Raw genomic sequence first — 57,671 nt, forward strand, 5'->3', positions numbered from 1 at the left:
ACGCCCCCAACACTACCCTAACGTTACCGCATAGCTCACGCCCCCAACACTACCCTAACGTTACCGCATAGCTCACGCCCCCAACACTACCCTAACGTTACCGCATAGCTCACGACCCCAGCCCTACCCCCACATAACCGCATAGCTCACGACCCCAGCCCTACCCCTACGTAACTACATAACTCCCGCCCCCCAGCTCTGCTCCCCCGTAACCGCTTCACCTCACCACCAACAGTGCCACCTCAAGCGTACCAGCTCACATTCGCAATGCATACGTCCGATATCGCTGGGTGCCGCTTGCAACATATACGATGTGCTGGTCCAGCAAACTGCGGAGGACCTTTCGGGCGTGAGTATCCGAGATTCGCAGATGTGCTGCGAGCTCTGAAGGTGCAAAAGGGCGGACGATACGTCTTGCATATCGGACAGTCTCTGCATCCAGCCAGTTCAGGGATGCAGGCACATCCGCAGCCATAAATCTGCCCATAAACGCCAGCACCAGCTGCTGACATTGTTTCAGTTCATCTTTGATGGAGAGATAGGCAATCGGCAGGAATATCCAGTCATCCAGCGTCAGCAGACAATGGCGCCAGCACAGGTCCTTGAAACGTCTCACATCCAGATCACGGGCATGCGGCCCATAACCTTGAATTTCGATGCCACCTTTTACACCGTTGCCCGGTAATACGCCAGGTCCAAATAACGGTAACCGTTGTGAAAGTCCCGCACCTCCCATTCCGGGTGCAAATGATTGAAATTTTTCATCACCGGAAACCAGACTGAACGCAAAAACTCCATTGTCGCATGCTCAAGCCCTTGTTCAATTCGGGAACGCACACGAGGATTGGTTTCCTGTTCCAGTAGTGCGTTCATCCACTCTTCGTATGCCTCGTTAAAATCAAGACTCACTGTACTCAAGACATGTTTCCTCCTTAACCACAATAGTTTAGTGTAAAAAAACAAAAAAGCCGCTCTGCCATTTCTAAGCCTTCACATTGGAAGGAAAGAAGAAAGGACAAAGCGGCGTGTGCTTCACGACCGACTTTAATTCATTTTTTAATACAGTAACTAAAATAAAGATAATTTCGATGGCTTCATAACGCTAACAATAACAATTAAGATCAACGTACATCAGGCGTGGTGTCTTCAAAGCAATTCCAGCATCACCCAATTGAGAATATCACTTTACGTTCAAGTATAGCCCACACCCAGTATAGATGCCAACCCATTCAGAGATTTAATATATTCTTATCTTCACATATTCTAATCTCATCTTCATCATACTTCCGCCGACTGCCTCATCCGTTCCGATGAGATTCTTCAATTCCTCGTTCGACACGTTGTTCTCCCTTTTTGCGAGCAAACGTGATTTTGAGCAGGGGTGGAGTGACCAGTGTGGTGATAATGACCATGATGACAACGCTGGTAAAATACTCAGCATCGAGCAAACCTGATGCAAGACCGGTTGAGGCGATAATCAGTGCAACTTCGCCTCTGGAGATCATGCCTGCACCAATCGCGATTGAAGAAGAACGGTCAAACCCGGTCAGACGAGCACCGGCACCACCGCCAAGCAGCTTGGTTACAACAGCCACAAGGCTAATAACAACGATCAGCCAAATTTGCGAGCCTACACCCTCGAAGGTCACGTTAAGACCGATGCTGACAAAGAATACTGGAACAAAAATACTGTAAGCAATTGGCTCAACTTTTTGCTCGACTTCATGTTTGAAGCCGGTTTGAGAAATAGCAATACCTGCCGCAAACGCACCGATAATGCCCGCAACACCCATCCACTCGGCGAAGTAAGAGAAGCCAAAACAGATAATCAAACCCGCGGTAATGACCGTTTCCGTTACCCGCAGCGGGGCCATCCATTTCATAATACGCGGAACAACGAGCCAGCTGGCTGCAATGATGATCACGAAGAACAGCAGCTTTTTACCAATGAGCAGGCCGATGGAAACATCTCCGCCGCCCGTTCCGAGCAGACTCATCATAACCGCAAGCAGTACAACAACGAGCACATCATCGACAACGGCGGCCCCCAGGATGGTCGTGCCTTCACGTGAGCCGAGCTGATCCATATCCTTCAACGTTTGTACAGAGATGCTGACTGAGGTGGCGCAGAACAACAACCCGAAGAACAGTGCGTGAGTCTGCGACATGCCGAAAGCAACAGCCGATCCATACCCTCCGATAAAAGGTAAAATAACCCCGCCTACCGCCACAGCGAAAGCAGCCTTCCAGTTTTTCTTTAATTGGTCCAGATCGGTTTCCAGACCTGCGATAAACATAAGCAGCAATACCCCGATTTCGGCCATGTAATGAACAAAATCAGTTTTTTCAACCCAGCCAAGCAGGGCAGGTCCCAGCACAACACCTACAATAAGTTTTCCCAGCACCGACGGCTGACCTAATCGGACCGACAGATCACCCGCAAGTTTGGTGAAGATCAGGATAAGGGCAAGAACAAATATAAATTCCACAGACGGTTTCTCCTCTCTGTTCGCAGCATACTTAGAATAACCTTGCCAAGGGAAAACATGCCCGTCTCGGCCCTTTAACAAAACAAAAGGCACGGAACAACGATAACCCTTATCGTTCCATGCCTGAAATAGACAAAGAGGGGCCCTTGGTGACAGGCTCCTCCGTATTCGTGCGTATGTGATTAAGTACATTAATTATAACACATTTGCAGCCTTGGGTAAAATAGTGCTTGGGCCATGTGGGATGAAAATCGCCTTAAACGGGCATTTCTACGTATGGACACACTTTTTTTGTTCAGAGTGTTGTCACTTAACAGCCCTGAATTGCCGCGATATAATGATATAGAACACAGAAAGTTAGGATATGAGGAGGATTTTGCATTGGCTAAAAAGGAAAGAGGGGATCTGAACATGCCATCCAATCAGACGGCCCCGACCAGTAATAAAAATTTTGCAGGTATCATTATTACCATCTCTATTCTTGCTAACGTTATTATCCTGTTATTGTTTTTCGCACCATCCATCGGTTACAAAGGCGAGCTCACCTTTGACATTACCGTGCTTCCGCGCTTTAATGCCGTATTTAACAGCTTTACCTTTATCTTTTTGCTGGCTGCGCTGATCGCGATTATCAAGCGTAACGTCAAGCTGCACAAACGTTTTATTCTGGCAGCCTTTACAACCACGCTGCTGTTTCTGGTGACGTATCTGACCTTCCACTATCTGTCCCCGGAAACGTCCAAGTTTGGAGGCGAAGGCATCGTTCGTTCCATCTACTTCTTCATTCTGATTACACACAGCATTCTGGCCGCGCTGATCGTACCATTGGCGCTGTTTACGCTGGTATGGGGCTGGACCAACCAACTGCAGAAGCATCGCAAAATCGCACGCTGGACCATGCCGATCTGGCTGTATGTAAGCTCCACAGGTGTTGTGGTTTATCTGATGATGGCACCGTATTATTAATTTCTTACATGTCATAAATAATTATTGTGATGAATTATGTTTCGAAAGTTCTGCACAGGAAAGGGGATTCACGTGATGTACAGAATCGTGTTGATTCGTCATGGACAGAGCATGTGGAACGTGGAAAATCGCTTTACCGGATGGACGGACGTGGATCTGACCGAGGATGGATATGGAGAAGCGCGCAAGGCGGGCAAAATCCTGAGGGAACAGGGGTTTGATTTTGACTGCGCCTACGCCTCGGTATTGAAACGTTCGATTCGGACCTTGAATATTGCACTCGATGAGATGGACCTGATGTGGATTCCGATTACGAAGACGTGGAAGCTGAATGAACGTCACTATGGAGCACTGCAGGGTCTGAACAAACAGGAGACAGCCACGAAATACGGGGAAGAGCAGGTTCACGAATGGAGACGTTCCATTCACGTATCACCACCGGCTTTGGAAGAAAGCGACGAGCGATATGTTCGGGATCTGGACAAGTACAAGCGCCTGGGCTGCACCATTCCGCGAACAGAGAACCTCATGGATACGTCCAAGCGTGTGCTGGAATACTGGAATGCAGAGATTAAACCGATGGTATCTTCGGGAAAAAGGGTGCTGATCTCCGCGCATGGCAATACGCTCCGTTCACTTGTCATGCATCTGGACCAATTGTCCGAAGCAGACGTGATGGCGCTCAACATCCCGACTGGCATTCCGCTGGTCTATGAGTTGAACGAAGAGCTGCACCCGACAGGTCATTTTTACCTGACGGCCGATGGGTCCACCTATCAGCATGATGAGATGAAGCATGTAGCCACGCCGTCAGATTAAGGGAGAGCATCGCTCCTTATGCTTCGTTATCTAGGTATAATCTTCATGAAGCGATGCGATACAACGATTTACTTTTGAACATAATAAAAAAACGCATTTCCAGAAGATGATTACCGAAGCTATTGGGTAATCATCTTTTTTGACTCTATATAAGTTGAACGATATATTTACACGTGAACGGAGTGGATTGTGTAAAATCTTTATTTCAACTTATAGAGATACGCCTGAGCATGATGCAATGCAGAGAAGTGACGATTTTATTTTCAAAGGCAGCCTGGTTTATCGTTTCGTTTGCTCCAGAGCGGGTAAAACTCAAACAAGACACGATGTACATGAATCCGAATGGTCAAGGAGGAGAGCAGCATGTCAAAACGTAAATTGCTTATGACGGCGATCGGAGCTGGCGTAACGTATCTGATGAGAAATAAACAAGCCCGGGATAAAGTAATCAGTACCGTATCCAATATGGTGAAAAAGAATGGGTCATCCTCGGCCCGGAGCGCCAGACCTCGGGTGGAGGTTAACAATCAGCACCGGGAGTGGAGAGAGTAAGGCTGGGACGAAATAATGAGCAAACAGAAGCAGAACCCGGGACAACTTGTTTCGGGTTTTTCTTTATATGCTGTGGCATACTGTGCTTATATGCGATTTTTGCCAGGAAGAATGATACAATGGATACTTGCAGAACGTATGGAGAGGAGAGACGCTTATGGAAAAAAAGAGCACATCCATGAAACAAAATCGCTTGGGCACATCCGACTTGATGGTGGGTGAGATCGGACTGGGCTGTATGTCGCTTGGAACGGAAGTGAAACCGGCGGTAGAGCTGATTCATGAAGCGCTGGATCGTGGGGTCAATCTGCTGGATACAGCGGATTTATATGATGCAGGCCGCAACGAGGAAATTGTGGGACAAGCAATCAAAGGTCGGCGCGATCAGGTGATTCTGGCCACCAAGGTAGGCAATCGCCGTATTCCTGGCAAGGAAGGCTGGTCATGGGACCCATCCAAAGCGTATATCAAGCAGGCTGTTCACGAAAGTTTAAAGCGACTGCAAACCGATTATATTGATCTGTATCAGCTGCATGGAGGCACGCTTGACGATGATATTGATGATACGATTGAAGCGTTCGAGGAATTAAAGCAGGAGGGGCTTATCCGATATTACGGCATTTCTTCCATCCGTCCGAATGTTATTCGTGAATATGTAGGCAAATCATCGATTGTGAGTGTGATGAATCAGTACAGCGTGGTGGATCGCAGAGCAGAAGAGGAAGTATTGCCTTTACTTGAGCAAAATCAAATCAGTGTCATCGCTCGTGGGCCGGTAGCCAGCGGTGTACTGGCAGACTCGGGAGCAACGAAGGCGGACAAGGGGTACCTGGACTATACGCCAGAGCAGCTGCAGCATATTCGCCAAGGACTCGCTGGGCTGGTCACAGATAACCGAAGCATGGCACAGACGGCCATTCGTTATGCGCTCTCGCATCCGGCTGTGGCAGCTGTTGTTCCGGGTGCCAGCTCCAGAGAGCAGCTGCTGCACAACATTTCGGCTTCTGCTTCGGCACCTCTTACCGCAGCAGATATCCAGATGATTCGTGAGCATCACCCTGCAAATCGGTACACGCAGCATCGCTGAAGAACGGAGACCTATTTTCAAATGTAACTAATCGAGGTACAATAGAGTCAGGCAGCAGCTTGAGTGATGATTAGAGGAAAGCTCTGACGAGCCAATGTCGAAAGCTTGAACGATCGGCGAGCACTTTAAGTAACCCATCGCCAGCTGCACTATTCTATACCCCCTTCTAGCTCGGTAGCCACGGCTCAGTGAGCGAGCATAAACAAATAAAATTTACCCTAAGGAGAGAACCCTAATGGAAAGAATACAAAGCGAACAGCAATATCGTGATCTGATCAACTCCGACGGTTTGACTGTCATCAAATTTGATACAACCTGGTGCCCGGACTGCAAAAACCTTGACCGATTTATCGGAGATGTCATTGACCAACACACGGATAAATCCTTCTACGCACTGGATGCAGAACAATTCCAGCCGTTTGCTGACGAAAATGGTGTGCGCGGCATCCCAAGTTTGCTCGTGTTTCAGAACGGCAAAAAGCTGGCACATCTGCACAGCAAATGGGCCAAAACGCCTGCTCAAATCTCCGAGTACCTGGAGACACTTGAGTCCAAAGTATAAAAAATCATTATGCATACCAAAACCCCCTGCCTGTCTTTATGACAGAGCAGGGGGTTTTAAAATTCAACTGTTTAACTGACACCGTAAAACTAACACTGCTTAACTGCCGTTACAGTTTAACAACTTTACTTCCTTTAGACTTGAGGTTGACGAGCAGAATGCTCGCAATAATCATGATCAGTCCGGCAATCAGGTTGACAGTGATTGACTCTCCAAGAAACAGCACACTGCACAGCAGAGCAATCAGCGGAATCAGAAAGGTGAAGGAGCCCACCTTGCTGGCTTCCCCGGAACTGACAAGTTTGAAGAACGCAAGCCAGCCGAGAGCAATGACAAATACAGAGATGAACAGCATATCCAGTACAAAAGGTAGTACCCATTGTATCGCATTCCAGCTCTCTGTTGCCGTTCCCGTTAACGTCAGAATCACCCCGCCAATAAGAATCGGAATGGCTGTCATCCAGATTCCGTCCACTTTGGCTGAAGTTTTCTTCATATAGATTGTGCCTGCAGTCCAACTGATGGCACTGAACAAGCCCAGCATGACACCTTCGGGGGATACTTTGCCAGTCATGCCACCAATGCTGATCGTTGCTACACCTGTAAAGCCCAGCACCAATCCGATGATTTTCATGGCATACATCGTCTCACCCAGCCACAGCCACGCTCCAATGCCGAGCAGGACAGGCTGCAAGAATACGATGGAAGAAAACAGTCCTGCCGGCACTTCCGTCAGACCGACCGTCTGAAATCCGTAGAAGAAAATAATATTAAGTACTGCAGAGATGGCATAAATGTACCATGTTTTCCGAATCTGAAGCGTTTTGTATCGCGGAAATGCATAAATGCCAAGGACCAGCCCGGCAATCAGCAGCCGCATGCCTGCAAAGAGGAGGGGCGGTGTATAGTTTAAAGCATATTTGGTCAGAGGCCAGTTGATTCCCCACATGAGAACCAGAAAAGCCAAGATCCAGCCTGCTTTTGCACGTGATAAAGTCACAATAAATCTCTCCTTCAAGTGATATGGAAAAGCCTGTTTGCCCCGCAAGCGCTGCACAGCTCTTAACCTGTATCTATCCGATTCGGATGTTTCTTCGGCCCTGTATCTGCCAGTCGTTGATCGTCCGTGTTCTCCATGATACAATAACAAACGTAATAATTGAAATGCATGTTATTTATAAGGAGCATACCAAATTTGTTATGAATAATTCACAATTACAGTTGTTTGTTAAAATAGCCGAGACGGGAAGTTTCACACGAGCTGGCCAGGAGATGAATATGACACAGCCTGCGGTCAGCCGTGCTATCTCCGCTCTGGAGAATGAGCTGGACGTATCGCTGATCATTCGTGATCGGCGTAACGGTATTGTGCTGACTGATGTGGGGCAGCGAATACTGGTCATTTTCCGCAGGATTTTACAGCAGTATGATAAGGTGCAGCAGGTTGTTGCCGCTGAGAAGGGACTGGAGATCGGAACGATTCGCATTGGTTCTTTTCCGATGTCCTCGGCCCATCTGCTGCCCAAAATTATTCGGTCTATTCGAGATCGTTACCCGCAGATCGAGTTTGAGCTGCATGAAGGCAACATTATGGAGATTCAGCAGTGGCTGAGCTCGCGTGTTATTGATGTTGCTTTAATCATTGCAACGGAGCAGGAGGCGGCAGAGCTAAACTATGAAACGATGCCGCTGTATCACGAAGAAATGCTTGCTGTATTTCGTGAGAATGAGACGTTTGCAGATCAGGACATCCTGCATGTGAAAAAGCTGAGCGGGCAGTCGATGATTATCTGCAACGGCGGTTATGAGATGCCCATTGTAGATCTGTTTGCACGTGCAGAAGCAGAACTGAGCATCGGCTTCGTCGTGCATAACGTCAATACATGTCTTAATATGATTGAACAGGGACTGGGAACAGCTATATTACCTGCTATCTCGTTATCCTGGCTTCCACCTGGTGTCAGAGCTCTGCCAACGGAGCCCAAAGCCTATCGCCCCGTTGAGCTTGCTGTACCTTCCTTTTCGGAGGCCTCCCCGGCTTCACGTTTGTTTGTGGAAACGGCATTACAATTGTTTGCACGACCGGAATAAGCGTCTTGTTTAGAATTTGTTCAGTATCGTTCTGTATACTTATAGAACAAACTGAATATTGGAGTGAACAAGAACGTCATGAGCAGAGAGATTTTGGAGGAAATGCATCAATTAAGCCACAATGATGAACGCAGATACCGTTTGCTAATGATTGGTGTCAAACAATTGTTACACGAACAGAAACAGAACAGATATCGCTGGATGGGCAGATTGAAGGAACGTAAAAAGCTAAGAAGTGTTCAGGCTGACCCATGGGAATAAGGCTCGAACATCCTGAACATGGCATGATCTATCAGTTTAATCTACATATGGCATCATATAAAAATGGCGGCCCTGCTTCCTGTGAGGAAGGCAGGGCCGCCATTTTGGTTAAGCGTCTGATCTGATTGATATCCAATTACATCATCAGGATGACGAAGAATACCGCTGCCAGTACAAAGCGATAGATAGCGAAGACCGTCAGACTCAATCTTTTCAAAATAGAGAGGAACGTCTTGATTGCCAGCATAGCCACAATAAACGCAGCAATAAAACCAATGGCAAAGATAACAAAGTCATCGCTGTTCAGATGGTTGATGCTTTTGTACAGGTCATATCCTGTAGCACCAATCATAATTGGCACGGACACAAGGAAGGTGAACTCTGCCGCAGCTACCCGGCTGATGCCGGCAAACAGTCCGCCTGAGATCGTGGAGCCGGAACGAGAGAAGCCTGGCCACAACGCCAAAATCTGAAACACACCTACCGCAAATGCTTGCTTGTAAGTAATATCGTCAACGTCATGGGTTGTAATGCGTGAGCTTTTACGGCTCCAGCGTTCAGCAACGATCATCAATATACCACCAATCACAAGACTGTACAGTACGGTTTCCGGACCAAACAGGTGAGCCTTGATCCAGTCTCGCAGAACAAGTCCGATAACGACCGCAGGAACCATCGCCAGAATGATATGTCCCAGATTGAGGCGGCGGGAATACGGCCTTTTGCCCCCGGTGAAGCGAAACATATCAATGAATTTGTTCCAGTACAGTACAACGACAGCCAGCACAGCACCCAGCTGCACAACCACCTCAAACGTTTTGACTGACTCGTTGTCCTCTGATAGACCCAGCAGATGAGCTGTCAGAATCATGTGTCCGGTTGAGGACACGGGCAAAAACTCAGTCAAACCTTCGATGATGCCCATAATAATGGATGATATAAAGTCCAATGTTCTTCCTCCTTGAATTGCAGATGACAGCCCCTGAGGCCTGTCCTGCTATGACGATGTCTGTTCTTCCGAACAAGACTATCCTCTATTATGCTCAGATTTGTCCTCTACTTCAACTCTATGCGTGTAACCCGCTTTTTAAAACGATCTTGACAAAACCCTAGTTATCCCATAGGATATACATTAACTGACTGACTAATCAATCGGGAGGCATTCAGGTATGACGAAAATAAACGGTTTGGAACCCGGAGAAGAGCGTCGGGACCAGATTATACGCATAGCAATGGAACGGTTCGCAACGCAAGGGTATCATCAGACGAAAATTTCCGATATCGTTCGTGAAGCCGGAGTTGCACAAGGAACGTTTTACTGGCATTTCAAGAGCAAGGAAGCTATTGCCTCGGAGATATTGGTAACAGGCAGGGAGAAGCTGCTTGCGGCGATTGGACAAGGATATCGCAAGGATGCCGGATCGGTTGAGGATATGGTGAAGGCGTCGGAGAGGCTGTTCACTGACCTGTTTACCTTTGCTGCAGAGAATCGGTACTTTATGGAGCTGCTGCTCAAGGGAATCGTGACCGAAAGCTCCGTTCAGAAGTTGGTTGAAGATACTCGCAATGCGGTGGAAACAGCGTTCCGTCACAATATGGAGCGTGCAATTGAACTGGGCATGCTGCCTGCGGATATGAATGTTCCGCTGCGTTCGGCACTGCTTGTAAGCATGATCGAAGGTATTATCTCGCGCTGGTTATTCGGCTCGGCGGAGCTGCACAGCCGATTTCCGGAGATGGACGCTGCTGCTCTGGCGGCAGAAGCGGCAAGCTTTGAGTTTTACGGCCTGCTCGGTACATAGATTTCGGTAAGGCCGGTGGTTTATTTTTCACGCAAAAAGGTAAAAGGTGCACATTCACACTTCTTCACATGATTAAGCCAGTCACAGGGAATAATGGAATCACCAAGAGAACATAAGATGAATGAGAGGAAGTTAACGTCATGAATAACACATATGGATCGAAAAGTCGCAAAGGGTGGTCACTCACCGCTATTCTGCTCATGGTTGTGCTTGTACTTAGCGCATGCGGCAGCAAGGCTGCGGATAATGGGAATACGAACACTGGCAATACGAACAATGCAGCACAGTCTGGCGGCAACGAACTGGAGCAGATCAAATCAGCAGGTGTCATCAAAGTAGGAATGATGGGCACGTATCGTCCGTACAACTTCCTGAATGACAAGAAGGAAATGGACGGTTTTGATGCCGATATCGCGCGTGAAGTGGCGAAGCGTCTCGGAGTTAAGGTTGAATTTGTATCCCAGGAGTTCTCGGGTCTGACACCAAGTCTGCAAGCGAAGAAGCTGGATGCCATCATCAGCCAGATGACGATTACCGATGATCGTAAAAAAGTGCTGGATTTCAGTGATCCGTACATCACCAACCAGGTAAAAATCATTGTCAAAGAAGACAATAACGATATAACAAAGCTCGAAGACTTCAAAGGTAAAACGATTGGTGTAGGCTTGGGCACAAACGATGAAACATACCTCCGCAATGAGGTGCTGCCGAAAGTCGGAGATTTTACAATCAAAACGTATGATGATGTCATCTCATCCCTGAAAGACCTGAATGCAGGTCGGATTGATGCAACGATTAACAACCTGTATGCTTTGAAACCTATTGTTGATGCAAATGGATTCAAAATCAAAGCTGTAGGCGAAGCCATCAAGAGTGACCAGGCAGGGATCGCGGTGCGTAAGGACAACCCTGAGCTTGTAGCTGCACTGAACGATGCGCTGAAAGGCATGAAGGATGACGGTACGTACAATACGATTTTCAAAAAATGGTTTGGTGAAGAGCCTGCGCAATAATGAACCGGCAAGGCGAAGGGAAGTTTGATCCATGGAACTGGTATTTGAGAACATCCCCTTCTTTCTGAAGGGGGCTTATTATACGCTTTATGTTACGGTGATCTCCATGTTTTTTGCCTTTATCATCGGGGTGCTGGTTGCCATTGCCCGTCTTAAAGGGCCGATGTGGTTAAGGCTGATCGCCAGATTTTATGTATCCATCATGCGGGGCACCCCGCTGCTGGTGCAATTATTCGTTATTTATTACGGGCTTGTCGACTATGGTGTAACGCTTGGTTCGCTTACGGCCGCTTGTCTGGGGCTTAGCTTGAATGCCGGAGCGTTTCTGTCCGAGACGTTCCGCGGGGCGATTCAGGCGGTGCCGAAAGGGCAGACAGAAGCGGCATATGCAACCGGCATGACGCCGGCACAGGCGATGAGACGCATTATTTTCCCGCAGGCGGTGCGCATTGCCATTCCACCGATGGGCAATACCTTTATCGGCATGCTGAAGGAAACATCGCTGGTGGCGGCGATTGGTGTTACGGAGCTGCTGCGTTCTGCACAGCTTCTGGTATCCCAGTATGCGCTGAACATGCCATTTTATCTGGCGATCGGAGTCATTTACTGGATCATGAGCATCGGCTTCTCGGCCATTCTGGAGCAAGTGGAGCGCCGGCTGGCCCGGGCTTACTAGAGGGGGAGAGAAGCGATGATTACAACAACCGGATTGACCAAACGTTTTCAAAATCATGAAGTGCTGACCAATATCGATATGCATGTGGATGCCAAAGATATTGTTGTACTGCTAGGTCCTAGCGGCTCAGGCAAAAGCACACTGCTTCGCTGTCTCAATGGACTTGAACAGTTGTCCGGCGGACAGATCGAAGTGAACGGCATTGTGGTAAACAGCGCAGATCCGCTGCGTGTTCAGCGTGCCCGGGTGCTGGAAATTCGCCGCCAGACCGGCATGGTGTTCCAGCAGTTTAACCTGTATCCGCATAAGACGGTGCTTGGAAATGTGATGGAAGGTCTTGTGACGGTGAAAAAAATCAAACGGGACGAAGCCGCCGAGCGCGGACGGCTTTTGCTGGATCGTGTAGGTCTGTCGGATAAGCATGACGCTTATCCTTCCCGTTTATCCGGTGGACAACAGCAGCGCGTAGCCATTGCACGAGCACTGGCGATGGAACCGGAAGTGATGCTGTTTGACGAACCCACCTCGGCCCTCGACCCCGAACTGGTTGGAGAGGTGCTGTCGGTGATGAAAGAGCTGGCACAGGAAGGCATGACCATGCTGGTCGTGACACATGAGCTGAAATTCGCTCGGAATGTGGCGAACAAAATTGTTTTCATGGCGGATGGCTCCATTGTGGAGACAGCAAGCCCGGAAGCTTTTTTCGAACACCCGGAGCAAGAGCGCACACGCCAATTCCTGCGGCAGATTACGGAATTTTAAGCTACCCAGCGATTGGAAGGTTATTCTGTCATCGCAGTGCATGTGTAAATACTATAGAAAGAAGGAAAACATCATGAATGTAACAACAGTATGGAAGGGAAAACGCGCGTTTACCTCCGAAGGACCCTCAGGGTATGCTGTAGGTATGGATGCTACGGCAGCTTATGGTGGAGATAGCCAGGGGGCAACACCGATGGAGCTGCTGCTGGCTGGACTCGGCGGCTGTATGGGGATTGATATCACAATGATTCTGGATGCTTTTCTGGACAAAATTGACTCAATCGAAATCGAAGCACAAGGTACTCGCAGTGAGGATATGCCCAAAGGCTTCACGTCCATTGATCTGATCTTTAAAGTAGACGGCGATATCCCGGATTACCGGATCTGGAAAGCCATTCAGATGGCAGAAGAGAAATACTGCGCCGTTTCGGCATCGCTCAGCGCAGATATTCATCCGAAGCTGATTCTTAACGGTGTAAGCACACCTCGTCCATAAATCGTAGAGCAGTCAAACGTAAAAATGAAAACATGACTCTATAGAGAAAAGGCACTTCCAGATATGGGAGTGCCTTTTTGGGCTTTCACAACATTTGTACCGTTCACGAGAACAAGTGCTGGCCGACGACATGGATTTCATCTTATTAGAAGTCAGGAAGACGTGAGTTCGTCATTCTCGGGCTCAAGCCGAAGAGCTGCACCAAACCATTGCGATGCGATGGTAAAACAAATCCAGGCACACAGCTCGCTAATCTGAGCTTCTGTGAAGTGCTCCAACAGTACAGGAAACACGGCACGATCCACGTTGCCGCCTGTTTGCAAAAACAGCTCCGCAAGTCCGGTCGCCATGCTAATGGCGATCTCTTCGGGGTTCGGATCAGGCTGGCCTTTGGCCCGGCAATACAGGCATCCGTTGCGCTGTGCCAGCGTACGCCGGACCTCCTCCTTCAGTTTGGCGGACAACAGACTGTTACCTTCAAGCACATCGCCGAGTGCATTCCAGTGCTGCATGACAGCAGGCTGATGTCCGAGTAAACGCTGAAACGGGGTATCCCCGGTAGCTGAGAATGAAATTATGGGCATGGTAATGTACAGTCTCCCTTCGTAACTGAACCGATTGAATGCGCATCACAATCTTCTTTATCTTATCGAACGGTGTATAGTTTCTCCACTGCAAATGATATGAAATCTGTGCTAATCTGAAGCATATGAATTGAAAAAAGGAGTTTGAAAAGACATATGAATCTGGATGCAACGGATTACCATATTTTAAGAATGTTACGTGAAGATGCACGTCGCTCCATGCGTGAATTGGCCCGTCTGGTGAATCTCTCGCCCACTTCTGTCGGAGAGCGGGTGCGCAGACTGGAAGATGCGGGGATTATCGAGGGATACGAGGTGAAGATCAATCGTTCCCGGCTCGGCTGCAGCGTTCGCTGCATGCTTGAGGTGACGCTGCGAAACGGCGAGCACGAGCGGTTTGCCGAATATATCCGGCAGCTGCCATGGTCCGAATATGCCTATCGCGTGGCGGGCAAGGCTTGTTTTATGGTCATGTTATCCGCCCCGGGCATGGCCGAGATTGAGGCATGTATTAATGAGTTGTCATCTTATGCGACGACGGTAACCCATGTTGTTTTTTCTACGTTGGAGCTGCAGGATTTGATTCTGGAGTGCTAAACGCTCGTGCAAAAGGCTGCATGGTAATGTGATATGATGAATACGCAGGTCAGGGAAGCCTGATTCTGCCTTTTTAATGTAAGCGCTTATACAGATGACGGAAGGTGCAGATATGTTAAAACGGCTGGTTCGAATTACAAACGACCTCAAATTAAAGCATAAATTGCTTATTTCCTACGTGCTTGTTGTCATGATACCCGTGCTCATTATCGGTCTCGCGGTCACAAGTTACTTCCGTCAGCAGGCACTGGATAATGCGATTGGGCAGACCATCATCAATGTGGACAAAATCAAAAGCCAGACAGCCACGATGCTGCGTGTGCCTACTGATATCTCCAATATGCTTATGTTTAATACCGATCTCAAGGAGATTGTGAATCGGCGGTACAAGAGTGTGGTGGAGCTGACCTCGGCATATCTCGCTTATAAGGATTTTCAGGAATATCGGCGGTTGTATCGTGAAGTTGCCGGCATTCGATTTTACTCGACCAATCCGACCTTGATTAACAATCTTGAATTTATCCCGGTCAATGAGCGCACCAAGGAGAGTTACTGGTACAAGGAGGCGTTGAAAACAACGAGCATTGGCTGGTTTTATATCCCTGGCAACGAAGACAATCCGGTTCACCGGCTTAGTCTGGTGCGCAAGGTTCCTTTTGCCGAGTATAAGACCGAGGGTGTGCTGATGATTGTGATCAATCAGGAGGAGCTTAACGGTTTGCTGCGTCAGGAGCAGTTTGAGACGTTGATCACGGATGAGCAGGGATACGTTGTGGCAGCCAAAAATACCGAACTGGTTGGTAAAACGCTGGACGAGCTTGATTTTGGCGTAGACCTTCAGAGTCAGCCCAAGGGTACCATTGAAGCTGATTTCCAGGGAGAACCGTCCAACATCGTCATTGATGAACTGGGCCCGGGATCAAGCTTTAACAAGCTGAAGGTCATCTCGGTATTTGCGACCAAAAACATCGTCAAGGATGCAAACCAGATCAGCCAGATCGGCATGATTTTTATTACGCTTGTGCTGGTGATCGCGCTGCTGCTGGTTTACATTATTTCTTTTCTGACGTCAAACCGACTGCTTCGGCTCAGTAAACATCTGAACAAGCTGGCCCTTGGGGATCTGAACGTTACTTCCCGCATTGACGGAAATGATGAGATCGGGCAATTGTCACGCCAGTTTAATTATATGGTGAAGAGTATTAACGAACTGATGACTCAGGTGGTCGAAACGACCGAGCAGAACAACCGATTGGAAATCGCGCAGAAAGAGATTAAACTGAAAATGATGGCAAGCCAGATTAATCCCCATTTTTTATTTAACGCTTTGGAATCAATTCGCATGAAGGCTCACATCAAGGGAGAAGCGGAGATTGCGAATATCGTCAGGCTGCTTGGCAAGCTGATGCGCAAGAGTCTGGAGATTGGCAGCGGCAAAACAACGTTCCGGGCGGAGCTGGAAATGGTGCGTTCCTATCTGGAGATTCAGAAATTCCGGTATGGAGACAGACTGGCGTTTGAGATTCACCTGGACCCTGTGGTGGAGAAAATGTATATCCCGCCGTTGATCATTCAGCCGATTGTGGAGAACGCCATTGTGCATGGACTGGAAAACAAGGAAGGACAGGTACAAGTGCATATTCACATCTGTATGAAGGATGGTAAGGTTCGAGTGAAAGTGAAGGATGATGGAGCGGGGATCACGCCGGAACGGCTTGCAGAGGTCATGCAGTTTGTCAGCGGTCCTGAGGAAGAGGAAAGAAGCCGGATCGGGATGCGCAATGTGCATCAGCGTTTGACTTTGACGTACGGGGAAAACTCCGGGTTACAGATTAACAGCATGTACGGGGAAGGAACAGAGGTTTCTTTCACCTTGCCAGCAGGGGGGAACCAGCATGTATAAAGTATTGTTGGTCGATGATGAACCGAGCATTCGCGAGGGACTGACCACGATTATCGATTGGGAAAAATACAGCTTTCAGGTTATGGCTACTGCCGGAAGCGGGCGCGAGGCCATCGCCTGTTTCAATGAGATGTTGCCTGACCTGACCATTATTGATATACGGATGCCAGGCATGACGGGCCTGGAGGTCATCGAGGAGCTCCGCGTGCAGCATCCGGATGCGCATTTTCTGATTCTGAGCGGATATGCTGACTTTGACTATGCCAAAAAAGCAATCAGTTTCGGCGTGGACGGATATCTGCTGAAGCCGGTGGATGAAGATGAGATTATTGCGGAGCTTGAGCGTATTGCTGTGCAGCTTAACCAGGAACGGGAGACGCTGGCTCGCTATGCGGGAGAAGATACAGCGTACAGGGAGCATCAGATTGAAGCGCTGCTGTATGACTCTCTTCAGGGTGAAGGCAGCGTTGAGACGGATAGTCTTGGCCTGCACTGGCCGCAGTATCAAGTCATTTTACTGGAGATTCATGCAGGGTCGGACCTGCAGCGGAGCAATGAAATAAAACGCAAGCTGGTGGAGGCCTTTGATCAGAAGCAGCGGGGCATCGTGTTTTCCTTCCATTCGGGACTGGGTCTGTTAACACAGGAGGTAGTTGATCAGAATCCCACATCACAGAGCCTTTACGATGAATTGCAAACCTTGCTGGCCGAGTGGGATGTGAAGATGTATGCGGCTGCTGGCGAGCCTGTGAAGTCTACAGCAGAGATTGCGAGGTCGTATACACAAGCGAGCAGCCTGCTTGCCGAACGTTTCCTGTTCACAGAACAGCGGATCAAATGCTGGGAAGAAGGCCGAATCTCTCCACGAAGCGAAGAGGAAAGCCTTCCTGCGGCCGAAGCAAAAGCAGATGGTTTGCAGGAGCCTGACGAAGGTGAACTGGCAGACAAGCTGTATTATGCGCTGGATATTCGCAGCAGCGAATCTGTTATGCGTGTGCTTGGAGAGATGCAGGAGCGTCTGGTGACGCACCACTGGACAGAGCAAGCGATCAAGACTGCATTTTCGCAAGTGTTCTCACTTGCCTTCAACAAGCTTGCTGCTGCCAATCAGCAGATGCAGTCCATTATGCAGGAACACTCGGTGCTGATTAACGAGGTATACCATCAGTTGACGATAGCTGATCTTATAGCGATGTCGGCAGAACATTTGAACCGTCTGATTCAGCGCATGGGCGGCGGCAGCAAGGACACGGTGATGAAACAGATGATTGAATTCATTCAGCGTAACCCCGGTGAGAATCTGAAGCTGGAGGTGCTGGCCGAGGTGTTTAATTACAACAGCAGTTATTTGGGAAAATTGTTCAAGAACCATACCGGCGAGTATTTTAACGCCTTTCTGGACAAGGTGCGCATCGAAAAAGCCAAAATGCTGCTTGACGAAGGGCTAAAGGTTCATCAGGTCGCTGCAAGAGTGGGATATGCGAACGTGGACTATTTTCACAGTAAATTCAAGAAGTATGTAGGGGAATCCCCTTCAGCGTATAAACAATCCAGATCGCAGTCTTGACTTGGCCTAAAGGGTTAAGGGCAGCACCAGGTGAATAATACGAAGGCTTCATAATATAGTCCATGTACTTCCCGCAATAAGCAATGGTCTAGGCAGGATCTTACACCGTAGACTGATTGTACAGTGTACAAGAGTCCAGATGAAGGGATGGCTGCGGGATATGAATCGACCGGATGTAGCTGCTGCACGTTACACGATAAACTTGAACGGAACCTGGCAGTTCCAGTTGGCTGAGCAGGCTGAAGTAGCGGGGGAAAAGCGAGGCACTCAGCAATACAGTCCCCCGAACCGGCAGGATACCGCATGGAATACCATTCAGGTTCCAGGTTCATGGGAGGAGCAGGGGTACGGGGAAGAGCCGGAATACGCAAGAATGGATACGTGGACCAAAATTCGTGAATATGAGGGATCGGCCTGGTACGCTCAGGATGTCCATATCCCGGCTGATGAAACCGGCGGCCACTATGTATTCAGGCTTCAAGGCGTGCGATGGACTTCCAGGCTGTGGTTCAACGGCGTTGACGCTGGAGAACGGGATAGTCTGTTGACGGAACATTCGTGGGAAGTAACGCCTTGGGTCAAGCCGGGAGAGATCAACCGGATCGAGATTTGGGTGGATAATACGATGAAGCTTGCTCTGGCCGGCAGTCATATTCACTCTTTGCATACGGCTACGGCTTGGGGTGGTATTACAGGTGGAGCATTTTTGGAAAGGCTTCCACTATGCCGGGTGCATACGGTTCGAATTGAGCCTGACCTGGATAGCGGCACAATAGAGGTGCATGGTGTAGTAAGTGTACCTGATCCGTCCGCAGCTGCATCCCTGAAGCTTCGGTTGGATATACAGCATCCGAACGGCACATGGCTCAAGTCTGAGCATCTGACATTAAAGCACGAACAACGTACATCAGGTGCAGTCCAGCGTGATTATGGGAGTGACAACGATACCAGGCCGGATATGGTGTTGCTGCCATTTTCACAACAGATTGCACTGGATGCCGAGTATTCCATCGCAGATTGGACCGATGAGCATCCAGCCTTGTATCGGGCCGTTATTCGGCTGCAAAAGGCTGGTCAGGAAACGAGACAAGGGAAGGAATGGGGACCAGATCTGGAACCTGAACCGGACCAAGGAACGGGGGAGGAGCTTGACCGGATAGAGCAGCGGTTCGGCATGCGTTCGTTTACGGCGAAAGGTAAACAGCTGGTGCTGAACGGAACGCCCGTTTTTCTGCGCGGCTACGTAGACTGCTGCATCTTTCCGCTGACAGGTTATCCCGTGTGGGAGGTTGCCCACTATGTCCGGCAGTTTCGCATAGCCAAGTCTTACGGGTTCAACCATGTACGATTACACGGGTGGAGTGCGCCTGAACCGTTCTGGGAGGCAGCCGATGAGGTGGGGATGGTGGTACAGGCCGAGCTTCCTCATTGGTCACGCTTTTTTGAGCAGCAAGATGTTCCTGCTCCTCCTGAAATACAGACCTATCTGATCCAGGAGCTGGATCGGCTGCTTGAGACACTCCATGGGCACCCTTCCTTTGTGCTGTTCTCCCTTGGCAACGAGCTGATTGGGGCAAACGGACATCCTGAACTAAATGCAATGCTAGACAGAGCAAGGCAGAAGGACCCTTTCCGACTGTACACAGACAATACAGGCTTTGGGCAGCTTCCGGCATGGGGACGAGAGGCCGACTATTATATTCAATCCTTCAACTGGCATCCGCCGCTGGAATCCGTGCTCTCCGCCATGCCGGATACTACGCTGGATTATCGTGCAGTTACAAGGCTTGCTTCACAGCCGATTATCGGGCATGAGCATGCGCAGTTTACGATGTATGTTCGTCCTCAGGAGAGGCGAAAGTATACAGGAGTTCTTCGGCCTACGTGGTTAGAGCCTGTTGAAGAATCGCTCTCTCGCAAAGGCATGATGAGCAAGCTGGAGCAGTATCAGCAGGCAACGGGCACACATCTGATGCGATCGCTGAAAGAAGCCATGGAGCGCGTAAGAAGAACATCGGATGCTGCGGGCATTCAGCTGCTGGATATTCGTGATTTTCCAGGGCAGGGCCATGCTACAACCGGTTTTCTGGATGTGTTCTGGGATAGTAAAGGAATTACCACACCGGATGAAGTTAAACAATTCAATGCCGATGTAGTGATACTTCTAGGTTCCAGGGAACGGACATACTACGCCGGAGAAGCGGTCGAAATCGATGTGAGCATATCCCATTATGGCAAAAGGGTGTTAAAGAACGCCTCTGTCCATTGGAGGGTTGTTACAGATGCGGGTGCAGCTGAAGATGAAGTGACACGTGCTGAAGGAATGTGGAGGTACGGGGATATCTCATGCGGCTCGGTCATGTCTCTGGGGAGCATTCACGCAAAAGCACCGGGCACAGGTGCCGCTGCATTTCGAGTAGAAGCGGAGCTGCGATGCGATAATGTTTCAGATGCCCATACTCTGGTGGCTCGGAATGATTGGCATGGCTGGTCGTTCCCGATGATGATGCTGGATAGAGAACGTCATGGGGAGATGAGACGGGTCTGGAACACGGTGAAGGAGCTGCAGCCTCTGCTGGTTGACTCGTATGAACGTCCTGTGCACGAAGTGCAAGGCCAAGGGTTGTTAAAACAAGGCCAGCATGACCTGGTGATTGTGAAGTCGTTAACTCCTAATGTACTGGATTATCTCTTGAATGGCGGCAGGGTTTGGCTTATGCCAGGTGCCGAGGATCTGTATGATCCGGTGGAAACGAAATACCTCCCGGTGTTCTGGAATTATCTCATGTTTGCCACGCAGCCTGGGGCTACGATGGGGATGTATATCGAGCAAGAAACGCCGATGCTCGGTGCTTTTCCGCAGGATGGGGCTTCTGACTGGCACTGGTATTATCTGGTGAATGGAACGCCTGCACTATGCCTCGATACCATGCAGGACGTTACACCGCTGATTGAAGTGATAGATCATTTTCACCGGGCCAAACGGTTGGCCTATGCATTCGAGGCCAGAGCGGGGAAGGGCCGGTTACTGGTATCCTCTTTTCCTTTTACAGACACAGCCTTGATGAAACGACCGGAAGTGGCTTTCCTGTTTCAAGAAATGCTGACTTATGTGCGCGGAGAGCAGTTCCAGCCGGAACGTTCAATCACCACCGCCCAGTTACTAGGTATGTTCAAGCTTCAACCCATTCAATTTACCTTATAAAAAAGGGAGCATGTTAAGGGACCTGAGAAGGTCTCTTTTTGATGTGCCCTGAAACAAAGGTAAACGATTTCTAAAAAACGTTTTCGAATCATGGTAATTAATAATCATATCTTCCTTTATATGTATTCGTGTGCGTTAGTTAGTTCAAATTATCACTAATTTTAACGGTCTAATGTCTTGTTTTAAAGGGGAATATCTAATTTCTATATGATTTTCTCTAAAATCCAGATGGTATTTTGGAAACGCTCTATCGATTATGATTATTTTATAAAAACAGAGGAGGGGGAACGGAGATGGAAACGCTAACAAAGAAATCCGCTTCCGCGAAAAGAAGCAGTGACCCCAAACCGCCATTGAAGCAGCGGCGAAACGGAGTTTGGGACAGAATCAAACAACAGAAGTATCTTTATTTGATGTCATTGCCATTCGTAGCTTGGGTTTTCGTATTCAACTATCTGCCGCTGTGGGGATGGACGATGGCTTTTCAAAATTATAAACCGGCGAGGTCTTTCGGAGAGCAGCAGTGGGTCGGGTTTAAACATTTTGCAGAATTGTTCAGTGATGACCGATTCTATCTGGTGCTTCGTAATACACTTGCCATGAGCTTGATGGGACTGATCGTCGGTTTTGTCGTGCCGATTGTTTTTGCCATCCTGCTGAATGAAATGAGAGGTATGTTCTTCAAACGGGCTGTACAGACCGTATCTTACCTTCCTCACTTTGTATCCTGGGTGGTTGTGGCGGGCATTATCACCAAAATGTTGTCCACAGACGGCGGGATTGTCAATGATCTTTTGATTGGTCTGAATATTATTGATCAGCCGATACAGTTCATGGCAAAGGGGAATTTGTTCTGGTACATTGTGACCGCTTCAGATATGTGGAAGGAAACCGGCTGGAATGCGATCATCTATCTGGCAGCCATTACGGGCATTGACCAGGAGCTGTATGAGGCTTCCCGTGTGGACGGTGCGAACCGTTTCAGACAGATGTGGCATATTACATTACCAGGTATTCGGACAACTATCTCGGTATTGTTCATCATGTCCATCGGACATCTGATCAGCATCGGCTTCGAGAAGCAGTTCCTGCTCCAGAACAGTCTGGTACTCGATTACTCAGAGGTGCTTGATCTATATGCGCTCAATTACGGTTTGAATATGGGACGATTCTCGTATGGTACAGCAATTGGTATATTCAACTCCGTTGTCAGCATCATCCTTCTGTTTACGGCAAACGGCTTGTTCAAAAAATTCACCAAAGAAAGCATCATGTAGGGAGGGGAGACATTATGGCGAACAAAGCATTCAATGCCACACGGGGCGACAAAGTGTTCGATATATTCAATATCCTCGCGATGACCATGGTGCTGGTTGTAACACTGTATCCATTTCTTAACGTACTGGCGATCTCGCTGAATAACTCGGCCGATACTGTACGTGGTGGAATCTATCTGTGGCCGCGCGAATTTACGCTGCAGAACTATCAGACGATTTTTCAATATGACGGCTTGCTGCAAGGTTTGAAAATCTCTATCATGCGTACCCTTGTGGGTACACTACTCGGTCTGATCAGCTCATCCATGATCGCTTTTACACTGAGCAGACCTGATTTCGGTCTTCGAAAATTTGTTTCCACCACGTTGGCGCTGACAATGTATTTCTCCGGGGGGCTGATCCCGGTATACATTCTGATGCGTGACCTGAATCTGATCGGTACCTTCTGGGTATATGTACTGCCTGGTATGATCAGCGCCTGGAACGTATTTATTATCCGTTCATTCATTGACGGTTTGCCTTATGCCTTGCAGGAATCAGCCAAGCTGGACGGTGCCAATGATTTTACAATCTATTACCGCATCATTCTTCCTTTGTGCAAACCGGTACTTGCCACAATCGCTTTGTTCCTGGCTGTAGGTCAGTGGAATGCCTGGTTCGATACGTACCTGTATAATGGCTCGAAGGCACATCTGACTACGTTGCAATACGAGCTGATGAAGGTGCTGCAAAGTACACAGCAAGGCTCAGGAGCGGGACGGAATGCCAATGATATGGCACAGCAGATGGCACAAATTTCACCGGAATCCATCAAAATGGCGATAACCATCGTTGTAACGGTTCCGATTCTGATCGTGTATCCATTCCTGCAGAAATACTTTGTCGGTGGTATGACACTTGGGGCGGTAAAAGCATAGACCTTGATACCGATGTAAAGACTGGCCTAATAATGGATTGCAAACCTATAATAGAGTACTTATATAGAGAAGCTCAGGGTATCCCGGCTGCTGCCATACGCTAAAACTTTCAGTTGTGGCGGCAGAGCAGGGGTAATTCATGAAGCTAAGAGAGGAACAGAACAGTTCCGTATAAGACAGACGTATGAAATAGGGAGGATTACCATTATGTCCAGTTTTAAAATGAAGGTCGCACTGGGGCCGCTCCTGGCTTTACTTTTGATTACCTCCTGTGATGGAGGCGTCGGCGGTAAAACGTCACTTATGAATACTAGCGGAGCACCATCTCCACTTGCGTTCGATTTTTTCAGTGTAGATCCGAGTCCGAACTGGAATGGCATGAACGATAATGTTGGCAAGGTTATTACAGCCAAAACAGGGGTAACCCTGAATGGAGAGTTTGATGTGAGCGGGGGACAGGACAAAATATCACTGATGGTAGCTAGCGGAGACTTCCCCGATATCGTGTCACCCAAAGGGGAGCTTAGCAAGCTGGTGGATGCTGGGGCAATGGTGGATCTGACGGACCTCATTGAACAATACGCTCCCAATCTGAAAAAGCTATATGGTAATTATATGAATCGGCTGAAATACAGTAATGAAGATCAGGCAATCTATGTGCTGCCGACGTATTATGCGGTGGACCAGACCTATTTTGATGCAGGCGGGGGATTTGGTATTCAGCATCGAGTACTGAAAGAGCTTGGTTACCCTCAAGTCCGCACCCTTCAGGATTATGAAAATGTATTGCGAGCTTACAGTGAAAAGCATCCTGTAACGGACGGTCAGCCCACCATTCCGTTAACGCTGGATGCAGAGGGCTGGAGAATTATGATCACAGTCACCAACCCGGCATTTCTCGCAACAGGTGCACCGGATGATGGTGAATACTATATCGATCCAAAAACCTATAAAGCGATGCTGCACTATAAACGCCCGGAGGAAAAGGAGTACTTCCGCTGGTTGAATCATATGTACAACGAAGGTTTGCTTGACCAGGAGAGCTTTGTCCAGAAATCGGACCAGTATAAATCCAAAATTGCCAGTGGTCGTGTACTGGGAGTTATTGATCAGGATTGGGGATACGCTGATGCGGAGAACGAACTGAAATCTGTGGGCAAAGCAGAATCGGCCTATTCCCATTTCCCGGTTACTTTGTCCGAAGAGATGAGAGATCATTCCTTCCAAAATCCCGGTTTTGTATCGGGCTGGGGAGTAGGCATCACTACAGCAAATCCTGATCCAGTGAGAACAATCAAGTTTTTTGATTATTTGGCTTCGGAGGAAGGGCAAGTTCTGATGAACTGGGGCATTAAGGGCAAGCATTATGAGATCAAGGAAGGCAAACGGGTAATTCCTGCGGCTGTTCAGGATCAAAAAACAAATCATGCGTCCAAGTTCCAGAAAGAGTCTGGCATTGGATTATATAAAAATATGTCCGGACGGTATGGAGATGGTGTGAAGGACTCCACGGACAATTATTTTACGACCAACTTTCCTGAACAGATTGAAGCGGGATACACCGAAGCAGAGAAGGAAACGCTGCAAGCCTACGGTGCATCGACATGGAAGGATTTATTCCCGAGCGAAGAGCAATTCCCGGTCAAACCGTGGGGAGCAGCATACAACATGCCCGCTCCAAGCGACTCCGAGTATATGGTCATATTCCAGAAAACACAGGACATTATTCGCAAACGGATTCCCGAAGCGGTGCTCAGCTCACCCGAGCAATTTGATGTGATTTTTGATGGCATGATTACAGAGCTGAACCAGGCAGGAGCAGAAAAAATGGAAAAACAATATACAGCGCTCATACAAAATCGCGTTCATTTATGGAAGGATAAACCGAGATAGAGAGCTATACGTTTGTCCATTTTGAAAATAAGATAAAACCCGAAACATTGGGTTTATTTTATACAGAAAACGTTTTAGTGAAACCGTTTTAGAAATTTTATATTAGCTATTGACAAGGGTATTTTATGATATTATGATACAACTGTGAAAGCACTTACAAAAGTTGTACAATGATATACTTATTTACCCAAAACAAAGATAATGAACACATTTGGACATTTACAAAGATCGTTAATCATTAAGGTCAAATTGTAACCCCTTCTTCAATTGAAACAAGTAAGCGCTTTTAATTTTATTGAATCTGAGAATATCACAGGATTCACCCGAATGACGGTATAAGCAGGCACGGCCTGTTGTACAAATACACAGCTTCATTTTATCCAAAAGGGGGATTATACATGAAGGGCAGAACACCAAAAACATTTGCAATGCTTCTGTTAGCCAGCGCGCTGGCTATTACAGCAGGATGCGGCAGCAGCGGAGAGAAAACAGCTTCAGAGAAACCGGCGGACACGGGGGACACAACGACTCCGATTACACTTACATTCTTTGGCGCAGACGCTAGTCCGAACTGGAACAACATGAAAGACGCTGTCGGGCAAGAGATTACCAAGGCAACAGGAGTAACAATTGAAGCTGAGTTTGACGTAAATAATGGTGGCGAACAGAAGATTCCGCTTATGGCTGCCAGTGGTGACTACCCTGATATTATCTATCCTAAAGGAAACCTTTCGAAGCTGGTGGATGCAGGTGCAATGCTCGATCTGACCGATCTGATTGAGGAGCATGCGCCCAACCTGAAGAAAATCTACGGTGACCAGATGAACCGTCTGAAATACAGTAACGAAGATCAGGCGATTTACACGATTCCAACGAACGTGGGAGTAGACAACGTCGTATTTGACGCAACAGGCGGATTCGAAATCCAGCAGAAAGTGCTGAAAGAGCTCGGTTACCCTGAAGTGAAAACGCTGGAGGACTATGAAAATGTTCTTCGTGCCTATTATGAAAAGCATCCAACCATCGACGGTCAGCCCACCATTCCGCTCACGCTGAATGCAGATGACTGGAAGATTATGATTACGGTTACCAATCCGGCTTTCCAGGCAACGGGTGCACCGGACGATGGTGAATATTATATTGACCCTGAGACGTATGAAGCGAAGCTGCATTACAAACGTCCGGAGGAGAAGGAATACTTCCGCTGGTTGAACAAAATGTACAACGAGGGCCTGCTAGACAAAGATACCTTTGTGCAAAAGGATGACCAATACAAGTCCAAAATTGCCAGCGGCCGCGTGCTGGGTCTGATTGACCAGGAATGGAACTATGGCGAAGCGGAGAATGCTTTGAAATCAGCAGGTAAAGATGACAGCACTTATGCGCACTTCTCCGTATCCTTGAACAAAGACATTGTGGATCATACGTTCCAGCCAACCGGTTTTGACGGTTACGGTATCGGTATTACAACGTCTGCAAAAGACCCGGTACGCATTATTAAATTCATGGATTGGCTTGCTTCTGACGAAGGTCAAGTGCTCAGAAACTGGGGTATAGAGAACCAGCACTACAAAGTAGAAAATGGAAAACGCTTCGTACCTGAGGATGTTCAGGATCGTAAAATCAATGATAACTCCGCGTTTACCAAAGAGTCCGGTATCGGAATGTATAGCATTTTCAGTGCCAGATATGGTGATGGCGTGAAGGATTCGACAGACAATTATTACACAACCAACTTCCCTGAGCAGATTCAGGCCGGATATACAGCAGCTGAGAAGGAAACGTTGAAGGCCTATGGCATTACAACCTGGAAGGACTTCTTCCCTTCTGAAAAAGACCTGAAGCTGAAGGATTGGGGAGCAGCATATAACATGCCTGTGCCTTCTGATACGGAGTACAATGTCACCTTCCAAAAAACACAGGACATCATTCGTAAACGAATTCCTGAAGCAATTCTGGCGAAGCCGGATCAATTCGACAAGCTGTATGATGGACTGCTGGCTGAACTGGATAAAGCCGGGGCAGTGGAAATGGAAAAACAATATACCGTCTGGATCAAGGATCGTGTATCCCTGTGGACAGGGAAAGACGTGAACTAAGAGGTATCGTCAGGCTTCGGCCTGTTATATAGATAATACCTTCATACTTAGGGGGAAATAGACAATGAGAGGCAAAATGAAAGGCAGAATAACAGGTAAGACACCCAAAACGTTTGCAATGTTAATGCTTGCCAGTGCAATGCTGGTGACCGCTGGATGCGGCAACTCCGGCAGTAAGGAAACAAACACTGAATCCAGTGGAACAGACCCGATTACGATCTCGTTCTTCGGTGCGGACCCAAGTTCGACCTGGAACAATATGCAGGATGCTGTCGGCAAAGAAATTACGAAGCAAACCGGTGTTACCATTGAAGCTGAATACGATGTGAATAACGGCGGTGAACAGAAAATTGCGTTAATGGCAGCCAGCGGTGACTACCCTGATATGATTTTCCCCAAAGGAAATCTGTCAAAGCTGGTGGATGCGGGCGCCATGCTCGATCTGACGGATCTGATTGAGGAACATGCGCCCAATCTGAAAAAAATTTATGGTGATCAGATAAACCGTCTGAAATACAGCATGGAAGATCAGGCGATCTATACGATTCCGACCATTACGGGTATAGACAACGTCGTATTTGACGCAACAGGCGGATTCGAAATCCAGCAGAAAGTGCTGAAAGAGCTCGGTTACCCTGGAGTGAAAACGCTGGAGGACTATGAAAATGTTCTTCGTGCCTACTATGAAAAGCATCCAACCATCGACGGTCAACCAACGATTCCGCTTACACTGAATGCGGATGACTGGAAGATTATGATTACAGTAACCAACCCGGCCTTCCAGGCTACGGGTGCACCGGACGATGGTGAATACTACATTGATCCCGAGACGTATGAAGCGAAGCTGCATTACAAACGTCCTGAGGAAAAGGAATACTTCCGCTGGCTGAACAAAATGTACAACGAGGGCCTGCTGGACAAAGATACCTTTGTGCAAAAGGATGACCAGTACAAGTCCAAAATTGCAAGCGGCCGCGTGCTGGGTCTGATTGACCAGGAATGGAACTATGGCGAAGCGGAGAATGCTTTGAAATCAGCGGGTAAAGATGACAGCACTTATGCGCACTTCTCTGTATCCTTAAACAAAGACATTGTGGACCATACGTTCCAGCCAACCGGTTTTGACGGTTACGGTATCGGTATTACAACGTCTGCAAAAGATCCGGTACGCATCATCAAATTCCTGGATTGGCTTGCATCGGATGAAGGCCAAGTGCTGCGGAACTGGGGCATTGAAGGCGAGCACTACAAGGTTGAAGATGGCAAACGTGTCATCCCGCAGGATATTCAGGATCGCAAAGTGAATGATAATGCCAATTTCACCAAAGAAACGGGCATTGGAATGTACAATGCTTTCAGTGCTCGATACGGTGATGGGGTAAAAGATTCTACGGGCAATTATTACACAACGAATTTCCCTGAGCAGATTCAGGCTGGATATACCGCGGCCGAGAAGGAAACGTTGAAAGCGTACGGCATCACAACCTGGAAGGATTTCTTCCCGTCTGAAGATGATCTGAAGCTGAAAGAGTGGGGCGCCGCTTATAATATGCCTGTACCTTCAGGCACCGATTACAGTGTGAAGTTCCAGAAAACACAGGATATCGTGCGCAAACGTATTCCGGAAGCGGTGCTGACTACAGCAGCGAACTTCGATGCCACGTATGATGCGTTCCTGGCTGAACTGGATAAAGCAGGTGCAGTGGAAATGGAGAAACAATACACAGAATGGATTAAGGATCGTGTAGCTCTTTGGACAGGAAAAGATGTAAAATAACAATCTGTAATATGTAATACCTTAACTGGTTTAGTAGAGATCGAGAGCTCATTAAATTTACCAAAAAAAGACCCGTTCAGGGTCTTTTTTTTGAACAATGGTGAGGCAGGGCATTGACGCCTTTTTTTGAATCGAATATAATCCTCTTATTGAAAGTACTCTCAGGCTGGGGAAGCCTTAAACTGCTTTGCAACCAAGATATTGCTAACATCAAATAGGTTATTCTTTTATTTAACCTATTTCGAAAACGTTTTAGGAAACTGGTTTCGTTAAATCATACGAAATAAAGAGGGCCACTAGTATCCAAGACCAGCACTCGTAAAGAGGCTGAATGAGGCTTCGAAGCGACCAAAAAAATGATAACGTGACCGCAATTTAGAAAAGCTTGCGAGTCACATCAGAGACGGAGGATTTTATTATGACTATTTTCCAATTCCCCAAAGATTTTCGCTGGGGCACAGCTACGGCATCCTATCAGATTGAGGGTGCTGCGCAAGAGGGAGGACGTGGTGTTTCGATCTGGGATACCTTTGCACGTACACCTGGCAAGGTGTTCAATGGTGATAATGGAGATGTAGCTTGCGACAGCTACCACCGTTACGAGGAAGATATTGAGCTGATGAAAAAGCTCGGCATCAATACATACCGCTTCTCCATTGCATGGCCGCGTATTATTCCGGACGGGGATGGAGAGATCAACCGTGAGGGGCTTGATTTCTATGTTCGCTTTGTCGATGCCTTGCTGGATGCGGGAATTGAACCTTTCCTCACGCTCTATCACTGGGACTTGCCGCAGACGCTTGAGGATGATGGAGGTTGGGGAAACCGTAGAACCGTAGATGCCTTTGTCAAATACGCTGAAGTAATATTCAAAGAATTTTCGGGCAAAATCAATTTCTGGCTTACCTTTAACGAACCTTGGTGTATTGCCTTCCTGTCCAACATGCTGGGTATTCACGCACCTGGTAACAAAGATTTGCAAACAGCAATCAATGTAGCTCATGGCCTGCTCGTAGCACACGGTAAAGCAGTTCAGTCCTTCCGCCGCATGGGCATTACCGGACAGATCGGTATAGCTCCAAATGTATGCTGGGCTGAACCATATAGCAAGTCTCCTGAGGATCAGGCTGCCTGTGACCGCTCCATTGCATTGAACACGGACTGGTTCCTTGATCCGATCTACAAGGGCTCCTATCCACAATTTTTGGTTGATTGGTTTGCAGAAGCAGGAGCAACGGTTCCGATTCAGGACGGGGACATGGAGATTATCTCAGAGCCGATCGACCTGCTAGGTATTAACTATTACACGATGGGCATTAACCGTTTTAATCCAGAGGCGGGTGTGCTTCAGTCGGAAGAATTGAACATGGGACTGATCAAAACAGATATTGGCTGGCCGGTGGAATCACGCGGATTGTATGAATTTATGCATTATTTGCAAAAGTACGGCAACGTGGACGTGTATATTACTGAAAATGGCGCATGTATCAATGATGATCTCGAAAACGGTAAAATCAATGATGATCGCCGAATTTCCTATTACGAGCAGCACTTGGCACAGATCCATCGCATTATCAATGATGGCATTAACCTGAAAGGGTACATGGCCTGGTCCTTGATGGATAACTTCGAATGGGCTGAAGGATACCGGATGCGCTTTGGTCTTGTGCATGTCGATTACCGTTCGCTTGTTCGCACACCGAAGGAAAGTTTTTATTGGTATCAAAATGTGATTAAAAACAATTGGCTTGAAATCCGGAACTAATTGGTTATTTGTACAAGAATAAGTTTCTTCTATTATATATAGGTATATTTAGACTCCTGGACGGCTTTATCGGAATCATCCGATGTGCCGTCTTTTTGTTGTTGTCCAGTGATACAGGGAAAGATGGTTGTTACCTGCAAACGCGAAGTTATTTTATCGTTCAAAAGGGACAGGCAATAATTTCTGTTATGAATTGAGGTTTTTTGGGTTATAAGAAGTAAAGGTGAAGTGTTTTTGGTTTTGTCAACAATATTTCGATAAATAAAGTGTCTAAAATAAGAAATAAATTTGAACATTTGTTGACTAAAATTCATACTAATGTGGTATATTGGTATTAGGAAAGCACTTACAAAAAGGGAAAAGGAAGTGTTTACTATGGCATCGAAAACAGCAATGGTCAGCCAATTAGAGCGTAAAGATAAAAATATGCGGCGCGCAGTTTTGACAATGACAGTTCTGGCATGGGTTGCACTGATTACCGGAGTTGTACTGTGCCTGATTAATTTGAATGATTTTAATGATCGTAATCTGGGGTTGATGGTGGGAATCGGTTTCCTCGTCGGCAGTGTTTTCATCTACGTCATTGCCAAAGCCATTGGTCTGGTTCATACTCGTCATGAAGATGAAGGAGCGGATTAATTATAATCTTGCGAAATATCGTCCATAATAAGACTGGAGTATTCCCTGAAATCCAGTCAATAAAGCCCTTTGCGGATTCGTTGACCATCGTTCAACGGGACTGCAAAGGGTTTTATTTTGTGACTCGAAGTGTAAAGATTACGATGTGCAAATATCAACCGATCCAGCGATTTGTGAGAAAAAATTCACACATTTAGGGTGTAAAATCGACAAATTTGTTAACAAGAATAAAAAAGTCACTCGTTTCTGATATCTTTAGTAGGAAGAGAGTAGTATACTGATTTTTTAGTATTAGCGAATATTTGAGGAGAGGGGATCAAAATGAACAAGAAACCTAGGTCGCTGATTCGGATTATCATTCCGGTTGTCCTGACGTTGGTTACAATTGCATTGATTGTCTGGCCAATGATGGCAGGCGGGCAGTATGTTGTTCTGGATCCGAAGGGGCCTATCGGCGCTTCGCAAAAAGACTTGATTATCATCTCAACCATTCTTTGTGCGATCGTCATTGTTCCTGTGTTGATTTTGTCTGCTGTAATCGTTTGGCGTTACCGCGACAAGCCGGACAATAAAACTGCTTATGAGCCGAACTGGGCTCATAGCACAAAGGCGGAAGTGGTGTGGTGGACGATTCCAATCGTTATCATCGGACTTCTGGCCATCGTTACTGTACGTTATACGTACGATCTGGAACCTTCGAAACCGTTGGTTCACGAAGAGAAAGCACCAATTACGATTCAGGTATCTTCACTGGATTGGAAATGGCTGTTCCTCTATCCTGAGCAAGGCATTGCAACAGTTAATACGCTGAATATTCCGGCAGATCGGCCTGTGAAATTTGAGCTCACTGCAGATTCACCGATGAACTCGTTCTGGATTCCGCAATTGGGTGGACAGATTTACACGATGTCAGGAATGGCGATGACGTTGTATTTGCAAGCCGACCACGAAGGTAAATACTGGGGCTCTGGCGCTAACTTCACTGGTGAACACTTCGGACAGATGCGTTTTGATGTAAATGCAACTTCGGATGAAGAGTTTGACACATGGGTGAAGGAAGTAAAACAGCAATCCCAACCAATGACACAAGAAACGTATGATGCTCTGGCTAAGCCGGGAACAAGCAACGTTGCTTATTTCTCTGAGTTCCCAGAGGGCTTATTCCAGAAAATCGTGACTAAATATGTTGTTGACGGCAAAAGTGCTCACAGCAAGCATGAAGGTTCAAGCTCGAACGAATCTGCTGCTGGAGACAAATCCTTGTCTGTACCGAAAGTAAATACAAGTACGAACTAAAGATTGGAAAGGAGGCCCCCAATGTTAGAGAGATTAAAAGAGTTTGCATCGGAGTTTTTCGTTACCGGCGACCCGCTGATCTATGGAGCAGACGTGGCTATCGGGATTACGATGATTGCGATCGTAACGGTGCTGACTTATTTCAAAAAATGGGGCTGGCTCTGGCGTAACTGGTTAACTACTGTCGATCACAAGAAGATCGGTATTATGTATATCATTGCTTCCATTATCATGTTGTTCCGTGGTGGTGTGGATGCATTGATGATGCGTCTGCAGCTGGCTATGCCTAATATGGATTTCTTACATCCAGAACACTATAATCAGGTCTTCACAACGCACGGTACGATCATGATCCTGTTCATGGCGATGCCGTTTATGTTCGGTTTGTTTAACGTCATTGTGCCGTTACAGATCGGAGCAAGGGACGTTGCATTCCCGTTCCTGAACGCACTGAGCTTCTGGTTGTTCTTCCTGGGCGCAATGCTGTTCAACCTGTCCTTCGTTATCGGTGGTTCACCAGACGCAGGATGGCTGAGTTATCCGCCTCTATCGGAGCTGTCACATAGTCCGGGGGTAGGACAGAACTTCTATATATGGGGTATCCAGATATCGGGTATCGGTTCCCTGGCGACCGGTATCAACTTTATGGTTACCATCATTAAAATGCGTGCGCCAGGCATGAAATGGATGAAACTGCCGATGTTCACATGGTCGGTATTCTCCACTTGTATCATTATCCTGTTTGCATTCCCGATCTTGACTGTGACACTGGCATTGCTCTTCCTTGACAGGTTTGCCGGGGCGCATTTCTTCACCCTTGATCTGGGCGGCAACCCGATGATGTACATCAACTTGATCTGGATGTGGGGTCACCCTGAGGTATACATTGTTGTCTTGCCGGCATTCGGTGTATTCTCCGAGATCGTAAGTACGTTCTCACGCAAAAAATTGTTCGGTTACAAATCAATGGTATTCGCGATGTTGATTATCAGCTTCCTGTCCTTCTTCACATGGGCGCATCACTTCTTCACGATGGGTTCTGGAGCAGACGTCAACGCATTCTTCGCGGTTACAACGATGTTGATTGCTATTCCGACAGGGGTTAAAATATTTAACTGGCTGTTTACGATGTATCGAGGAAGGATTCGCATGGCAACTCCGATGATGTGGACGATTGCCTTTATCCCGTGCTTTATTGTCGGGGGGATGACAGGTGTCCTGTTGTCCGTTGCACCTGCTGACTTCCAGTTCCACAACAGTTACTTCCTGATTGCCCACTTCCACCAAGTATTGATCGGTGGCGTTGTCTTCGGATACTTCGCAGGTCTGTACTACTGGTGGCCTAAAATGTTCGGTTTCCAACTGGAAGAGAAACTGGGCAAATGGGCATTCTGGACTTGGAATATCGGTTTCTATGTCTGCTTCATGCCGCAGTACGCTGTCGGTCTGATGGGGATGACACGTCGTCTGAGCACTTATGGCTGGGATACCGGCTGGTGGGAACTGAACTTTGTTTCCACAATCGGCGCATTCCTGATGGGTGTCGGCTTCTTGTTCCAGGTTGCACAAATTGCAGACGGTATTCGCAAATACAAAACACTCAAAGCTTCTGGCGATCCATGGGATGGTCGTACACTTGAGTGGTCGATTCCTTCACCAGCTCCAGAATACAACTTCGCCGTTACACCGCGCGGAGATGATGTGGATGAGTGGTGGGAAGAGAAAGAACGTCGCGCGAAAGGCATCTATCCGCCTGAGCCTGTTTATGAGCCAATTCATATGCCTAAGAATTCTTCGATTCCGTTCATCATGTCTGTCTTCTGGTTCGTAGCCGGTTTCGGCTTCGTCTTTGGATGGCTGTGGATGGCAATTCTCGGACTCGCTGGCGTGGGTATCTGCATGATTGCTCGTTCCTTCTCTTACGATACGGATTATTACATTCCGGTCGATGAAATCAAGCGTACCGAAGCGTCGTTAAGGGGGTCGGTATAGATGGCTCAAGCAGCCGCTAAGCACGGTGAGAATCATGCACACGGTCATGACCATGGCCACCATGATCCACAAGAAATGAAAATTCTCGGATTCTGGTTTTTCCTGATTTCCGACGTGATCCTGTTCTCCGTATTGTTCGCAACCTTTATTGTGTTGCGTGACAATACGGCGGGCGGACCCATCTTGTCTGAATTGATCAAAATGCCTGGTGTTATTGCTGAAACATTTATCTTGCTCACAAGCTCATTTACGAGTGGTCTTGCGGTTCTGGCAATGAATCAGGGCAAAGTGAAACAATTGATTAACTGGCTGATTGTTACAGCGGTTCTCGGTGCGAGCTTTATCGCACTGGAGGTATATGAGTTTGTTGAGATGGTTCACGAAGGATTCAGCTACACAACCAGTGCAGCTTCCGGCGCGTTCTTTACCCTGGTGGGTACTCACGGACTTCACGTATCGCTCGGTCTGATCTGGATGATCGGATTGATGTTCCAACTGAAAAAACGGGGTATTACCGATGTAACTCGTGGTAAAATCAACGTAATCAGCTTGTATTGGCACTTCTTGGACGTCGTATGGATTTTCCTCCTGTCGATCGTCTATCTCCTGGGGGTGATGTAAGATGGCAGGACACAACTCACATGATACGCACGGTCACGAGCAGCATGGATCATTGAAGTCATATGTCATCGGCTTCATCCTGTCTATCGTTCTGACCATCATTCCTTTGGTTGTAGTACTGAACGACATGATGGGCAAGACAGGAACACTGATTGTTATTCTTGGTACAGCAGCTTTGCAGTTTGTGGTTCAGCTCTTCTTCTTCATGCACATTCGTGAAACAGAGCAACCACGCTGGAACGTTATGGCCCTGATCTTCGGCCTGCTGATCATGATGACCATCGTCATTGGTTCCATCTGGATCATGCTTAACAACGCAGTTGCACATTAATATGCTTTAATCGAGAATCTTCCCGTCTGAAGTTAGGCGGGGAGGTTCTTTTTTTGTTTCTAGATAAGTTAAACTAAAGAATTTACACAGCCACTCCGATGACAGAATAACCTTCCAATCGCTGTTATCCCCAGATTTTTTTGATTCCCCTTTCTAAAGGGAAAATCCGGTGATAAGTGTATGCTTCCGATGTGGCTTTCTTGCAGAAAGCTTTCAGGCGACCGCTTCGCTTTCCAGGTTTTTTCTGTCCTCTCCGTTAATGTGTAAATGAATAGTTTGACTTATATAGCTGTACTATAGAGTGGTTACATAGAAGCTTGGAAGTTAGAAGTGATTATGTGTTAGGATATTTACAAACAGTGGGAAAATACCCCATTTAAAGTGATGTATAGTAAATGAAGTGATAGGGGCGATTACTAGTGAAAGCAAAAGTTATACGTTATCATCGCTTTGGCGCACCATGCAGTGTACTACAGGTTGAAGAAAAACAAGTAATAGAACCTGCCCCAGGAGAGTTGCTGGTAAGGATGTCTGCTCGGCCTATTAATCCATCTGATCTTATTCCTGTTCGAGGAGCATATCCACACCGTACTATGCTGCCTGCTGTTCCAGGTTTTGAGGGGGTAGGGATAGTTGAGGCGGTGGGTCCGGGTGTATCCAATCAAATGCTGGGACGACGTGTATTACCGTTAAGGGGCGAGAATACCTGGCAGGAAATCGTCAAAACTTCGGAGCGATTTGCTGTTGTTGTGCCTGAAGATATTGATGATTACTCAGCTAGTCAGATTTATATTAACCCGGTTACGGCCTGGTTGATCTGTACAGACGTGCTTAACCTTACACATGGTCATACTCTGATTGTGAATGCAGGGGGATCTGCATTAGGGCGAATCTTCGCGCAGCTATCACAGATTTGTGGATTCCAGTTGATAGCGATTACAAGAAATGATTGTCATACTGTTGATTTATTACGTCTCGGGGCTGTGTCTGTTGTGAATACAACTAAGGAGCTGTTACTGGAGAGAATTGCAGCACTAACAGGAGGACGTGGTGCTGATGCCGCTGTGGATTGTATTGGCGGGACAGATGGGGAACAGCTGGTGAATTGTCTGAAGCCGAGCGGTACGGTCATCAGTGTTGGCCTGCTATCAGGAATTACACCATTATGGCATGAAGTAACAAAGGGAACACAGGTTAATGTGCGGCTTTTCTGGTTAAAGCACTGGGTTGAACGCTGTTCGCAAGAACGCTGGGAACAGGTATTTCATGAGTTAATGGAGCTAGTTAGAAGTGGCAGACTTGTCATGGCAAACATTGGGGCGGCTTTTGAGCTAGAGAATGTACGACAGGCTATTGCAGCGACTGAATCTGGCGTAGAGGGGAAGGTACTCTTATTATAGCAATACTTACTTGATACTAGTTTGAATTGCAACATAACCTCTCCCTTTTTCAGGAGTATCGAAAAAAGTCTTGATTTTTTGTTCTGAATGCGTATACTCATGAATATAAGTAATCCGAAACGTTTTGGAGGAAAGCAATTGGCTACAATTAAGGATATTTCACAAATGACGGGTTTTTCAATTACAACCGTGTCCAGAGCGTTGAACGGCTATTCGGACGTCAGCGAAAGTACGCGGAAGTTGATTAAGGAAGCGGCAGAATCATTAAGCTATAGTCCTAATGGTCTGGCAAGAGGCCTGGTCATGAAGGAAACCAAAACGCTGGGATTGCTCGTATCAGGCATGACGTATAAGAACATCGATAACAACTTTGTATTTGAAGTGTTATGCGGCATCAATGATAGTGCTGCCAATTCTGCTTATGACCTGATTTTGTTCAGCACGAATACTGCGAAGCAAAAAATGAAAACGTACACACAGCTGTGCAGGGAACGAAAAGTGGACGGCGTTATTCTCCAGGGTGTGAAGACGGATGATCCGTATTTGCAGGAGGTGTTGGATAGTGACATTCCGTGTGTGCTTATTGACGTTCCTATCGACAGCAAGTATGTAGGTTTCGTGTCTACGAATCACAAGCAGAGCGCACAGACAGCAGTGGATCATCTGATTGATTTGGGCCATCACAACATTGCTATGGTGAACGGTTACCCGGAGGCTTTTGTATCCAAGGAGCGTTATGAAGGTTATGCCGAGGCGATGAGAAATGCCGGAATAAGCTTGAGATCGGAATACGTTGTCAACGGTAATTTTACCGAAGAGGAAGCACAGCAGCAAGCGACCGAACTATTGAAGGCGTATCCTGAAATCACTGCAATATTTTGTGCAAGCGATATGATGGCGCTTGGGGTGATGAAAGCGGCCGGTGAACTTGGCATCGCTGTTCCACATCAATTGTCAGTCGTAGGATTCGATGATATTCCGACTGCCACCTATTTTCAACCGCCACTTACGACCATCCGGCAAAATATGTATCAGCTGGGACATGAGGCTGCAAACCTGCTGATGGGTATGTTGAAATCCGAAGACAGTCCCAAGTACAAGATTTTGGAAAATGAATTAGTTATACGTTCATCAACAGCCGAGCCGGGCCGTTAACATTCTCAGCAGGAGCTACTGAACTGCGGTCTGGATTGCTTGTGTGATGAGTAGAAGCAGGGATAACCGAAATGTTTTTATGTAATCCGAAACGTTTCGGTATTATTTTCAGTAAAATCCAAAACGTTTCGGATATAAAAAAGATGGATAGACATAGGGGGAATGCAAATTGCTGAAATACGATTCAATTCATGGTGAAAGCAGTAACTGGCTGATCACTGAAACCGGGTTTGATCCCGCACATCAAGGAAAAGGAGAGGCTGTGCTGTCACTTGGAAACGGATACATGGGGCTGCGCTCCGCAACAGATGAAAATTACGTTGGACAGGTGCGAAACTGGTTTGTATCCGGTACCTTTAACAAGTTTGATGAGCATGAGGTAACCGAGTTGCCTAACGCTGCCGATGTAACCGAACTGAATATCACGCTGAATGGGGAGACCTTTAGCCTGGAAAAGGGAAGAACAATCGGCTACAGCCGCCAGTTAAATCTTCGTAACGGGGAACTCACCCGGGATATTGTATGGCAGAGTCCCAAGGGAGAACGCTTTGAGCTTCGGTTTCGCCGTTTCGTGTCTCTGAACAATCTTCATCTGCTTGGCTCATCCGTAACGATCAAGCCACTTGATGTTCAGGCGCGTGTGCACATTGCATCCGGCATTAATGGACAATGGACCAATTCCGGTGCACAGCATTTTACCGAGGGTGAAAAGCGGATTTTTGACAAAACGTATATTCAGATGGTATCCACAACAACGCAATCAGGCATTGATTTTGTAACAAATACTGTGCATTACTGGCACTTAAACGGTCAGAAGATCGAGCCGGAGCTGCGCCAAACGATGGGACGCCGCAAGGTAGGCATTGAAGGAACAGTAACTCTGGAAGCCGGACAATCGGTAACCCTGGAAAAAATCTCGAATGTACATACCAGTCGTGATCGGGTGTACAGAAGAGGTAAGTATTCACTGGAGCAGATGCGGGAGACCGCGCTGACAGAGCTGAAGCAGGAGTCGCAAAAAGGGTATGATCAGTTATTTCGTGAAAGCGCTGATGCTTGGGCCGATACCTGGTCCACTTATAACATTGAAGTGGAGAGCACAAGCGGGTATGACCAGCTTGCCATTCGTTTTGCCATCTATCATCTCGTCATTATGACACCTGCTCATGATAATCGTATGGGAATCGGGGCGAAAGGATTAAGTGGTGAAGGATACAAGGGTCATTCGTTCTGGGATACGGAAATCTTCATCCTGCCATTTTTCATCTACAGCAATCCCAAGATCGCAAGATCCTTGCTGGAATATCGATATCAGGGATTGGAAGGGGCACGAAGCAAGGCCAAGGAGAACGGGTTTGAAGGCGCTATGTATCCGTGGGAAGCAGCCTGGATTGAAGATGGCGAAGTTACACCGGTGTGGGGAGACGTTGACATCATCACCGGAGAACAGACGAAGATCTGGTCGGGGTTCATTGAACAGCATATAACATCTGATATCGCTTATGCGGTATGGCATTATGCGCAATCTACAGGCGATGAGGCATTCATGGAGCAGTATGGCTACGAGATCATTTTTGATACAGCCACATTCTGGGCCAGCCGTCTGGAATGGGATGAGTCCAAGGGGCGTTATCACATCAACGAGGTTGTCGGACCGGATGAATATAAGGAACATGTTGACAACAATGCCTTCACCAATCATATGGCTCACTTCAATATGGAGCTTGCCATCCAGTATTATGAGAAGCTTCAGCAGGAGAAGCCGGAGCTGCTCAAGGCGTTGTCCGCGAAACTTGACCTGACATCTGCTCGTGAAGCGTGGAACAGGCTGGAACAGCTTTATCTGCCGGGTCCTAATGAACAAGGAATTATTCCGCAGGACGATACCTACTTGCAGAAAAAAGTCATTGATCTTACCCCTTATAAAAATCAGACCAAAGTCGCCAGCATCTTCAATGACTACAATCTGGATCAGGTTGGTGAAATGCAAATTTCAAAGCAGGCTGACATCATGATGCTGTTCTTCCTGCTTGAGAATAAATTCGAACCCGATATCAAACGTGCCAACTATAACTACTATGAGGCAAAAACACTGCATGATTCCTCATTATCTCTTTCGACACATAGTATTCTTGCCAGTGACTTCGGGGATCGTTCACTAGCCTATGATCTGTTCCGCCGTGCTTCCGAGATCGATCTCGGACCCAATATGCACTCTTCGGATGCAGGTATTCATTCGGCTTCACTAGGCGGCATATGGAAATGTGTTGTGATGGGTTTTGCCGGTGTACGTATGCTGGATGGCCAGCTCCATCTTGATCCCAAGCTTCCTGAAGCCTGGAGTCGCCTCAAGTTCCCGCTATACTGGCATAACCAGCTTTTGCATATCACCATCACGTCAGAGGGCATTCTAATCGAAAGTGATGCAGAGGAAGAAATTTCCCTTCTTCTGTCCGGTCAGCAAGTTACTTTCAGCAAACGGTTTCAAACCTTGGTTTAACATAATTCCATGTGGGAGGTCATTTAAAATGAAAAAAGGGTCCTCAAGTTTGGTCATGATGCTGATTCTGGTATTAGTGTTATCTGCATGTTCTTCAAGCGGAGGCAATAGTGCGGAAGGTGGCAAAGGAGAGAAGATAAAACTCACCTTCTCCGTATGGGGGGATGTCAACTCGGGTGCGGATGAAGTAAAGCTTGCGGAGGAATTCAATGCTGCACACCCTGATATCGAAGTAAAGTTTGAACCTATACCAAGTGAAGGCTATGGAACAAAGCTCACCACATCCTTGGCCGCAGGTCAGGCACCGGATGTGTTCCTCGTTGGTGAAGGTGACTATTACAAATACGTGGACAAAGGTGTAATTGAGCCGCTAGATGACTACTTGAGCAAAGACACTTCGTTTAATCTGGATATTTTCCAAAAGGATCTCATTGAAAATATGAAAATCGATGGCAAACAATACTATCTGCCTAAAGATTTCAACCCTCTTGCTCTGTGGTACAACAAACGGATGTTTGATGAAGCGGGAATCCCTTATCCAACCGATGAGTGGACATGGGATGACATGATTGCAACTGCTCAAAAGCTGACTAAAAAAGATGGCAATAAATACACTCAATTCGGATTTAATGCAGGCAAATGGGAGTATCCGATCTATACGTACCTCTGGGATTACGGTACTGACATCGCAAGCGAGGATGGAACAACGGCGGAAGGTTACATGAACAGTGAAAAAACGATAGCGGCAATGGATCAATATGTTTCCTGGTCTAAAGGGGATAATCGTGTATCTCCGACGCCGCTGGACTCCGAGACGCTTGGCGGAGATTCCTCAATGTTCATGACAGACAAGCTTGCCATGATGATTACAGGCCGCTGGATCAAAGGTGATCTTGATAAATCCGATGTTCAATATGGTTCTGCACTGATTCCTAAAAATACCGACGGTACTCGCTCAAGCATCATTGCAAGTGCGGGTTGGGCAGTTAACGCGGCTGGTAAACATAAAGAAGCCGCTTATGAGTTAGTAAAATGGTTGTCTGGTACAGATGCCCAGAAGCTTCGCTCTGCGAACGGTAAAGTGCTGCCAGCCACTGTGAAGGAACTGGATGAAGTCAAAGCCAAAGAAGTAGCTGACAAACCGGTCATCGAGATGATGGATTATTCTAAAAAACCGATCACGATGCGTTCTGCCAATGGACCTGTGTTTGTTGAGGAATTCACCAAGGCGCTGGAGAAAATGCTGCTCGGCAAACAGGATGTCAAGGGTGCTCTGGATGAAGCTGCGAAGAACGTTGACAGCAAAATCAAGTAAAAACCATGCGGGTGAGTCGGCGGCCATGCCGATTCACCTTCTTCATCAAGGAGGCTGCTATGCGCAATTCTAAATCCGAGCGTGCCGGGTATTGGTTTATCATGCCCTGGTTTGTAGGTTTGCTGCTCTTTACTATTGGTCCAATGTTATTCTCCCTGCTGCTGGCTTTCAGTAAATGGGATATTATTACAGGTGTAAAATCCATCGAATGGGTTGGGCTGGACAATTTCAAAACGATGTTTCATGACGAGCTGTTCTATCAATCGCTGAAGGTTACCTTTATTTTCGCACTGGTCTCTGTACCGCTGTATCAGGCAGCATCTTTGCTGATTGCGCTTATGCTGAATATGCGGAATAAGGGAATGAAATTTTTCCGTTTAATTTATTTCATGCCATCGGTTATTCCGGCTGTTGCGGCATCGATGATGTGGATTATGATTTTCAACCCGGAATATGGCATTCTGAATCGTGCACTTGCCTTTTTCGGTGTACAGGGTCCAGCCTGGCTTCAAGATCCAAGCTATGCGCTTGGTGCACTGATTGTTATGGGTTTGTGGGGCATTGGCAATACCATCATCATTTATTTGTCTGGCTTGCAAGGCGTTCCCGAGGAGCTGTACGAGGCGGCGAACCTGGATGGTGCAGGACCGTTTCAACGGTTTTTCAACATCACACTTCCGATGATCTCCCCTACGGTGTTCTTCAATGTCATTATGGGGATCATCGGTGGATTCCAGTATTTCACCCAGGCATTCGTCATGACCAACGGGGGACCGCTGAACTCGACCCTGTTCTATAACCTGTACCTGTACAATAAAGCCTTTACCGATTTCGAAATGGGCTATGCTTCCGCATTGTCCTGGGTATTGTTCATCATCATTCTGGCGTTTACGCTGCTGGTCATCCGCAGTTCTTCCATGTGGGTCTATTATCAGGGCGATAACGAAAAGGATTGAGAGGAGGAGCAATGATGAATCAAGCAATGACACGAAAACCGGCCTACTCGAAACTATTCTCCCTGCTTATGCTTATTGCTGGTGCGGCCGTCGTGCTGATCCCGCTGTTATGGACATTTGCAACATCGCTGAAGACACCTGCCGAGGTGTTCAAGGACGATTTTTTCCCGGCAGTATGGATGTGGTCCAACTATAAGAATGCTATTTTGGCGATTCCGTTTTTTACATTTTTGAAAAATACGCTGATTATTCTGATCCCGGTATTAGTCGGCACCGTGTTCTCGGCCGCTCTGTGTGCGTATGGCTTCGCCCGGTTTAATTTCCGTGGCAAGCGCACATTGTTTCTGGTGCTGCTGGCAACGATGATGCTGCCTTCACAGGTCACGATGATACCGATGTTCATCATGTTCAAGGAAATCGGCTGGGTTGATACATTTTTGCCGCTCATTATCCCTGCATTTTTCGGAGGCGGTGCGTTTAATATCTTCCTGATTCGCCAGTTCATGCGCGGTATTCCGCGTGATCTGGATGAGTCGGCTTTTGTGGACGGGGCCAACAAAATGCAGATTTTTACCAAAATTATGCTGCCGCTGTCCATGCCGCCGTTGATTGCCGTATCCATTTTCACCTTCATGGGCGTATGGAATGACTTTCAGGGACCGCTCATTTATCTGAATTCCAGTGATAAGTACACGCTGGCTCTCGGGCTGTCGATGTTTAAGGGACTGTACAATGTGGAATGGAACATGCTGATGGCGGCAACGATGCTGATTATGCTTCCGCCACTTATCGTATTCTTTGTTGCACAAAAATACTTTATTGAAGGTATCTCCATCTCTTCTGCAATCAAGGGCTGACCAGTCTGTATGACGGAAGAAATGAGTGTTAAGCCAAACGGCAGAGGAGGACAACGATGGCGTCATTAACAAGCAGACATCCATTTAATTTGTATTACAACGCAGGAGAATATGTGAAAATTTGCGGTACCCAGGATGGCTACTTTCCTGACTTTGGGCATCATATGGCAAATGAAATGGGCGGAGTGTGGCTCCACCCGATCAAGCTGCTGGACGGATTCTGGCTGAAGGTCACCGACCTGGATCGCGATATTGCTGTGTGGGCGAGGGCAGACGGCTACACAAGCGAGTCATGGGGTGGAAGCCGGTTCGATTATGATCACGGGTTGAGCCACATTCCGGTATCCATTGAACGCAGTCAGTTTGCCCCCGATGATGAAAAGGGCATGGTCGCAGAGTATGAAATCAGTGCATATGGCAAAGGAACAACCCGGCTCAAGCTGGAGCTGCTGTCGCGTACCGATCTGCGTCCAGTCTGGTATTCCGATGAAATCGGAATTATTGCGGGAACTGGCGAAACAGCGGAAGAAATCTCATCACGCAAAGTCATCGTAAAGGATAATGCACATGACTGGTATGTCATGATTGGAAGCGACCTGACAGGAACGGACATAAGAGTGGGGCCTGAGATTTACGGACCTGAGCTGACGGCAGGCAAGGGTACGGGTGTTTCTTTTGTTACCGAATGCTCGCTGCAGGAGAAAGAGGTATTCCGCTTCAGGTTATTTGTGGCTGGCTCGGAGTCATCGCGTGAAACCTGTGAGCAGACATACGCTGTCATCGAACGTGATTACATCAGCTTGAAAGAGCAGAAGCAGCAGTTCTATCACAAGCTGGATGAGCGCGCCGTGCTGACCATTGAAGGTGAGGATGAGCTGAACGAGCAGTTCGCCTGGGTGAAGCGTAATACGCAGTGGCTGGTACAGCAAGTGGATGGTATTGGCCGTGGATTGACGGCAGGTGGACCCACATATCCGTGGTGGTTCGGCTGCGACAGTACCTATGCTCTTCAAGGTGTACTTGCTACAGGAGATCATCAATTGGTGAAGGATACGTTGAATTTATTGCTGGAGAAATCCCGGGAAGCAAATGGCAATGGCCGTTTTGTACATGAAGTTACAACGATGGGGGCTGTATCCAATCCGGGCAACACGCAGGAGACAGCGCATTATATTGCCTTTGTGTGGGAGATGTTTCTGTGGACAGGGGATGAGACACTTCTGCGCGAGCATTATGATTACTGTGTTCAGGGCATCAAGTGGCTGCTGGAGGAGATGGATCAGGACGGAGACTTGTTCCCTTCCGGTTACGGCATTATCGAGATTGCCGGACTCAATATGGAACTGATCGACAGTGCAGTATACACTGCCAAGGCTCTTCAGGCGCTGGAGCAGATGAGTCTCTATTTGGGTGAGACGGAGCGGCATGAGACGTATCAGCAGCTGGCTGAACAAGCGGTACGCGCCGTGAATGCGGTGTATTGGTCTGAGCAAAACAGCCTCTATGCAGATGCGGTTGCTCCGGTTTCCGATATTTTGCCCAAGGTGGATTACATGGTTTCTCTCGCTGAAAAGCAAGGCATCACGGGTTACCGGGAGTATGTGGACGGATTACTGGCAGACGCAGGTGAAAGTCAGCAGGACCGCGGCTGGCTGCTGAATAAAAATTGGGTCATCGTTACTCCGATGGAAGCGGGAATCGCTGATCAGGACAAGGCAGAGCGTGCGCTGGAGACCATGAGAAGCCGCGACTTCATCGGTAATTATGGCACGTATCTTGCTGCCATCTACCAACAGGGCACGATGACCATTTCAACCGGAGCACACACTGTTGCAGAAGCAGCATACGGCCATCCGGATCATGCGCTTGATTTACTGCGACGGATGGGGAAAAGCTTCTCCCGTGTGCTTCCTGGCTCCTTCTCGGAAATGTCGCCGGACTACGGCTGCGTGGTGCAGGCATGGACCATCTATGCGCTGGCTGTGCCGGTAGTACGATACTTCTTCGGTATTCAGCCGGAAGCCCAACATCGTCGTGTAACCCTGGCACCGGATATGCCTCAGGCATGGAAACATAAGAGCTGCAGTCTGGAGCATGTGGCGGTAGGCGATGCGCAGTTCGATTTTTATTTTGAAACACGTGAGGGCAAGCGGTATGTTAGCATTTCCAACACAGCAGGCTGGACGGTCGTTCTGGACTGGAAGGGAAAGAGAAGGGAAAGCAGCGAGATACGAATCGAATGGCAACTGGAGCAATGACATGGGAGGAACGGATAGATGAAAGGAAACAGAGCACTTCAAGCCGTTATTTTTGATCTGGATGGTGTCATTACCGACACGGCGGAGTACCATTATATAGCGTGGAAGAAGCTGGGGGAGTCACTGGATATTCCGTTTGACCGGGAATTCAACGAGCAGTTAAAAGGCATTAGCCGTGAGAAGTCACTGGCCCGCATTTTACGTCTGGGCGGCAAGGAGCACGTGTATTCGGCTGAGGAAAAGGAAGAGTTTGCACATCGCAAAAACGAGCACTATGTCTCGCTGCTGAATTCACTGACCCCGGAGCATACCTATCCTGGGATTCGGGAATTGCTGCTTGAGCTGCAAGCCTCTGGAATTCCGGCGGTGATCGCCTCAGCCAGCAAAAATGCCCCTCAAATTTTGAGGGCGCTGGAACTGGAAACGATGTTCAGCTATGTGGTGCATCCCGATTCCGTGCCGCGAGGCAAACCTGCTCCTGACCTGTTCTTGCGAGGAGCAGAGGAAGTTGGCGCAGACATTGAAGCGTGCATCGGCATTGAGGATGCGCAGGCAGGGATCGAGGCTATCAAATCCGCAGGCATGATTGCCATAGGGATCGGTGAAGAGGCTGGGCTTAAAGCTTCCGGAGCCGATGTGGTGCTGAAGGATACGAAACAGCTGTCCCTGTCATTTCTGGAGCGTACGTTGCAGGAGCACAGCCATTAATTGAATAAGGGGGACGGCAGTATGGAGCGGGCATGGTGGAAAGAAGCCGTAGTATACCAGGTGTACTGGCGCAGCTTTCTCGATGCAAATGGGGACGGCATTGGTGATCTGCAGGGCTTGATGCTGAGACTCGAGTATATTCAAAGTCTGGGCATTGATGTCATCTGGTTAAATCCCATTTATGAATCACCGGATAAAGACAACGGATACGATATCGCAGATTATTACCGTATCATGGCAAAGGCGGGAACGATGGAGCAGTTCAGACAGCTGCTGGACAAGGTCCATGAACTTGGCATGAAGCTCATTATGGACCTTGTGGTGAACCATACTTCCGAGCAGCATGTATGGTTTGAAGAGTCACGTTCATCCGTCGATCATCCGAAACGGGACTGGTATATATGGAGGTCAGGCAACCAGGATGGGCCGCCGAATAACTGGCGCTCTTACTTCGAGCCATCGACATGGACCTATGACGAGCAGACGGAAATGTATTACTTCCATTCCTTTGCCAAGGAACAGCCTGATTTGAACTGGAAAAATCCTGAGCTCCGTCAGGAGATCTACAGAATGATGCGCTTCTGGCTGGATCAGGGCATTGACGGATTCCGGATGGATGTTATTAATCTGCTGGCCAAGCAGGAAGGATTCCCGGATGCGGAGCATCCAGAGCGCATTGACTATTTGGGCAATAATCCGGGCATTCATGAATATTTGCAGGAAATGCATCGTGAGGTTCTCCAGCATTATGACATTATGACTGTAGGAGAAATCCCTTTTGTTACACCGAAGGAAGGTCTTCTGTATGTAGGAAGCAGCCGTAAAGAGCTGCATACCTTGTTCCATTTTCAGGTGGCGGATGATATGCCTGTATGGGATTTGGCGCGTTACAAAGAAATTCAGCAGAGCTGGTATGAAGTGTTCAGCGAGGAAGGCTGGAACTCCCAGTTTCTGAACAATCATGATCATACCCGTCAGGTGACGAGGTACGGCAATGATGCACAATATCGTGTGGAGTCCGCCAAATTGCTGGCGACGATGATTCACACTCTTCCAGGAACACCATATGTATTTCAGGGAGAAGAGATCGGCATGACCGGCGTTCGTTACTCTTCTATTGAAGAATATCAGGACATTGCCATGAAGAACAAATATAAAGAAGAAATCGGGAAAGGTCGCGCGCCAGATGAGGTTCTCCGCAGTCTCCAGCCGCTGAGCCGGGATAATTCCCGTACCCCGATGCAGTGGGACGGAAGCAAGCATGCCGGATTTACCAAAGGTCAGCCATGGATTCAGGTGAATCCTAATTATGAAGTGATTAACGTTGAGCGTGATCTGGCTGCGGAGGACTCCATATTTGCATATTATCAGCAGCTGATTGCTCTGCGTAAAACACACGCAGTTATGGTCTATGGAGATTACTGTGACCAATCGGCAGGGGAAAAGCATGTATATGCCTACAGCCGCAGCCTGGATGGAGTCATCTGGCTTGTTATACTTAACCATTCCGACCAGGAGCAGCTCTATCGTGTGCCGCCATCATTAAGTGACCGGTATGCCAATGCTCGTCTGGTTATCGGCAATCTGGAGCGCTCAACCTCTGACTCTGATGTGGTTACAAACGGCAATCTTTGTTTGCGTCCGTATGAGGCGCTCATTTACTCATTATAATGTAACGCAAGCATAACCAGCACCTGACGGGAGGCTCCCGCCAGGTGTTTTTGTTATTAAATCAGGTTGGTAAAATACAAAAAAATACAAATTAGGATTACATGTGTTATTATCATGGGGGAATGAGTGCAGTGCTGCAGGTGGAAGAAAACAAGTATCAAAACCTGCCCCAGGAGAGTGTTGGTGGTAAGGATGTCTGTTAAGCCAATTAATCCATCTGAATGAAGAGTTAGAGGTGATTACTTATGAAGCTTTTGAAGAAAGCGCTGTATTTAGGCATGTTGTGTATGGTCTTGGCTTCATTATCTGCATGCTTGCAAAAAACGGAGAGTGAACCTGTTACAGACGATTCGGAGCCTGGTCCTCCGGCAATGGAAGTTTCCTTGCAGGAAGCGGAAGCCAAGGTTCCTTTTCCAATCAGGCAGCCTGTAGTACCTTTTGAAGTAACTGAGCAATCCACAAGGATTCTGGAAACCGATGGAACATATGATGCGGTTGAACTCACTTATGCGAATAAGGAAGAAGGTACAAATCTCATTCTCCTGATCCACTAATTCCAAAGCGGATACACCTCCAAAAGGCAAGAAGGAGCAGCTGTTGGCGAATGGTTCACCAACGTGGGATCAGAGCAACGAAAACGTAATTGCCATCTATTGGAGATATGAGGGATTAACCTATGCTCTCGTGTCGGGCAAAAACAACAATCTTGAACCGCTGTATGATTACGCGACATTAAAGGAAATAGCAAATACGATCCAATGATTTTAATTATTTTATAAATAAAGGTACACAAATGGTACAAAATGAACTAAAATGAACTTATATAAACTTTAATGAACATCAATGAAACATCAATGGAACATCATCAAGGTCAGAAGATGTCAGGCACACATGAAATCATTTTACAAGACGAAAGGAATGGATTACAGATGGAAAACCGTTATGCAGCACACCCGAATGAAGTCAAAAAATATGATACAGCTCGTTTGCGTGAGGAATTCCTCATGGAGCAATTGTTTGCGAAGGATGAACTGGTAACTGTATACTCCCATGTGGATCGTTATATCGTAGGAACGGCTGTAACTCAAAGCAAGGACATTACCCTTGAAGTAAACCTGAAAGATATCGGAACGGACTTTTTTCTGGAGCGCCGTGAAATCGGTATCATTAACGTAGGTGGACAAGGTACAGTGACAGCGGATGGAGAAGTGTATGAGATCGGGGCGAAAGAATGCCTTTATATCGGTAAAGGGGTTAAGGAAGTTGTGTTCAAGAGCAACGGTACAGAGCAAGCGGCTCAGTTCTATTTTGTCTCCACACCAGCTCACCATACCTATCCGACGGTAAAAGCAACTCAGGAGCAAGCACAGCCGAATCATCTCGGCAGCATCGAAAGCTCCAACGAACGTACCATTTATCGTTACATTCACCAGGGTGAAGGCGGAATCAAGAGCTGTCAGCTGGTGATGGGTATCACAGAGCTCAACAAAGGCAACATGTGGAACACGATGCCAGCGCATACGCACAACCGTCGTTCCGAAGTATATTTGTACTGGAACCTGCCTGAAGATGGCGTAGTATTCCACATGATGGGTGAACCGGATGAAACGCGTCACCTCGTTGTGCGGGATCGTCAGGCGATCATCTCCCCGAGCTGGTCCATTCACAGCGGTGTGGGTACAAGCAACTATACATTCTGCTGGGCGATGGCTGGAGAAAACCAAACGTTCGAGGATATGGACGGCGTAGCGATGAAGGACCTGAAATAAGAAATTACAGATGTCCGAGTTAATTTGACAGGGTAACTCGGAGGTATAGGAAGTTGATTAGATGAATCCATTGAAACGACATGAGAAAATAATGGAGGCTCTGCTGGAGCGCCAGGAGGTCACGGTCAGTGATCTGAGCGAGCTGCTGCAGGTGACAGGCAAGACGGTACGTGAGGATCTCGATAAGCTGGAGAGCATGGGCTTGCTTGTGCGTGTGCACGGCGGGGCGATGCTGGCTCAGAACGATCAATATGGGATTTTGAACAGTCGGGGAGCGCTGGAGAAACATCAGTCCGAGAAAACGGAAATTGCCGAGCGTGCTCTTGCGTACATTAAGCCTGGTGATATTGTAGCGCTCGATGGCGGAAGCACCACGCTGGAGATGGCGAAGCGGCTCGATAACCAGCCGCTGACCGTCATCACGAGTGATCTCTACATCATTGCGGAGCTAACCAAAAAGGAGCAAATCAGGCTGGTCGTGCCTGGTGGCGCGCGTGTGCGCAATATGCTGGTAGGTGACGATACAGCGGCATTTATTTCCGGTCTGAACATTCACAAAGCTTTTATCTCAACAACGGCGCTTCACCCAGAATTCGGGCTGTCCATCTATACAGGGGATCTGGTTCCGTTGAAAAAAGCAATGATTGCCGCCGCACAGCAAGTATTTGGTGTGGTGGATCATTACAAGTTCGGGCAATTTGCTCTTCGTACCTTCGCGCAGTGTGCTGAACTGGACTATATTATCAGTGACGGGCATCTGGATGAAGAGACAGCGGCGCTTTACAGGCAGAGCGGTGTCCAAGTGGATTACCAAAGTTAACTTCATGAATCTTTAACGGTATTAAAAATAAATAATGATGTTGTTGTTTGCATATCAAAGACATGCGGAGGAATCGTTCATGAACCCATTTGATTTAAGCGGACAAGTTGCAATGGTTACAGGTACTTCAGGAGGACTCGGTCAAGGAATGGCTGTCGGCCTTGCGGAAGCGGGCGCTGATGTGGTGCTGGTTTCCTATTCCAAGCCTGCAGAAACGGCAAGTGCAATTGAAGCGCTGGGACGCAAAGCGTATATTATTGAAGCTGATCTGAGCAAGGAAGAGGAACTGTCAGCTGTGTTCGAAAAAGCACTGTCATTTCAGGGCAGAATTGATGTTCTGGTCAACAATGCCGGTATCATTCGCCGTACTCCGGCAGCAGATCACGCGCATCAGGACTGGCATGATGTCATCGCCTTGAATCTGAATAGTGTATTTTTTCTGAGCCAGCTGGCGGGCAGACATATGATTGAGCGCGGAAGCGGTAAAATCATTAACATCGCATCGATGCTCTCCTATCAAGGAGGCATTAATGTTCCAGGATATACAGCGAGTAAACACGGCGTTGCCGGATTAACGAAGGCACTCGCCAATGAATGGGCGGGCAAGGGCATTCAGATTAACGCAATTGCACCAGGTTATATGGAAACGGATAATACAACGCAAATTCGTGCCGATGAGAACCGTTACCGGGATATTACGGCGCGTATTCCAGCAGGCCGTTGGGGTACACCAGAGGACTTGAAAGGCCCGGTTGTATTCCTGGCTTCGTCCGCATCGGATTATTTGAACGGTCACGTACTGAATGTGGATGGCGGATGGATGGCGCGCTAGGCCATGATCCGATTCCAAAATCCATTTTGCAGAAGGAGGCAGTGAGATGAAACTAGGTGTTCTTGCACACACATTTGGCAAGCGCCCTATGGCTGAATTGGCGCAGACGATTGCCGACAATGGATTCAATGCTGTGCAGCTGGCTCTGGCAAAGGCCTTGTCCGATGTGGATTCTGCGAACGGCAAATTGAGTCCGGGTCTGGCTAATGAGGTTGGGGAGCAATTCGCAAGCCGTGGGGTGAAAATCGCCGTGCTGGGCTGTTATATTAACCCGATTGATCCCGATCCTGTGAGCCGCCGGGCAGACATTAATCGTTTTAAGGAGCATCTGCGTTATGCCCGGGATTTTGGCTGCAGCATGGTGGCAACTGAAACAGGGGAGCGCACAACGTATCGTGATACCCATCCGGATACCTATGATGAGAAGTCCTGGAGTGTGCTGAAAGATACGCTGGAGGAGATTACAGAGGAAGCCGAAAAATGGGGCGTACACGCCGCGATTGAACCGGTTGCGACCCATACGCTACATACGCATGAGCACATGACTCGTTTGTTTGAAGAGATTCCTTCATCCAATCTGGGCATGCTGTTTGATCCGTGCAATCTGATCAAGCACCATCATACGGCGGATCAAGGCGCGTTTTTGCGTGAAGTGATGGAGAAGCTCTATGAGCGAATCATTGTGATTCATGCGAAGGATGTAGCCTTCAACGCACAGGGGGAAAAATACAACCCTGTTCCTGGTGCGGGCATTCTGGATTATCCTTTGTTCTTCGAACTGCTGAAGACCTACAAGCCGTATATTGATATTTCGCTGGAGGGTGTAACAGCAGAAGAGGCTGTGCCTGCTGCGAAGCATCTGAGAGAGGTTTGGAATTCGGTGAGCGTGTAACGGGTGAGATTTAATTAGGTGAAAAGCCTTAACAGTCATATAAATTGCTGGCTGGAATTATAGTTGAGCTGCGGCAGGGGAAGCATCCTACATTGGATGCTGGACTTCATCGGATGCTGGCTTGCAGCGTATATCTTCTAATGATTTCAGATAGCAGTCTCATAAGCCTTTGCGCGAGCAAAGGCTTTTTTTGATATTAACGTTTTAAAGTGTTGATGGTATATTGGTGTTAATTGTATGGTTATGGAGAGGTTAATGGTTATGGATATCAAAAAAGTTATGTGAATCGAATTTGGCATGTCCATGGCTAACATTTTAATGTTAATCGTTAGTGGTAAGATGATCTAATTTAGCAACCTGGGTCGATGTTTTATAATTTATTTTATTTCACATCGGAAAAATCGGAAATAACTCTTTTCAAAACCGACATCTTATGAGAGAATATGTAAAACATAACCGCCATGAGAAGACATCAGGAAGCCATGATTGAGAATCAAATGTATCATAATGCAGATATCAAGGGAGGATTCAGATTTATGTCAAACGAACGTGAGCTTTCATTTGAAACATTAGCTATTCATGCAGGCCAAGAGATTGATCCAACAACGCATGCCAGAGCTGTGCCTTTGTACCAGACAACATCGTATGGATTCCGGGATACGGAGCACGCTGCTAATCTGTTTGGTTTGAAAGAGTTTGGCAACATCTACACACGTCTGATGAATCCAACGACCGATGTGTTTGAGCAGCGGATTGCGGCATTGGAGGGCGGAGCCGGAGCACTCGCAACAGCTTCGGGGCAGGCAGCGATTACGTTCTCCTTGTTAAACATTGCCGGTGCCGGTGATGAGATTGTATCCGCGGCAAGTTTGTATGGCGGTACTTATAATTTGTTCTCTACTACACTGCCCAAGTTGGGTATCGATGTAAAATTCGTGGATTCCAGTAATCCTGAGAACTTCCGGGCAGCTATTACGGACAAAACAAAGGCGTTGTACGCTGAAACGATTGGTAACCCGCAAGGTAACGTACTTGATATTGAGGCTGTAGCAGCGATTGCTCATGAGCATGGCATTCCTCTGATTGTAGATAACACGTTCCCAAGCCCGTATCTGCTGCGTCCAATCGAGCATGGAGCAGACATTGTTGTTCACTCGGCAACGAAGTTCATTGGTGGGCACGGTACATCTATCGGCGGCGTTATCGTAGACAGCGGTAAATTCGACTGGAAGGCCAGCGGTAAATTCCCTGGATTGACTGAGCCGGACCCAAGCTATCACGGGGTTGTTTATACAGAAGCGGTTGGACCGATTGCTTATATTATCAAAGCACGGGTGCAGCTGTTGCGTGACCTGGGTGCAACGATCTCTCCATTCAACTCATGGCTGCTGCTGCAAGGTTTGGAAACACTGCATTTGCGCGTAGAGCGTCATAGCACCAATGCACTGGCTGTAGCAGAATACCTGGAGAAACATGAAGACGTTCAGTGGGTAAGCTACGCAGGTTTGCCAAGTCATCCATCCTACGAGCTTGCGCAGAAGTACCTGCCAAGAGGGCAAGGTGCAATTTTGACCTTTGGTATCAAAGGCGGCGTGGAAGCGGGCCGTAAATTGATCGAAAACGTAAAATTGTTCTCTCACCTCGCCAACGTTGGTGATTCCAAGTCGCTGATCATTCATCCGGCAAGCACTACACATGCTCAATTGACGGATGAAGAGCAGAACGCAGCTGGCGTAAATCCAGAGTTGATTCGTTTGTCCATCGGGACAGAGAATATTCAGGACATCATCCACGATCTGGAGCAAGCGATTAAAGCGAGCCAGGGTGCAAGTGTAGGCGCGTAAAGAGCTGGAAAGAGATGTAAGAGCTCTGAAGAGCTATGAAGAACTGTAAGAGCTGTAAGAGTTGTGAAGAGCCGTGAAGAGTTATAACGTGTTATAATCAATTTTATACAAGGGCCAAAGCAGCGTTAGCGTGCTTTGGTCTTTTCTTCGTGAGTAGGGATATAGTTTAATTCATATTAATTTTTTCATTTCATCTGAAGGCTAACGAATCCTAGTGATCTTATTTTCCGCTTTTTGCTGAGTTTGAAATTTTAACGAATCCCAGTGACCCTATTTGTAAAATTTTCGGCCTGAGAACGGGGGAAATGGGCTAAATGCGATGAATAGCGTTTCCACGAATCGTTAGAAATTTAAATGGGTTATTTTCGGCGAAATAAGGCTTCTGGGATTCGTTAGCCCGCACGCTGGTATTGGGGATTAACATTCCTGTGGATGATTTTCGTATGAGAAGCTTTTGGTGGAAGATGCATATGTTTTGAGTGGTGTGTAGTGTGTGTGTCAAAACTATTCAGGGCTCTGTCCAAGTAAATCCGAGTACAAGTAGATCCCAGTACAAGTAGATCCCTGTCCTAGTAGGTTTCTGTCTAAAGTGTTTGAGTTCCTGTTCAAGCCGCTGCAGGCGGCTTTTTTGGTTTTTGTGTTTGTCGAAAAGGCCCACCTCTATAAGATTTTTGAATTAGTATTTAATCTGCTTTAGTTCATTCATCTGCATATATCATGCATTGGCAATATGTTCGATGTTATGCCTGGAATTTTATATGGAATCCCCATTTACAAATTCACAACACAGGCATATAATTAAACAAAAGTTGTATTGAGTAAACATAATTGCATAAGTACAAAAATGATTATCATTCTCACTGAATCTTCGATTCGCTGAGAATGTAAAATCATCTCTAAACCATGCTGCTGCGGGATTCCCGCAGCAGCATGTGCCATTTTTAGGGCAATAACAATGGCTCTCATTCTCAATACAACTTGGATCAAGGCATTCAGATGGGAATCAGATCGGAAGAGAAAATGGCCAGCAGTTGAAACGTTGGATTCAGCGAAGTTCAAGCAAAAGAACAAAAGAACAACAGCAGCAACAGCAAAAAAGAAAAAGAAAAAGAAAAAGAAAAAGAAAAAAGCGGAAAAGCAGCGTCACTACGCTAAAACTCATACGCGAAAGGAACGTGATTTATATGCAAGCTATTCATCAATCTTTACAACGAAACAAGCAAGCGAAACAGCAATCGGCCAATACGCCAGGTCCTAACCGGGGCAAGAAGCCTGACTTCCGTGTCATGCTGAAGAACAAGGAGATGCAGGCGGCGTTAGGTAGTGGTCTTATGATGCTGATTGCCTGGGGGATTGCTCCTTACTTTGCGACATTATCTGTCATACTCTACATCGCGGCTTATGCCATCGGTGGCTGGACCAAGGCCAAGGAAGGCATTGAAACTCTGGTTAAAGATCGTGATCTGGACGTTAATCTGCTGATGATTGCCGCTTCGCTCGGAGCCGCAACCATCGGGTACTGGAATGAAGGGGCGATGCTGATCTTTATCTTTGCCCTCAGTGGTGCACTGGAAAGCTACGCAACCGAGCGCAGTCACAAAGACATCTCATCCTTGCTGGCACTCAAACCGGAAACTGCCCTGCGCATTGAGGATGGACAGATGAATGTGGTTGCTATTGAGGATTTGAAAGCGGGAGATTTGCTGCTGGTGAAGCCGGGCGAGCTGATTCCTGCGGATGGTGTTGTTTATCGGGGGAACTCTTCTATCAATCAAGCTTCGATTACCGGGGAATCCATGCCTGTAGATAAGAGCACAGGCGACGAAGTATATGCAGGTACGGTGAACGGCGAGGGGGCATTATATGTCGAGGTCACCAAGTCGGCTGAAGGATCACTGTTCGGCAAAATAATAAAGCTGGTGGAGGAAGCGCAGGCCGAGGTGCCGGATTCACAGCGATTTATGGAACGGTTTGAAGGCATCTATGCACGGATTGTGGTAGGAGTCACACTGCTTGTTATTGCAGGAACACCATTGTTCCTGGGGTGGACGTGGAGTGAAGCTTTTTATAAAGCGATGGTCTTTCTGGTTGTGGCTTCCCCTTGTGCGCTTGTGTCATCTATTATGCCTGTGATGCTGTCAGCGATGTCCAGCAGCGCACGCCGCGGCATTTTGTTCAAAGGAGGGGCACATATGGAGAATATCGCCCGGACCAAGGTCGTTGCTTTTGACAAAACAGGTACACTCACGATGGGAACACCACAAGTAACGGATATACTGACAGCTTCCCACGTGAGCAGAGAGCAATTGTTGTCCGCTGTAGCATCCGTTGAAAATCTCTCCATGCACCCTCTTGCCCTGGCCATTGTTGAACAGGCGAACAAGGAGAGCTTGCCTCTGCAGGAGGCAGAGCATGTGCAGTCGATTACGGGACACGGCATCGAAGGAACGGTGAACGGAAACGTATGGATGATTGGAAGGCTGAACGGACTTCCTTTGGAAGGCGCGGCGGATTGGGAGAAAGCATGTGCCCGACTGGAGCAGGAAGGGAAAACCATCTCTGTTGTAACAGTCAACGGTGAGTTCGCTGGTTTGATTGCGATGAGGGATATGATTCGTCCTCAAGCTGCAGCTGCTGTGAAGAAGCTGGAGAGTA

50 protein-coding genes and 1 pseudogene (1 of these 51 running past the window's edge) are annotated in these 57,671 nt (G+C 47.5%); 46 read left to right on the forward strand and 5 right to left on the reverse strand.

Going from position 1 to position 57,671, the window contains the following annotated elements:
- Window positions 1-256: 256 nt before the first annotated feature.
- Window positions 257-873: pseudogene (locus ACQSGY_RS27575) on the reverse strand (transcriptional regulator).
- 425 nt (window positions 874-1,298) lie between these two features.
- Complete coding sequence (locus ACQSGY_RS27580; protein ID WP_427181783.1) at window positions 1,299-2,489, reverse strand: cation:proton antiporter; 1,191 nt, start codon at window positions 2,487-2,489, stop codon at window positions 1,299-1,301.
- A 411-nt stretch (window positions 2,490-2,900) separates the two neighbouring features.
- Between ACQSGY_RS27580 and ACQSGY_RS27585 the strand changes: the two genes are divergently transcribed.
- The 6 genes from ACQSGY_RS27585 (at window position 2,901) to ACQSGY_RS27610 (ending at window position 6,475) form a co-directional block, all read left to right on the forward strand.
- Window positions 2,901-3,455 carry a DUF420 domain-containing protein gene (locus tag ACQSGY_RS27585; protein WP_216517762.1) on the forward strand — a complete coding sequence of 185 codons (555 nt, stop codon included), beginning with the start codon at window positions 2,901-2,903 and terminating at the stop codon, window positions 3,453-3,455.
- Window positions 3,456-3,530: 75 nt separating this feature from the next.
- Window positions 3,531-4,274: a 2,3-diphosphoglycerate-dependent phosphoglycerate mutase gene (gene gpmA / locus ACQSGY_RS27590; RefSeq protein ID WP_427181784.1), complete on the forward strand. Its 744-nt coding sequence runs from the start codon at window positions 3,531-3,533 to the stop codon at window positions 4,272-4,274.
- 230 nt (window positions 4,275-4,504) lie between these two features.
- Entirely contained in the window at window positions 4,505-4,651 is a 147-nt protein-coding gene (locus ACQSGY_RS27595) for a hypothetical protein (RefSeq protein WP_427181785.1), read from the forward strand.
- The gene (locus ACQSGY_RS27600; RefSeq protein WP_111273603.1) at window positions 4,638-4,826 is read left to right on the forward strand and encodes a hypothetical protein; all 189 of its coding nucleotides are present in this window, start codon (window positions 4,638-4,640) and stop codon (window positions 4,824-4,826) included. Before ACQSGY_RS27595 ends, ACQSGY_RS27600 begins: the two co-directional genes overlap by 14 nt.
- Window positions 4,827-5,004: 178 nt before the next feature.
- Window positions 5,005-5,913, forward strand: a complete 909-nt coding sequence (locus ACQSGY_RS27605) for an aldo/keto reductase (protein ID WP_427181832.1) — start codon at window positions 5,005-5,007, stop codon at window positions 5,911-5,913.
- Window positions 5,914-6,148: 235 nt separating this feature from the next.
- The gene (locus tag ACQSGY_RS27610; RefSeq protein ID WP_110899450.1) at window positions 6,149-6,475 is read left to right on the forward strand and encodes a thioredoxin family protein; all 327 of its coding nucleotides are present in this window, start codon (window positions 6,149-6,151) and stop codon (window positions 6,473-6,475) included.
- 109 nt (window positions 6,476-6,584) lie between these two features.
- Here ACQSGY_RS27610 and ACQSGY_RS27615 read toward each other — a convergent pair whose 3' ends face one another.
- On the reverse strand, window positions 6,585-7,478 hold the full coding sequence (locus ACQSGY_RS27615) for a DMT family transporter (protein ID WP_427181834.1): 894 nt from the start codon (window positions 7,476-7,478) through the stop codon (window positions 6,585-6,587).
- Window positions 7,479-7,675: 197 nt separating this feature from the next.
- On the opposite strand from ACQSGY_RS27615, the gene ACQSGY_RS27620 reads away from it, so the two are divergent.
- Complete coding sequence (locus ACQSGY_RS27620) at window positions 7,676-8,566, forward strand: LysR family transcriptional regulator (RefSeq protein WP_188594247.1); 891 nt, start codon at window positions 7,676-7,678, stop codon at window positions 8,564-8,566.
- 78 nt (window positions 8,567-8,644) lie between these two features.
- On the forward strand, window positions 8,645-8,827 hold the full coding sequence (locus ACQSGY_RS27625; RefSeq protein WP_188594246.1) for a hypothetical protein: 183 nt from the start codon (window positions 8,645-8,647) through the stop codon (window positions 8,825-8,827).
- Between the two features lie 136 nt (window positions 8,828-8,963).
- Here the strand turns inward: ACQSGY_RS27625 and bacA are convergent, their stop codons facing one another.
- On the reverse strand, window positions 8,964-9,776 hold the full coding sequence (gene bacA, locus ACQSGY_RS27630) for an undecaprenyl-diphosphate phosphatase (protein WP_426333509.1): 813 nt from the start codon (window positions 9,774-9,776) through the stop codon (window positions 8,964-8,966).
- A 220-nt stretch (window positions 9,777-9,996) separates the two neighbouring features.
- On the opposite strand from bacA, the gene ACQSGY_RS27635 reads away from it, so the two are divergent.
- The 5 genes from ACQSGY_RS27635 to ACQSGY_RS27655 all read left to right on the forward strand — a co-directional run bounded on the left by ACQSGY_RS27635 (window position 9,997) and on the right by ACQSGY_RS27655 (window position 13,576).
- Window positions 9,997-10,629: a TetR/AcrR family transcriptional regulator gene (locus tag ACQSGY_RS27635; RefSeq protein ID WP_427181787.1), complete on the forward strand. Its 633-nt coding sequence runs from the start codon at window positions 9,997-9,999 to the stop codon at window positions 10,627-10,629.
- A gap of 140 nt (window positions 10,630-10,769) precedes the next feature.
- Window positions 10,770-11,642 carry a substrate-binding periplasmic protein gene (locus tag ACQSGY_RS27640; RefSeq protein ID WP_427181788.1) on the forward strand — a complete coding sequence of 291 codons (873 nt, stop codon included), beginning with the start codon at window positions 10,770-10,772 and terminating at the stop codon, window positions 11,640-11,642.
- A gap of 31 nt (window positions 11,643-11,673) precedes the next feature.
- Entirely contained in the window at window positions 11,674-12,318 is a 645-nt protein-coding gene (locus tag ACQSGY_RS27645; RefSeq protein ID WP_017692207.1) for an amino acid ABC transporter permease, read from the forward strand.
- A 15-nt stretch (window positions 12,319-12,333) separates the two neighbouring features.
- Window positions 12,334-13,080, forward strand: a complete 747-nt coding sequence (locus tag ACQSGY_RS27650; protein ID WP_427181789.1) for an amino acid ABC transporter ATP-binding protein — start codon at window positions 12,334-12,336, stop codon at window positions 13,078-13,080.
- A gap of 73 nt (window positions 13,081-13,153) precedes the next feature.
- The gene (locus tag ACQSGY_RS27655; RefSeq protein WP_090924948.1) at window positions 13,154-13,576 is read left to right on the forward strand and encodes an OsmC family protein; all 423 of its coding nucleotides are present in this window, start codon (window positions 13,154-13,156) and stop codon (window positions 13,574-13,576) included.
- 152 nt (window positions 13,577-13,728) lie between these two features.
- Here ACQSGY_RS27655 and ACQSGY_RS27660 read toward each other — a convergent pair whose 3' ends face one another.
- Window positions 13,729-14,160 carry a carboxymuconolactone decarboxylase family protein gene (locus ACQSGY_RS27660; protein WP_427181791.1) on the reverse strand — a complete coding sequence of 144 codons (432 nt, stop codon included), beginning with the start codon at window positions 14,158-14,160 and terminating at the stop codon, window positions 13,729-13,731.
- Window positions 14,161-14,316: 156 nt separating this feature from the next.
- Between ACQSGY_RS27660 and ACQSGY_RS27665 the strand changes: the two genes are divergently transcribed.
- The 33 genes from ACQSGY_RS27665 to ACQSGY_RS27825 form a co-directional block, all read left to right on the forward strand.
- Entirely contained in the window at window positions 14,317-14,757 is a 441-nt protein-coding gene (locus tag ACQSGY_RS27665) for an Lrp/AsnC family transcriptional regulator (RefSeq protein WP_427181792.1), read from the forward strand.
- A gap of 112 nt (window positions 14,758-14,869) precedes the next feature.
- On the forward strand, window positions 14,870-16,660 hold the full coding sequence (locus ACQSGY_RS27670) for a sensor histidine kinase (protein WP_427181793.1): 1,791 nt from the start codon (window positions 14,870-14,872) through the stop codon (window positions 16,658-16,660).
- Window positions 16,653-18,227 (forward strand): response regulator, encoded by a 1,575-nt coding sequence (locus ACQSGY_RS27675; protein WP_427181795.1) that lies wholly within the window; start codon window positions 16,653-16,655, stop codon window positions 18,225-18,227. Before ACQSGY_RS27670 ends, ACQSGY_RS27675 begins: the two co-directional genes overlap by 8 nt.
- A gap of 139 nt (window positions 18,228-18,366) precedes the next feature.
- On the forward strand, window positions 18,367-21,432 hold the full coding sequence (locus ACQSGY_RS27680) for a glycoside hydrolase family 2 protein (RefSeq protein WP_427181796.1): 3,066 nt from the start codon (window positions 18,367-18,369) through the stop codon (window positions 21,430-21,432).
- A 293-nt stretch (window positions 21,433-21,725) separates the two neighbouring features.
- Window positions 21,726-22,709: an ABC transporter permease gene (locus ACQSGY_RS27685; protein WP_145405991.1), complete on the forward strand. Its 984-nt coding sequence runs from the start codon at window positions 21,726-21,728 to the stop codon at window positions 22,707-22,709.
- 14 nt (window positions 22,710-22,723) lie between these two features.
- Entirely contained in the window at window positions 22,724-23,626 is a 903-nt protein-coding gene (locus ACQSGY_RS27690) for a carbohydrate ABC transporter permease (RefSeq protein WP_110898418.1), read from the forward strand.
- A 207-nt stretch (window positions 23,627-23,833) separates the two neighbouring features.
- On the forward strand, window positions 23,834-25,519 hold the full coding sequence (locus ACQSGY_RS27695) for an ABC transporter substrate-binding protein (protein ID WP_427181798.1): 1,686 nt from the start codon (window positions 23,834-23,836) through the stop codon (window positions 25,517-25,519).
- Between the two features lie 398 nt (window positions 25,520-25,917).
- Window positions 25,918-27,618 carry an ABC transporter substrate-binding protein gene (locus tag ACQSGY_RS27700; RefSeq protein WP_427181800.1) on the forward strand — a complete coding sequence of 567 codons (1,701 nt, stop codon included), beginning with the start codon at window positions 25,918-25,920 and terminating at the stop codon, window positions 27,616-27,618.
- A gap of 64 nt (window positions 27,619-27,682) precedes the next feature.
- Entirely contained in the window at window positions 27,683-29,395 is a 1,713-nt protein-coding gene (locus ACQSGY_RS27705) for an ABC transporter substrate-binding protein (RefSeq protein ID WP_427181801.1), read from the forward strand.
- Window positions 29,396-29,813: 418 nt separating this feature from the next.
- Window positions 29,814-31,160, forward strand: a complete 1,347-nt coding sequence (locus ACQSGY_RS27710) for a GH1 family beta-glucosidase (protein ID WP_427181803.1) — start codon at window positions 29,814-29,816, stop codon at window positions 31,158-31,160.
- Window positions 31,161-31,535: 375 nt separating this feature from the next.
- Window positions 31,536-31,799: a hypothetical protein gene (locus ACQSGY_RS27715; protein WP_111268361.1), complete on the forward strand. Its 264-nt coding sequence runs from the start codon at window positions 31,536-31,538 to the stop codon at window positions 31,797-31,799.
- Window positions 31,800-32,120: 321 nt separating this feature from the next.
- Window positions 32,121-33,095 carry a ubiquinol oxidase subunit II gene (gene cyoA / locus ACQSGY_RS27720; RefSeq protein WP_184183414.1) on the forward strand — a complete coding sequence of 325 codons (975 nt, stop codon included), beginning with the start codon at window positions 32,121-32,123 and terminating at the stop codon, window positions 33,093-33,095.
- 21 nt (window positions 33,096-33,116) lie between these two features.
- A complete protein-coding gene (locus tag ACQSGY_RS27725; protein WP_111268363.1) occupies window positions 33,117-35,087 on the forward strand; it encodes a cbb3-type cytochrome c oxidase subunit I in 1,971 nt (656 codons plus the stop codon).
- On the forward strand, window positions 35,088-35,708 hold the full coding sequence (gene cyoC, locus ACQSGY_RS27730) for a cytochrome o ubiquinol oxidase subunit III (RefSeq protein WP_111268364.1): 621 nt from the start codon (window positions 35,088-35,090) through the stop codon (window positions 35,706-35,708).
- Between the two features lies 1 nt (window position 35,709).
- Window positions 35,710-36,039, forward strand: a complete 330-nt coding sequence (gene cyoD, locus ACQSGY_RS27735; RefSeq protein ID WP_111268365.1) for a cytochrome o ubiquinol oxidase subunit IV — start codon at window positions 35,710-35,712, stop codon at window positions 36,037-36,039.
- 419 nt (window positions 36,040-36,458) lie between these two features.
- Entirely contained in the window at window positions 36,459-37,439 is a 981-nt protein-coding gene (locus ACQSGY_RS27740; protein ID WP_427181806.1) for a zinc-dependent alcohol dehydrogenase family protein, read from the forward strand.
- Window positions 37,440-37,577: 138 nt separating this feature from the next.
- Entirely contained in the window at window positions 37,578-38,594 is a 1,017-nt protein-coding gene (locus ACQSGY_RS27745; protein WP_188594236.1) for a LacI family DNA-binding transcriptional regulator, read from the forward strand.
- A 169-nt stretch (window positions 38,595-38,763) separates the two neighbouring features.
- Window positions 38,764-41,094: a glycoside hydrolase family 65 protein gene (locus tag ACQSGY_RS27750; protein ID WP_427181809.1), complete on the forward strand. Its 2,331-nt coding sequence runs from the start codon at window positions 38,764-38,766 to the stop codon at window positions 41,092-41,094.
- A gap of 28 nt (window positions 41,095-41,122) precedes the next feature.
- Window positions 41,123-42,409, forward strand: coding sequence for an extracellular solute-binding protein (locus ACQSGY_RS27755; protein WP_427181811.1), 1,287 nt, complete (start codon window positions 41,123-41,125; stop codon window positions 42,407-42,409).
- A gap of 59 nt (window positions 42,410-42,468) precedes the next feature.
- The gene (locus ACQSGY_RS27760; protein WP_145406001.1) at window positions 42,469-43,365 is read left to right on the forward strand and encodes a carbohydrate ABC transporter permease; all 897 of its coding nucleotides are present in this window, start codon (window positions 42,469-42,471) and stop codon (window positions 43,363-43,365) included.
- An 11-nt stretch (window positions 43,366-43,376) separates the two neighbouring features.
- The gene (locus tag ACQSGY_RS27765) at window positions 43,377-44,222 is read left to right on the forward strand and encodes a carbohydrate ABC transporter permease (RefSeq protein WP_345799122.1); all 846 of its coding nucleotides are present in this window, start codon (window positions 43,377-43,379) and stop codon (window positions 44,220-44,222) included.
- A gap of 56 nt (window positions 44,223-44,278) precedes the next feature.
- Entirely contained in the window at window positions 44,279-46,480 is a 2,202-nt protein-coding gene (locus ACQSGY_RS27770; protein ID WP_427181812.1) for a glycogen debranching protein, read from the forward strand.
- An 18-nt stretch (window positions 46,481-46,498) separates the two neighbouring features.
- The gene (gene pgmB / locus ACQSGY_RS27775; protein ID WP_188594232.1) at window positions 46,499-47,188 is read left to right on the forward strand and encodes a beta-phosphoglucomutase; all 690 of its coding nucleotides are present in this window, start codon (window positions 46,499-46,501) and stop codon (window positions 47,186-47,188) included.
- Between the two features lie 21 nt (window positions 47,189-47,209).
- Window positions 47,210-48,859, forward strand: a complete 1,650-nt coding sequence (locus ACQSGY_RS27780) for a glycoside hydrolase family 13 protein (RefSeq protein WP_427181813.1) — start codon at window positions 47,210-47,212, stop codon at window positions 48,857-48,859.
- A gap of 245 nt (window positions 48,860-49,104) precedes the next feature.
- Window positions 49,105-49,413: a hypothetical protein gene (locus ACQSGY_RS27785; RefSeq protein ID WP_427181815.1), complete on the forward strand. Its 309-nt coding sequence runs from the start codon at window positions 49,105-49,107 to the stop codon at window positions 49,411-49,413.
- A 43-nt stretch (window positions 49,414-49,456) separates the two neighbouring features.
- Window positions 49,457-49,621 (forward strand): hypothetical protein, encoded by a 165-nt coding sequence (locus tag ACQSGY_RS27790; RefSeq protein WP_427181816.1) that lies wholly within the window; start codon window positions 49,457-49,459, stop codon window positions 49,619-49,621.
- A gap of 167 nt (window positions 49,622-49,788) precedes the next feature.
- A complete protein-coding gene (gene kduI / locus ACQSGY_RS27795) occupies window positions 49,789-50,628 on the forward strand; it encodes a 5-dehydro-4-deoxy-D-glucuronate isomerase (protein ID WP_145406005.1) in 840 nt (279 codons plus the stop codon).
- 61 nt (window positions 50,629-50,689) lie between these two features.
- A complete protein-coding gene (locus ACQSGY_RS27800) occupies window positions 50,690-51,448 on the forward strand; it encodes a DeoR/GlpR family DNA-binding transcription regulator (protein WP_427181818.1) in 759 nt (252 codons plus the stop codon).
- Between the two features lie 79 nt (window positions 51,449-51,527).
- A complete protein-coding gene (kduD, locus tag ACQSGY_RS27805; RefSeq protein WP_427181820.1) occupies window positions 51,528-52,280 on the forward strand; it encodes a 2-dehydro-3-deoxy-D-gluconate 5-dehydrogenase KduD in 753 nt (250 codons plus the stop codon).
- Window positions 52,281-52,326: 46 nt separating this feature from the next.
- Window positions 52,327-53,172, forward strand: coding sequence for a sugar phosphate isomerase/epimerase family protein (locus tag ACQSGY_RS27810; RefSeq protein WP_427181821.1), 846 nt, complete (start codon window positions 52,327-52,329; stop codon window positions 53,170-53,172).
- A 536-nt stretch (window positions 53,173-53,708) separates the two neighbouring features.
- Window positions 53,709-55,016 carry a homocysteine synthase gene (locus ACQSGY_RS27815; RefSeq protein ID WP_248064923.1) on the forward strand — a complete coding sequence of 436 codons (1,308 nt, stop codon included), beginning with the start codon at window positions 53,709-53,711 and terminating at the stop codon, window positions 55,014-55,016.
- A gap of 955 nt (window positions 55,017-55,971) precedes the next feature.
- Entirely contained in the window at window positions 55,972-56,274 is a 303-nt protein-coding gene (locus ACQSGY_RS27820) for a hypothetical protein (protein ID WP_427181823.1), read from the forward strand.
- Window positions 56,201-57,671, forward strand: the 5' portion of a protein-coding gene (locus ACQSGY_RS27825) for a heavy metal translocating P-type ATPase (RefSeq protein ID WP_427181824.1). It continues 479 nt past the right edge of the window; 1,471 of the gene's 1,950 nt are visible here — the first part of the coding sequence; it begins with the start codon at window positions 56,201-56,203; its stop codon lies off the right edge, out of view. The genes ACQSGY_RS27820 and ACQSGY_RS27825 overlap by 74 nt, the downstream gene beginning before the upstream one ends.

Origin of the sequence: Paenibacillus sp. TC-CSREp1 (assembly GCF_050171015.1) — a bacterium.
GTDB lineage: Bacteria > Bacillota > Bacilli > Paenibacillales > Paenibacillaceae > Paenibacillus > Paenibacillus silvae.

Excerpts from the sequence above, each read along its gene's own strand:
- ACQSGY_RS27660 (WP_427181791.1), bottom strand. The coding sequence starts at position 14,160 with ATGCCCATAATTTCATTCTCAGCTACCGGGGATACCCCGTTTCAGCGT.
- ACQSGY_RS27605 (WP_427181832.1), top strand. The coding sequence starts at position 5,005 with ATGAAACAAAATCGCTTGGGCACATCCGACTTGATGGTGGGTGAGATC.
- ACQSGY_RS27770 (WP_427181812.1), top strand. The coding sequence starts at position 44,279 with ATGGCGTCATTAACAAGCAGACATCCATTTAATTTGTATTACAACGCA.
- ACQSGY_RS27765 (WP_345799122.1), top strand. The coding sequence starts at position 43,377 with ATGATGAATCAAGCAATGACACGAAAACCGGCCTACTCGAAACTATTC.
- ACQSGY_RS27695 (WP_427181798.1), top strand. The coding sequence starts at position 23,834 with ATGTCCAGTTTTAAAATGAAGGTCGCACTGGGGCCGCTCCTGGCTTTA.
- ACQSGY_RS27620 (WP_188594247.1), top strand. The coding sequence starts at position 7,676 with ATGAATAATTCACAATTACAGTTGTTTGTTAAAATAGCCGAGACGGGA.
- ACQSGY_RS27640 (WP_427181788.1), top strand. The coding sequence starts at position 10,770 with ATGAATAACACATATGGATCGAAAAGTCGCAAAGGGTGGTCACTCACC.
- ACQSGY_RS27710 (WP_427181803.1), top strand. The coding sequence starts at position 29,814 with ATGACTATTTTCCAATTCCCCAAAGATTTTCGCTGGGGCACAGCTACG.
- ACQSGY_RS27610 (WP_110899450.1), top strand. The coding sequence starts at position 6,149 with ATGGAAAGAATACAAAGCGAACAGCAATATCGTGATCTGATCAACTCC.
- ACQSGY_RS27665 (WP_427181792.1), top strand. The coding sequence starts at position 14,317 with ATGAATCTGGATGCAACGGATTACCATATTTTAAGAATGTTACGTGAA.
- ACQSGY_RS27780 (WP_427181813.1), top strand. The coding sequence starts at position 47,210 with ATGGAGCGGGCATGGTGGAAAGAAGCCGTAGTATACCAGGTGTACTGG.
- ACQSGY_RS27635 (WP_427181787.1), top strand. The coding sequence starts at position 9,997 with ATGACGAAAATAAACGGTTTGGAACCCGGAGAAGAGCGTCGGGACCAG.
- cyoA (WP_184183414.1), top strand. The coding sequence starts at position 32,121 with ATGAACAAGAAACCTAGGTCGCTGATTCGGATTATCATTCCGGTTGTC.
- ACQSGY_RS27675 (WP_427181795.1), top strand. The coding sequence starts at position 16,653 with ATGTATAAAGTATTGTTGGTCGATGATGAACCGAGCATTCGCGAGGGA.
- ACQSGY_RS27650 (WP_427181789.1), top strand. The coding sequence starts at position 12,334 with ATGATTACAACAACCGGATTGACCAAACGTTTTCAAAATCATGAAGTG.
- ACQSGY_RS27705 (WP_427181801.1), top strand. The coding sequence starts at position 27,683 with ATGAGAGGCAAAATGAAAGGCAGAATAACAGGTAAGACACCCAAAACG.
- ACQSGY_RS27760 (WP_145406001.1), top strand. The coding sequence starts at position 42,469 with ATGCGCAATTCTAAATCCGAGCGTGCCGGGTATTGGTTTATCATGCCC.
- ACQSGY_RS27625 (WP_188594246.1), top strand. The coding sequence starts at position 8,645 with ATGAGCAGAGAGATTTTGGAGGAAATGCATCAATTAAGCCACAATGAT.
- ACQSGY_RS27810 (WP_427181821.1), top strand. The coding sequence starts at position 52,327 with ATGAAACTAGGTGTTCTTGCACACACATTTGGCAAGCGCCCTATGGCT.
- kduD (WP_427181820.1), top strand. The coding sequence starts at position 51,528 with ATGAACCCATTTGATTTAAGCGGACAAGTTGCAATGGTTACAGGTACT.
- ACQSGY_RS27670 (WP_427181793.1), top strand. The coding sequence starts at position 14,870 with ATGTTAAAACGGCTGGTTCGAATTACAAACGACCTCAAATTAAAGCAT.
- ACQSGY_RS27815 (WP_248064923.1), top strand. The coding sequence starts at position 53,709 with ATGTCAAACGAACGTGAGCTTTCATTTGAAACATTAGCTATTCATGCA.
- ACQSGY_RS27680 (WP_427181796.1), top strand. The coding sequence starts at position 18,367 with ATGAAGGGATGGCTGCGGGATATGAATCGACCGGATGTAGCTGCTGCA.
- pgmB (WP_188594232.1), top strand. The coding sequence starts at position 46,499 with ATGAAAGGAAACAGAGCACTTCAAGCCGTTATTTTTGATCTGGATGGT.
- cyoC (WP_111268364.1), top strand. The coding sequence starts at position 35,088 with ATGGCTCAAGCAGCCGCTAAGCACGGTGAGAATCATGCACACGGTCAT.
- ACQSGY_RS27725 (WP_111268363.1), top strand. The coding sequence starts at position 33,117 with ATGTTAGAGAGATTAAAAGAGTTTGCATCGGAGTTTTTCGTTACCGGC.
- ACQSGY_RS27755 (WP_427181811.1), top strand. The coding sequence starts at position 41,123 with ATGAAAAAAGGGTCCTCAAGTTTGGTCATGATGCTGATTCTGGTATTA.
- ACQSGY_RS27700 (WP_427181800.1), top strand. The coding sequence starts at position 25,918 with ATGAAGGGCAGAACACCAAAAACATTTGCAATGCTTCTGTTAGCCAGC.
- ACQSGY_RS27785 (WP_427181815.1), top strand. The coding sequence starts at position 49,105 with ATGAAGCTTTTGAAGAAAGCGCTGTATTTAGGCATGTTGTGTATGGTC.
- ACQSGY_RS27800 (WP_427181818.1), top strand. The coding sequence starts at position 50,690 with ATGAATCCATTGAAACGACATGAGAAAATAATGGAGGCTCTGCTGGAG.
- cyoD (WP_111268365.1), top strand. The coding sequence starts at position 35,710 with ATGGCAGGACACAACTCACATGATACGCACGGTCACGAGCAGCATGGA.
- ACQSGY_RS27585 (WP_216517762.1), top strand. The coding sequence starts at position 2,901 with ATGCCATCCAATCAGACGGCCCCGACCAGTAATAAAAATTTTGCAGGT.
- ACQSGY_RS27600 (WP_111273603.1), top strand. The coding sequence starts at position 4,638 with ATGTCAAAACGTAAATTGCTTATGACGGCGATCGGAGCTGGCGTAACG.
- ACQSGY_RS27715 (WP_111268361.1), top strand. The coding sequence starts at position 31,536 with ATGGCATCGAAAACAGCAATGGTCAGCCAATTAGAGCGTAAAGATAAA.
- ACQSGY_RS27655 (WP_090924948.1), top strand. The coding sequence starts at position 13,154 with ATGAATGTAACAACAGTATGGAAGGGAAAACGCGCGTTTACCTCCGAA.
- ACQSGY_RS27820 (WP_427181823.1), top strand. The coding sequence starts at position 55,972 with ATGGCTCTCATTCTCAATACAACTTGGATCAAGGCATTCAGATGGGAA.
- gpmA (WP_427181784.1), top strand. The coding sequence starts at position 3,531 with ATGTACAGAATCGTGTTGATTCGTCATGGACAGAGCATGTGGAACGTG.
- ACQSGY_RS27595 (WP_427181785.1), top strand. The coding sequence starts at position 4,505 with ATGATGCAATGCAGAGAAGTGACGATTTTATTTTCAAAGGCAGCCTGG.
- ACQSGY_RS27645 (WP_017692207.1), top strand. The coding sequence starts at position 11,674 with ATGGAACTGGTATTTGAGAACATCCCCTTCTTTCTGAAGGGGGCTTAT.
- ACQSGY_RS27685 (WP_145405991.1), top strand. The coding sequence starts at position 21,726 with ATGGAAACGCTAACAAAGAAATCCGCTTCCGCGAAAAGAAGCAGTGAC.
- ACQSGY_RS27690 (WP_110898418.1), top strand. The coding sequence starts at position 22,724 with ATGGCGAACAAAGCATTCAATGCCACACGGGGCGACAAAGTGTTCGAT.
- kduI (WP_145406005.1), top strand. The coding sequence starts at position 49,789 with ATGGAAAACCGTTATGCAGCACACCCGAATGAAGTCAAAAAATATGAT.